The 57,671-nt window shown below is 68.5% G+C and carries 55 protein-coding genes (1 of these 55 only partly in view); 34 read left to right on the forward strand and 21 right to left on the reverse strand.

The window, feature by feature from the left end; translation table 11 throughout:
* Positions 1-37 precede the first annotated feature (37 nt).
* Positions 38-652, forward strand: coding sequence for a TetR/AcrR family transcriptional regulator (locus tag ACZ6SF_RS02405; RefSeq protein WP_466060036.1), 615 nt, complete (start codon positions 38-40; stop codon positions 650-652).
* Here ACZ6SF_RS02405 and ACZ6SF_RS02410 read toward each other — a convergent pair.
* A complete protein-coding gene (locus tag ACZ6SF_RS02410) occupies positions 649-1,290 on the reverse strand; it encodes a TetR/AcrR family transcriptional regulator (RefSeq protein WP_466060038.1) in 642 nt (213 codons plus the stop codon). The genes ACZ6SF_RS02405 and ACZ6SF_RS02410 overlap by 4 nt on opposite strands.
* A 93-nt stretch (positions 1,291-1,383) precedes the next feature.
* Between ACZ6SF_RS02410 and ACZ6SF_RS02415 the strand changes: the two genes are divergently transcribed.
* Complete coding sequence (locus tag ACZ6SF_RS02415; RefSeq protein ID WP_466060040.1) at positions 1,384-1,869, forward strand: SRPBCC family protein; 486 nt, start codon at positions 1,384-1,386, stop codon at positions 1,867-1,869.
* 96 nt (positions 1,870-1,965) lie between these two features.
* Complete coding sequence (locus tag ACZ6SF_RS02420) at positions 1,966-2,907, forward strand: LysR family transcriptional regulator (RefSeq protein ID WP_466060042.1); 942 nt, start codon at positions 1,966-1,968, stop codon at positions 2,905-2,907.
* Here ACZ6SF_RS02420 and ACZ6SF_RS02425 read toward each other — a convergent pair.
* The gene (locus ACZ6SF_RS02425) at positions 2,901-3,884 is read right to left on the reverse strand and encodes an ester cyclase (RefSeq protein WP_466060044.1); all 984 of its coding nucleotides are present in this window, start codon (positions 3,882-3,884) and stop codon (positions 2,901-2,903) included. The two genes, ACZ6SF_RS02420 and ACZ6SF_RS02425, sit on opposite strands and share 7 nt — an antisense overlap.
* A 130-nt stretch (positions 3,885-4,014) precedes the next feature.
* Between ACZ6SF_RS02425 and ACZ6SF_RS02430 the strand changes: the two genes are divergently transcribed.
* Complete coding sequence (locus tag ACZ6SF_RS02430; RefSeq protein WP_466060046.1) at positions 4,015-4,269, forward strand: hypothetical protein; 255 nt, start codon at positions 4,015-4,017, stop codon at positions 4,267-4,269.
* Here ACZ6SF_RS02430 and ACZ6SF_RS02435 read toward each other — a convergent pair.
* From ACZ6SF_RS02435 to ACZ6SF_RS02490, 12 genes are all read right to left on the reverse strand, one after another.
* On the reverse strand, positions 4,236-5,522 hold the full coding sequence (locus tag ACZ6SF_RS02435; RefSeq protein WP_466060048.1) for a cation:proton antiporter: 1,287 nt from the start codon (positions 5,520-5,522) through the stop codon (positions 4,236-4,238). The two genes, ACZ6SF_RS02430 and ACZ6SF_RS02435, sit on opposite strands and share 34 nt — an antisense overlap.
* Before the next feature lie 64 nt (positions 5,523-5,586).
* Positions 5,587-6,291, reverse strand: coding sequence for a membrane protein YczE (yczE, locus tag ACZ6SF_RS02440; protein ID WP_466060050.1), 705 nt, complete (start codon positions 6,289-6,291; stop codon positions 5,587-5,589).
* 24 nt (positions 6,292-6,315) lie between these two features.
* Complete coding sequence (locus ACZ6SF_RS02445; protein ID WP_466060052.1) at positions 6,316-7,494, reverse strand: M20 family metallopeptidase; 1,179 nt, start codon at positions 7,492-7,494, stop codon at positions 6,316-6,318.
* Positions 7,495-7,498: 4 nt separating this feature from the next.
* Entirely contained in the window at positions 7,499-8,482 is a 984-nt protein-coding gene (locus ACZ6SF_RS02450; protein WP_466060054.1) for a TauD/TfdA dioxygenase family protein, read from the reverse strand.
* A 12-nt stretch (positions 8,483-8,494) separates the two neighbouring features.
* On the reverse strand, positions 8,495-8,980 hold the full coding sequence (locus ACZ6SF_RS02455; RefSeq protein WP_466060056.1) for a GNAT family N-acetyltransferase: 486 nt from the start codon (positions 8,978-8,980) through the stop codon (positions 8,495-8,497).
* A gap of 7 nt (positions 8,981-8,987) precedes the next feature.
* Positions 8,988-9,755 carry a hypothetical protein gene (locus ACZ6SF_RS02460; RefSeq protein WP_466060058.1) on the reverse strand — a complete coding sequence of 256 codons (768 nt, stop codon included), beginning with the start codon at positions 9,753-9,755 and terminating at the stop codon, positions 8,988-8,990.
* Between the two features lie 594 nt (positions 9,756-10,349).
* Positions 10,350-11,432 carry an ABC transporter ATP-binding protein gene (locus ACZ6SF_RS02465; RefSeq protein ID WP_466060060.1) on the reverse strand — a complete coding sequence of 361 codons (1,083 nt, stop codon included), beginning with the start codon at positions 11,430-11,432 and terminating at the stop codon, positions 10,350-10,352.
* A gap of 1 nt (position 11,433) precedes the next feature.
* Positions 11,434-12,462 (reverse strand): nuclear transport factor 2 family protein, encoded by a 1,029-nt coding sequence (locus ACZ6SF_RS02470; protein ID WP_466060062.1) that lies wholly within the window; start codon positions 12,460-12,462, stop codon positions 11,434-11,436.
* A gap of 36 nt (positions 12,463-12,498) precedes the next feature.
* On the reverse strand, positions 12,499-13,890 hold the full coding sequence (locus ACZ6SF_RS02475; RefSeq protein WP_466060064.1) for an ABC transporter substrate-binding protein: 1,392 nt from the start codon (positions 13,888-13,890) through the stop codon (positions 12,499-12,501).
* Positions 13,887-14,774, reverse strand: coding sequence for a carbohydrate ABC transporter permease (locus ACZ6SF_RS02480; RefSeq protein ID WP_466060066.1), 888 nt, complete (start codon positions 14,772-14,774; stop codon positions 13,887-13,889). The genes ACZ6SF_RS02475 and ACZ6SF_RS02480 overlap by 4 nt, the downstream gene beginning before the upstream one ends.
* Complete coding sequence (locus ACZ6SF_RS02485) at positions 14,771-15,691, reverse strand: carbohydrate ABC transporter permease (RefSeq protein ID WP_466060068.1); 921 nt, start codon at positions 15,689-15,691, stop codon at positions 14,771-14,773. Before ACZ6SF_RS02485 ends, ACZ6SF_RS02480 begins: the two co-directional genes overlap by 4 nt.
* Before the next feature lie 365 nt (positions 15,692-16,056).
* Entirely contained in the window at positions 16,057-17,061 is a 1,005-nt protein-coding gene (locus ACZ6SF_RS02490; protein ID WP_466060070.1) for a LacI family DNA-binding transcriptional regulator, read from the reverse strand.
* A gap of 327 nt (positions 17,062-17,388) precedes the next feature.
* Here ACZ6SF_RS02490 and ACZ6SF_RS02495 point away from each other — a divergent pair, with 327 nt between their 5' ends.
* From ACZ6SF_RS02495 to ACZ6SF_RS02520, 6 genes are all read left to right on the forward strand, one after another.
* Positions 17,389-18,528: a cupin domain-containing protein gene (locus tag ACZ6SF_RS02495; RefSeq protein WP_466060072.1), complete on the forward strand. Its 1,140-nt coding sequence runs from the start codon at positions 17,389-17,391 to the stop codon at positions 18,526-18,528.
* A 49-nt stretch (positions 18,529-18,577) separates the two neighbouring features.
* Positions 18,578-19,336: an alpha/beta fold hydrolase gene (locus ACZ6SF_RS02500; protein ID WP_466060073.1), complete on the forward strand. Its 759-nt coding sequence runs from the start codon at positions 18,578-18,580 to the stop codon at positions 19,334-19,336.
* Entirely contained in the window at positions 19,327-20,649 is a 1,323-nt protein-coding gene (gene hisD, locus ACZ6SF_RS02505; RefSeq protein WP_466060075.1) for a histidinol dehydrogenase, read from the forward strand. Before ACZ6SF_RS02500 ends, hisD begins: the two co-directional genes overlap by 10 nt.
* Positions 20,646-21,419, forward strand: a complete 774-nt coding sequence (locus tag ACZ6SF_RS02510; RefSeq protein WP_466060077.1) for an SDR family NAD(P)-dependent oxidoreductase — start codon at positions 20,646-20,648, stop codon at positions 21,417-21,419. Before hisD ends, ACZ6SF_RS02510 begins: the two co-directional genes overlap by 4 nt.
* Positions 21,419-22,165, forward strand: a complete 747-nt coding sequence (locus ACZ6SF_RS02515) for an HpcH/HpaI aldolase family protein (RefSeq protein ID WP_466060078.1) — start codon at positions 21,419-21,421, stop codon at positions 22,163-22,165. Before ACZ6SF_RS02510 ends, ACZ6SF_RS02515 begins: the two co-directional genes overlap by 1 nt.
* A 149-nt stretch (positions 22,166-22,314) precedes the next feature.
* Positions 22,315-22,848, forward strand: coding sequence for a M15 family metallopeptidase (locus tag ACZ6SF_RS02520; protein ID WP_466060079.1), 534 nt, complete (start codon positions 22,315-22,317; stop codon positions 22,846-22,848).
* 23 nt (positions 22,849-22,871) lie between these two features.
* Here the strand turns inward: ACZ6SF_RS02520 and ACZ6SF_RS02525 are convergent, their stop codons facing one another.
* Positions 22,872-24,104: an XRE family transcriptional regulator gene (locus ACZ6SF_RS02525; protein ID WP_466060080.1), complete on the reverse strand. Its 1,233-nt coding sequence runs from the start codon at positions 24,102-24,104 to the stop codon at positions 22,872-22,874.
* A 212-nt stretch (positions 24,105-24,316) separates the two neighbouring features.
* Here ACZ6SF_RS02525 and ACZ6SF_RS02530 point away from each other — a divergent pair, with 212 nt between their 5' ends.
* On the forward strand, positions 24,317-24,622 hold the full coding sequence (locus ACZ6SF_RS02530; protein WP_357426573.1) for a hypothetical protein: 306 nt from the start codon (positions 24,317-24,319) through the stop codon (positions 24,620-24,622).
* A 31-nt stretch (positions 24,623-24,653) separates the two neighbouring features.
* Here the strand turns inward: ACZ6SF_RS02530 and ACZ6SF_RS02535 are convergent, their stop codons facing one another.
* Positions 24,654-25,541, reverse strand: coding sequence for a PAC2 family protein (locus tag ACZ6SF_RS02535; protein WP_449996963.1), 888 nt, complete (start codon positions 25,539-25,541; stop codon positions 24,654-24,656).
* A gap of 158 nt (positions 25,542-25,699) precedes the next feature.
* On the opposite strand from ACZ6SF_RS02535, the gene metH reads away from it, so the two are divergent.
* The 8 genes from metH to hisG all read left to right on the forward strand — a co-directional run bounded on the left by metH (position 25,700) and on the right by hisG (position 36,964).
* Positions 25,700-29,296 (forward strand): methionine synthase, encoded by a 3,597-nt coding sequence (gene metH / locus ACZ6SF_RS02540; protein WP_466060082.1) that lies wholly within the window; start codon positions 25,700-25,702, stop codon positions 29,294-29,296.
* A gap of 316 nt (positions 29,297-29,612) precedes the next feature.
* A complete protein-coding gene (locus ACZ6SF_RS02545) occupies positions 29,613-31,229 on the forward strand; it encodes a serine/threonine-protein kinase (RefSeq protein WP_466060084.1) in 1,617 nt (538 codons plus the stop codon).
* A 4-nt stretch (positions 31,230-31,233) separates the two neighbouring features.
* The gene (locus tag ACZ6SF_RS02550; RefSeq protein WP_466060086.1) at positions 31,234-31,944 is read left to right on the forward strand and encodes an HAD family hydrolase; all 711 of its coding nucleotides are present in this window, start codon (positions 31,234-31,236) and stop codon (positions 31,942-31,944) included.
* Positions 31,945-32,118: 174 nt separating this feature from the next.
* A complete protein-coding gene (locus ACZ6SF_RS02555; RefSeq protein ID WP_466060088.1) occupies positions 32,119-32,979 on the forward strand; it encodes a HalD/BesD family halogenase in 861 nt (286 codons plus the stop codon).
* Positions 32,980-33,026: 47 nt separating this feature from the next.
* Entirely contained in the window at positions 33,027-33,848 is an 822-nt protein-coding gene (locus ACZ6SF_RS02560; RefSeq protein ID WP_466060089.1) for a class I SAM-dependent methyltransferase, read from the forward strand.
* 56 nt (positions 33,849-33,904) lie between these two features.
* Complete coding sequence (locus ACZ6SF_RS02565) at positions 33,905-35,719, forward strand: choline/carnitine O-acyltransferase (RefSeq protein ID WP_466060091.1); 1,815 nt, start codon at positions 33,905-33,907, stop codon at positions 35,717-35,719.
* 92 nt (positions 35,720-35,811) lie between these two features.
* A complete protein-coding gene (locus ACZ6SF_RS02570; protein ID WP_280413708.1) occupies positions 35,812-36,075 on the forward strand; it encodes a phosphoribosyl-ATP diphosphatase in 264 nt (87 codons plus the stop codon).
* Positions 36,076-36,112: 37 nt separating this feature from the next.
* A complete protein-coding gene (gene hisG, locus ACZ6SF_RS02575) occupies positions 36,113-36,964 on the forward strand; it encodes an ATP phosphoribosyltransferase (protein WP_466060093.1) in 852 nt (283 codons plus the stop codon).
* A 314-nt stretch (positions 36,965-37,278) separates the two neighbouring features.
* On the opposite strand, the gene ACZ6SF_RS02580 is transcribed toward hisG, so the two are convergent.
* Positions 37,279-38,208, reverse strand: a complete 930-nt coding sequence (locus tag ACZ6SF_RS02580; protein ID WP_466060095.1) for a RecB family exonuclease — start codon at positions 38,206-38,208, stop codon at positions 37,279-37,281.
* Positions 38,209-38,298: 90 nt separating this feature from the next.
* On the opposite strand from ACZ6SF_RS02580, the gene ACZ6SF_RS02585 reads away from it, so the two are divergent.
* On the forward strand, positions 38,299-39,129 hold the full coding sequence (locus tag ACZ6SF_RS02585; protein WP_466060097.1) for a tRNA (adenine-N1)-methyltransferase: 831 nt from the start codon (positions 38,299-38,301) through the stop codon (positions 39,127-39,129).
* A gap of 90 nt (positions 39,130-39,219) precedes the next feature.
* Here ACZ6SF_RS02585 and ACZ6SF_RS02590 read toward each other — a convergent pair whose 3' ends face one another.
* Entirely contained in the window at positions 39,220-39,768 is a 549-nt protein-coding gene (locus tag ACZ6SF_RS02590) for a WKL family lipoprotein (protein WP_466060098.1), read from the reverse strand.
* Between the two features lie 179 nt (positions 39,769-39,947).
* Here ACZ6SF_RS02590 and arc point away from each other — a divergent pair, with 179 nt between their 5' ends.
* The 4 genes from arc to ACZ6SF_RS02610 all read left to right on the forward strand — a co-directional run bounded on the left by arc (position 39,948) and on the right by ACZ6SF_RS02610 (position 44,621).
* Complete coding sequence (gene arc, locus ACZ6SF_RS02595) at positions 39,948-41,708, forward strand: proteasome ATPase (RefSeq protein WP_466060100.1); 1,761 nt, start codon at positions 39,948-39,950, stop codon at positions 41,706-41,708.
* 200 nt (positions 41,709-41,908) lie between these two features.
* Complete coding sequence (locus tag ACZ6SF_RS02600; protein WP_466060102.1) at positions 41,909-43,444, forward strand: glycosyltransferase family 39 protein; 1,536 nt, start codon at positions 41,909-41,911, stop codon at positions 43,442-43,444.
* 37 nt (positions 43,445-43,481) lie between these two features.
* The gene (locus ACZ6SF_RS02605; protein WP_466060104.1) at positions 43,482-43,850 is read left to right on the forward strand and encodes an arsenate reductase family protein; all 369 of its coding nucleotides are present in this window, start codon (positions 43,482-43,484) and stop codon (positions 43,848-43,850) included.
* 93 nt (positions 43,851-43,943) lie between these two features.
* Positions 43,944-44,621, forward strand: a complete 678-nt coding sequence (locus ACZ6SF_RS02610) for a TIGR00266 family protein (RefSeq protein ID WP_466060106.1) — start codon at positions 43,944-43,946, stop codon at positions 44,619-44,621.
* 7 nt (positions 44,622-44,628) lie between these two features.
* Here ACZ6SF_RS02610 and ACZ6SF_RS02615 read toward each other — a convergent pair whose 3' ends face one another.
* From ACZ6SF_RS02615 to ACZ6SF_RS02625, 3 genes are all read right to left on the reverse strand, one after another.
* Positions 44,629-45,549 carry a helix-turn-helix domain-containing protein gene (locus ACZ6SF_RS02615; protein ID WP_466060107.1) on the reverse strand — a complete coding sequence of 307 codons (921 nt, stop codon included), beginning with the start codon at positions 45,547-45,549 and terminating at the stop codon, positions 44,629-44,631.
* A 66-nt stretch (positions 45,550-45,615) separates the two neighbouring features.
* Positions 45,616-46,953 carry a YhgE/Pip domain-containing protein gene (locus tag ACZ6SF_RS02620; protein WP_466060109.1) on the reverse strand — a complete coding sequence of 446 codons (1,338 nt, stop codon included), beginning with the start codon at positions 46,951-46,953 and terminating at the stop codon, positions 45,616-45,618.
* 203 nt (positions 46,954-47,156) lie between these two features.
* Positions 47,157-48,344 carry a DUF418 domain-containing protein gene (locus ACZ6SF_RS02625; RefSeq protein ID WP_466060111.1) on the reverse strand — a complete coding sequence of 396 codons (1,188 nt, stop codon included), beginning with the start codon at positions 48,342-48,344 and terminating at the stop codon, positions 47,157-47,159.
* 91 nt (positions 48,345-48,435) lie between these two features.
* Here ACZ6SF_RS02625 and dop point away from each other — a divergent pair, with 91 nt between their 5' ends.
* The 10 genes from dop to ACZ6SF_RS02675 form a co-directional block, all read left to right on the forward strand.
* Positions 48,436-49,935, forward strand: a complete 1,500-nt coding sequence (dop, locus tag ACZ6SF_RS02630; RefSeq protein ID WP_466060113.1) for a depupylase/deamidase Dop — start codon at positions 48,436-48,438, stop codon at positions 49,933-49,935.
* A gap of 156 nt (positions 49,936-50,091) precedes the next feature.
* Positions 50,092-50,286: a ubiquitin-like protein Pup gene (locus ACZ6SF_RS02635; protein WP_030521323.1), complete on the forward strand. Its 195-nt coding sequence runs from the start codon at positions 50,092-50,094 to the stop codon at positions 50,284-50,286.
* A complete protein-coding gene (prcB, locus tag ACZ6SF_RS02640; protein WP_466060115.1) occupies positions 50,283-51,155 on the forward strand; it encodes a proteasome subunit beta in 873 nt (290 codons plus the stop codon). The genes ACZ6SF_RS02635 and prcB overlap by 4 nt, the downstream gene beginning before the upstream one ends.
* Positions 51,152-51,904 carry a proteasome subunit alpha gene (gene prcA / locus ACZ6SF_RS02645; RefSeq protein ID WP_466060117.1) on the forward strand — a complete coding sequence of 251 codons (753 nt, stop codon included), beginning with the start codon at positions 51,152-51,154 and terminating at the stop codon, positions 51,902-51,904. Before prcB ends, prcA begins: the two co-directional genes overlap by 4 nt.
* A gap of 294 nt (positions 51,905-52,198) precedes the next feature.
* Positions 52,199-53,557 (forward strand): Pup--protein ligase, encoded by a 1,359-nt coding sequence (pafA, locus tag ACZ6SF_RS02650; RefSeq protein WP_357430260.1) that lies wholly within the window; start codon positions 52,199-52,201, stop codon positions 53,555-53,557.
* 545 nt (positions 53,558-54,102) lie between these two features.
* Positions 54,103-55,098, forward strand: a complete 996-nt coding sequence (locus tag ACZ6SF_RS02655; RefSeq protein WP_466060119.1) for a helix-turn-helix transcriptional regulator — start codon at positions 54,103-54,105, stop codon at positions 55,096-55,098.
* Entirely contained in the window at positions 55,095-56,066 is a 972-nt protein-coding gene (locus ACZ6SF_RS02660; RefSeq protein WP_466060121.1) for a helix-turn-helix transcriptional regulator, read from the forward strand. Before ACZ6SF_RS02655 ends, ACZ6SF_RS02660 begins: the two co-directional genes overlap by 4 nt.
* Before the next feature lie 126 nt (positions 56,067-56,192).
* Positions 56,193-56,444, forward strand: a complete 252-nt coding sequence (gene tatA / locus ACZ6SF_RS02665; RefSeq protein ID WP_466060123.1) for a Sec-independent protein translocase subunit TatA — start codon at positions 56,193-56,195, stop codon at positions 56,442-56,444.
* A 107-nt stretch (positions 56,445-56,551) separates the two neighbouring features.
* Positions 56,552-57,520, forward strand: coding sequence for a twin-arginine translocase subunit TatC (tatC, locus tag ACZ6SF_RS02670; protein WP_466060125.1), 969 nt, complete (start codon positions 56,552-56,554; stop codon positions 57,518-57,520).
* A 76-nt stretch (positions 57,521-57,596) separates the two neighbouring features.
* Positions 57,597-57,671: the 5' end (the start) of a DEAD/DEAH box helicase gene (locus ACZ6SF_RS02675; protein WP_466060127.1), read on the forward strand. Its footprint extends 2,628 nt past the window's final position; the window shows 75 of its 2,703 coding nt (coding positions 1-75); it begins with the start codon at positions 57,597-57,599; the stop codon falls past the right edge of the window.

Genomic DNA, 57,671 nt, shown 5'->3' on the forward strand with positions numbered 1-57,671 from the left:
TTTGGGTGGCAAGAGGCCACCCCGCTACAGTTCTCGCGTGGCGCCACGTGGCTCGTACTCGAAGGGGATCGCGAAACGGACCGAGATCCTGGACGCGGCCCTCGAGATCGTCGCGCGGGTCGGATTCCGCCGCACCACCGTGCGCGAACTCGCCGACGCGGTGGGGCTCAGCCAGTCCGGGCTGCTGCACCATTTCGGCACCAAGGAACAGCTCTTCACCGAGATCCTGCGCTATCGCGACGAGGTGGACCGGCGCACGTTCTCGCCCGATCCCGCCGGTGTGGACGCGGGCGAACTGCCCACCGCCATCGTCGACCTGGTACGCCACAACGCCGAGGTCCCCGGCCTGGTGCAGCTCTACTCCCGGTACTCCTCCGAAGCCGCCGACCCCGGCCATCCCGCCCACGACTTCTTCCGGCTCCGCTACGAGCGCGCCCGCGCCGAGCTCACCGCGACGATCACCCGGCTCCGGGCCGCCGGTCGCCTACCCGCCGATCTCGACGGTGACCGCCTGGCGGTTATGACGTTCGCGATGATCGACGGACTCCAGATGCAGTGGATGTACGACCCGTCCATCGATATGGCCGACCATATCGCCTATTTCTGGGAATCGATTCTCGGCGCCGGGCCGGAACCGCGGCGGGAGGGCTAGAGGGTCGGAACCCGCGTGTTCCGTGGCGAGCCGCCGGACGCGGGATCGGGAACCGTCACACCGTCCGCCAGCGCCGCCGCGGCCTGTTCGGCGAGGTCCGCGGCGTGTTCCGGGATCTGCGTTCCGTCGCCCAGGTGCCGTTTGATGATCGCGTAGGGCAGATCGACCACCGCCAGCAGCACCCGTTCCTCCACTCCGGGGCCGACGATGCCGATGCGGTCGATGAGTGCCGAAAGCGCTGTGCGTAGGGCATCGTTCGCGTCCATGACCGCCGAGCGCGACCGGTCGCTCCAGTCGTGTTCCCCGAGTTCCTTCGCCCCTGTCAGCAGTACTCGCGCGTCCCGCGGATTGCGCCGTGCCCAGTCCACCGATATCCGCGCACTGCGGCGGATGGCGTCGCGGGGCTCCTCGACGCTCAATCCGGTCAGGATTTCGCTGTGGAACGCGTGTAGAGCGCGACGCCACAATGCGGCGAGCAGCGCCGGGCGATCCGGGAAACGGTGATACACCGACCCGCTGGGTGCACCGGCGGCCTTGGCCACCCCCGACATCGTGACAGCGGCCGGTCCGCCCGCCGCGAGGAGATCGGCGGCGGCATCCAGCAATGAGTCGGCGTCGTGCCGCGGAGGTCTTCCCATGTATTAGAGGATATGCTCTAATACGATTTTAGAGGTAGTCCTCTAAAAGTTGGCGCCCGAGCCCATGTGGCCGTGGCAGGTAAGGGAGTTCTCATGGCTGTGGTCAATATCCATCGACGCCACATTCCGGCACCGGTCGGCGAAGTCGGCGCACTGCTGGATTCGCTGGCCGCCGACAGTGATGCGCTCTGGCCCGTCGGGTCCTGGCCGGCGATACGCCTGGACCGTCCGCTCGGAATCGGCGCCGCGGGTGGTCACGGCCCGATCCGGTACACGATCGAGCACTATCGGCGCGGCAGCTGGGTGCGCTTTCGTTTCACCGGTCCCCGCGGCTTCGACGGGTTCCACGAATTCACGGTCCGTCCCGCGCCCGGCGGCGCCGACCTGGTTCATCTGCTTGCGATGAACGTCCACGGCATCGCTCGGTTCAGCTGGCCGCTGGCTTTCCGCTGGATGCACGACGCGTTGACGGAAGACTGCCTCGACCGGGCAGAACACGGCCTCACCGGCGCTGTCGCCGATCCGGCGCGCTGGTCCGCGTATGTCCGGATGCTCAGGCGTATCAACTCGGCGGGGTGACTCGAAAGCGGAGGCGGCGGGTGCGCACGTCTCGAATCGTCACTCTTGCACTCAGGAGAAGGCGGGTGGAGTCTGTGTCCGGCATAGGGTGATCCTGTGACCCTTCGGCAACTGCGTGCGTTCCTCGCCACGGCCCGTACCGGGACGTTCACCGCCGCGGCGAAGACGATGGGGGTCGCCCAGGCCTCGGTGTCCGAACTGGTCCGGACGCTGGAGGACGAATACGGCACCACCCTGTTCGTCCGTGGCGGGCGCAGACTGGTGCTGACCGCGGCCGGAGTCGCCCTGCTGCCGCACGCCGAACAGTCGCTGGCCGCGGCGGACGGGGGCGTGCAGGCGTTGAAATCGGTGCGCTCGCTCACCGGCGGTGTCGCCACCTTCGGGGTTCTGCGTAATGCCTCGTACTACCTGCTGTCCGATCTGGCCGAGGAGTTCCATCGGCGATTCCCCGAGGTGCGGATTAGGCTGGTGGGTATGAACTCGGTGGAGGTCGCCGCCGAGGTCGCCGAGGGACGGCTCGAGGCGGGGCTGGTGGTGCTGCCGATCGACGCCGACGGTCTGCGGGTCACGCCGCTGGTCCGCGACGAGGTGCTCTATGCCTCCACCGCGCCGGACCGGGTGGCCGAGGTGATGACCGTCGAACGGTTCGCGCGATCCACGGTGATCCTCTACGACGCCCACTACGGATGGCGGGAACCCACCCGGCGCCAGCTGGCCGAACGGGCGCAGCTGGCGGGCCTGAAGATCGATCCGCTGATCGAGGTCGAACAGGTGGAGGCCGCGCTGGGCCTGGTGCGCCGGGGAATCGGGGACACGATCGTCTCGCGCGCGGTCGCGAGCAGTTCGGCCTGCCCGCCCGAGGTGCGGGTGGTGGGTTTCGACCCGCCGCTCTACGACACGATCGCGCTGATCCAGCGGGAATCGGGGGTGCTGTCGCCGGCGACGCGGGAGCTGGCGCGGATGGCGCAGCAGATGCTGCTGCGCAACCGGGTCGCCCCCGCGCCGGAACGCGCGAGCGACCCGGAGGCCGATCAGTAGATGTTCTGGCTCACGTACGGTTCGTCGCCGCGGTGGGCGTAGATCTGGGACCGCGTGGCGATATCGTCGTAGATCCGGGTCTCCTTGACGATCTTCCCGGACTGCACCAGGAACTGGGAGATGCCGAGGATTTCGACCGGTGAACCGGTGAGCGGGCCGTAATCGGCGATTCCGTCGTACTGTCCGGTGAACTTCCAGGTGACCGCGATCCGCAGGCCGCCGTAGCGCGGCGAATCGTTGGCCGCGACGTCACGGATATCGAAACTGCCGCCGGGGAAGGGCCGCAGCATCCGCAGCAGGGCGCGGCGGTAGCCCTCGGGGCGGGCGATGGTGCGGTCGTCGATCGTGTTCAGCCACAGATCGCGGATCCAGAACTCCTCCACCCGCTCGAGTTCACGGTTGTTCCAGACCGAGTCGATGAACTCGAGCACCATCTCCACTTCGGGCCGGAAATCGTCGGGGCGCGGGCCGCTGCCGCCCGCGGCGATCACATCGGCCGGGGCCGGGGCGGCCATGGAGCCGCTGTACCCGCGGAACGCCTGCCGCCGGGCGAGTTCGTCGGGGTCCTGGCCGAGCTGGCGGGCCACCGAGAGGGCGTCGCGCACGACCCATTCCTCGACCATGCGGCCGCGCCGGTACAGGCAGTTGGCGATATTGCGGCTGCGGTACTCGATATTCTCCCGGTCGGTGCCCAGGACCAGGTGGGAGCTGAGGAACGCGTCGTCGCCGCGGGCCTCCCATACGATGTCCTCGGCCTGGCCGACACGGTTCGGGGTGGTCGAGATCCGCATCAGGGTTCCTTCGATCACCTCCTGCGCGGTGGTGGAGGTGCCGTAGACGCCGTGGACGATGGAGTCGGGTTCGTAGTTGTCGTTGATATGGCCGATCGCGCGCTCGATCCAGATGTGGTCGGTGACCTCCCGGATGAAATCGTCGGGGTCGGCGTAGGGCTGATAGGCAATCGGATCGAGTGGCATGCCGCTCAGAATACATACGTATTCACGAATTGGGAACCGCCGCCCGGTCACCTCACCTGCGGCAACCGGAGCACGCCCGGGCCCGCGCGGAGAACCCTGTCGCGGCGGCCGCCGGAGTTACCCTGGAATCATGTTTCTTCGTCGCCGCGCCCGGGCGCCCCGGTCCGCCGGGACCCACGGCTGGCGCGCCGTGCATCGCGACCCGGACGGCTCCCGTGTCTTCGAGACCTGTGAATGCGGGGCCTGGCGGGTGGTCGACCGGGGTGAACAGGAGTGGCTGTCGGATACCGGCCCGTGTGCCGGGTCGCCGGGTATCCCGGCCGGGCCGCGCGGGTGGCCGTATCGCAAAACCTACGGCGAGACAGGGCTTTTCCACAGCTCCTGACCTTCCGTCCGCCGGGTGGCGGCCGCATCCCGGGGCGCGGGCCCGTCGGTCCCGATACCGGTTCTGGTCAGCGCCGGCCCCGTCATCGCGGTGGTGGCCAGCGCCATGAGGACGAAGATCGTGTACGTGCCGGAATCGATGATCCCGTGCTGCAATCCGATGCTCAGGGCCACCACCTCGGTGAGCCCGCGGGTGTTCAACAGGATTCCGAGTTGCAGACTCGGTGATCGGGGCAGGCCCGAGACCCGGGCTCCCAGATAGCCGCCGCCGATCTTCGCCACGGCCGCCGCCACCGTCACGCAGCCGGCCCACACCCAGTCGATCGGCGCCATCTCCGAGATCGCCACGGCACTGCCCGAGACGAAGAAGAAGATCGGAAGCAGCAGCAGGCAACCACCGTGGGTCGCTTTCTCGACCGCCGCGACACTGCCGGGGGTGGACGCGCGGGCCACGGCGCCGGTCACCAGCGCTCCGAAGACCAGGTGCAATCCCAGCGCACTGGTCAGCGATGCCGACAGGAAGGCGATGAGCAGGACGAGCGCGATCCACACCTCGCTCGGAAGGACCGGATGGAGAACCCGCAGAATCGTGCGCACCAGCGTGAATTCGACGATCAGGAATACGACCAGCCCGACCACCGCGACAACCGGATCCGTACCCGATCCGCCGGCGCCGAGATCGACCAGCAGAGCGAAGGCCAGCCACCCGGCGACATCCATGATCCCGGCCGACGCGAGGGCGACGGTCCCCACTCCGGTCGAGGTGAGGTGCTTGTCCCGGATGATCGCCCCCAGCACGGGAACCGCCGTGATGGAGAACGCGACGGCCACGAACAGGATCACGACCCAGGCCGGCGCGGAGCTGCCGGTGATGCGCAGACCGACCAGCGCCCAGCCGACGAGGCAGCCCACGGCGAACGGAACGCCGAAGCCCGCGGCCGTCACGGCGGACAGTGATCGCGCGTGCCGGCGCAGGCTTCCCAGGTCGACCTCGTAGCCGATCGCGAACATGAACAGCGCGACGCCGATATTTCCCAGCACCGTGAATTCGTCTGTCGCGCCGGGGGAGATCGGGCCTATCCAGCCGTCGAGCGGTATCCACCGGCCCACCACCCCCGGACCGAGCACGATGGCCGTGCCCAATTGGCCGATGATGGCGGGTTGTCCGAATCGTTCGGCCAGGGCGCCGCCCAGGGCCGAGCACAGGAGGATGAGCGCGATGCCCACCAGGATCTGGATCGTCAGGTGTTCCACGGCCGCGGGCCCCTGCTCTCTCTTCGCTGTCGGAACGGTGTTCCGTGGCCCCGCGGCGGCGTCCTTATTCGGCTGTCCGCGGCTGTTCGCGGGTTCCGGACGGGGTGTCGCGTGCGAGTTCCACGGTGGTGTAGTGCAGGAATTTGTGGACGAGCGGGCCGGTCAGTACCGACATGAGTACGGTGCCGAAGCCCAGTACCCCGCCCAGTGACCAGCCCACGACCGCGACGACGATGTCGATCACCGTCCGCACCTGCCAGACCGGCCGGCCCGTGACCCGGACCGCGCCGGTCATCAGGCCGTCGCGGGGACCGGCTCCGAACCGGGAGCCGAGGTAGAGGGCATCGAAGAAGCAGAACATCAGGAAACCGAGGAGGAAATAGAGGATCTGCACGGGCAGCGCCGTCGTATCCGGCAGGATCGCCGTGGTCAGATCGGCGGAGATTCCGACCACCACCACATTCAGCACGGTGCCGAGTCCGGGCAACTCGCGCAGCGGTATCCAGAACACCAGAACGGCGACCGCGATGAGATTGGTGGCCATACCGAACGACAGACCGGTCCGATCGGCGACGCCCTCGGCGAGGACATTCCACGCCGAGGCGCCGATCGTGGATTCGACCAGGAAGGCCAGAGCGGCGCCGTAACCCGCCAAGCCGACGAGGAGCTGAACCAGGCGGGCGGCGCGTTTCTCCGCCCGCCACTGTTCGAGCGCCGACATCCGGACGCTGATATGGGCGGAGCGCCCCGCCTGCCTTGTCGCGTTCATCGTTCTCCCGGGTCGATTGACGTACTACCGCCGAATGCAATGGCGGGCAATGAGTTCGCCGATGCCGGCGACGCAGGCGTCGATATCGGCCAGCGAGACCCATTCGTCGGCTGTGTGCGCCTGGGCGATATCGCCCGGCCCCCAGACCACCGTAGGCGTGCCCGTCGACGAGAAGATCCCGGCCTCGGTGCCGAAGGAGACGAAGTCCGGCTCCTGCTGACCGGCCACCCGCAACACGGTGTCCACGAAGGCGGCGCTTGCGGGATCGTCCGGACCGAATCCGGGGGTATCGGTGAGCTGTTCGATGGTCACGGCGGCATCATCCGGGCGGAGTTCGCCGGCCAGTTCGCGGCAGTCGCGCCCGGGCGGACAGCGCACCTCGAACTCGGCCGTGCAGTCCTCGGCGATGATATTCGACCCGATACCGCCGCGGATGGTGCCGAAACTGATCCACGGATAGCCGATATCGAACCGGGCGTCGTGCCGGTCGATATCGTCGCGGTGGCGATGGTTGATCCGCTCCGCCGCCGTGATGACGCCGGCGGCCAGGTTGATGGCGCTGGGGTATTTCGGCGCATGGGAGGCATGGCCGGAGACCGCGCGTGCGCTGAGCCGGAAGTTCGCCTTGGATTTGTGCCCGCCGACGACGCGCATGCGGGTGGGTTCTCCGACCACGCATCCCGAGGCTCCCTCGAACACCTCGGGATGATCGCGGACCAGCGCCCGTGCCCCCAGACAGCCGATCTCCTCGTCCGCGGTGAGCAGTAGTGAGACGGGAGTGGTCAGTTCGGCGGGGTCCAGGGACAGCAGGACCGCGAGAGCGCAGGCGATGAAGGCCTTCATATCGGTGGTGCCGCGGCCGAAGACACGGCTGCCGTCCGTGTCCTCGGTCAGCTGGTACGGCGGCCTGGACCACTGCTGCCCCGCGGTCGGCACGGTATCGGTATGACCGCACAGCAGCAGTCCCGAGGAACCCGGACCGGACTCGGGAAGTCCGGGCGCGGCGAGGGTGCCCAGGTAGTTCACCAGGTCGCGATCCCTGTCGTAGACGAGCCGGCGCGCGCGGGCGCCTTTGGCCTCCAGCAGATCCGAGACGTATTCGATCAGCGACGAGTTGGCGGAGGTGCTCGTCGTATCGAACGCGATGAGCTTGCCGAGGATCGCGAGCGAATCGCCGACCAGGGGCGTACGGGTGGCGGTCACGGCCTCAGTCCTCATCGGGCGCGGCCGGCGCCAAGCGGGTGAAGCCGATCGCCGGATTGGCCGGTGTCACCGGCGAACCCGCGGTGGTCAGGCGCAGCAGCCGCCGTACATTGCTTTCGTCGAGATCCTTCGTGGTCGCCGAATGCAGCAGATTCCGGTTGTCCCATACGACCACATCGTGTTCGGTCCACCGGTGCCGGTAGACGTAGCGCGGGCCGGTGACGTGCTCGATGAGCCGGGTGATGAGCGCGGAACTGTCCGAATCGCTCAGACCCTCGATTCCGACCACACTGCCGATGATGCGCGGCTGCAGGAACAGCGTTTCCCGGCCGGTATCGGGATGCACCCGGACCAGGGGATGGGAGACCGGGGGAGTGTTGCGGCGTTCCTGCGCGCCGATATAGGTCCAGCGGGCCCACGGGTCCTCGCGGTCCGGTGACCAGCGGTAGTGATGCCGCACCCGCAGTGTCCGCAGATACTCCTTCTCGTCCTCGGGGAGATCGGCGAACGCGGATTCGGCGTCGGCGAACAGCGTATCGCCGCCCCGGCCGGGAATCTCCAGGCCGTGCAGCATGGTGGCCGCCCCCGGCACCAGCTTGTACGAATAATCCGAATGCCAGCCCTGACCCGAGGTCTTGGACTCCTTGGTCCGCCCCGGTTCGTCCTGATTGGACAGATAGGTCAGCGTCGGCTGTTCGGGGTGGCGCAATTGCACGACATGATGCTGATCCGGCCGGCCGAAGATCGTGCCGAATTCCGCGAACAGGGCCGCGGAAATATCCTGCTCCCGGAACACCAGCACTTTATGGGTCAGAAACAGCTCGTAGACGGCGCGGCCGCTGTCGCGTACCAGGGATTCCGAGATCCGGTGACCCGAGACCTCGGCGGCGAAGGTCTCGCCCACGCGGTGGGCGCTCAGGGGATTTCCGGTGCGGGTGGTCGCGGGAATGGTGTCGAAGATGTTGACGTGCTCGGTGGCGAGGGTCATGAGAGAATTCCTTCAGGCGGTGCCGTGGATGGTGAACTGGTCGCTGCTGATCTTCTTCTCGAAATAGATTCTGGGCTCGGGTACCGAACCCGCGGTATCCCGATGTGTCACCGCGTAGCCGAGACCGGAATAGAACGAGATGTTGTGATCCATCTCGATACGTGTCCAGAGGATCACTCTGAGGTATCCCGATTCGGCCGCGTACTCCTCGACGAATCGGACGAGTTTCCGGCCCAGTCCGAGTCCCTGGGAACCGGGATGCACCGCGAGATTGCGGAGCACCACCTCGCGGTCGGATTCGCGCGGGTCGACCGTGACCATTCCCGTGACGGCGCCGTCGTGGACGTAGACGTAGGTTTTCCGGTCCCGGGCCAGCCGGGAATAGTCGAGCGTCAGCGGGGTCGGTGGTGTCTCCAGGAATTCGAGATAGTGGCCGTAGGACGCGTTCGCCAGGACGGCGAGAGTATCGGCATCCGATTCGGCTGCGAGGCGGATCATCGGCGGCTCAGGCCCGCGCCGCGACGGTATCGAGCCGAGTGTTCAGGACGCGGGACTGCCTACTGGAGTCGAAGTACGCGCTGTCGAATACGATCTCGTCGTCGGTGGCGCAGACCTCGTCGTTGAAGGGGCTGCCGACGTCGTAGTCGAATGCCTCGCGGGGAAATGTCAGGTTGGCGACCCGGGACGAGTCGTACCTGGCAGTGGTGGTGGAGAACCGCAGCGCGTACGCCAGCCGGCTGTCGATGGGGCCCTCGCCGAGCGGGATGCTGCGGTGCAGCACGTATTTGTCGAAGATCAGGGCGTCGCCCGGCCGGAAGGCATCCTCGACGCCGTAGTGGTCGAGGAGCGGCCCCATCGACGGCGAGTTCAGCAGGCTGTTCTTGATCCGGCTGAAGTAGCCGTAGTCGATCTCCTCACCGGCCGATATCTTGGCCCGCAGGTACCCCGGGAGCAGATTGATGTGCTGGTACACGAACTCGCCGGACAGATCTTTTTTGGAAACATAGGCCATACCGCCGCGCTGGCCCTCCGGATCGATCCGGCACAGCGGTGTCCAGATGGTGAACCCGAGGTCCTCCTGCCGCTGGAAGCCGAAACTCTGGGTGCCGACGTGCCACGGAAATCCCGAACTCGTATTCTTCTTCAGTTCGAACCCCAGGCCCTGCGTGAAGAACAATTCCGCACCGGTCAGTGTGGTGACGACCCGTGCGAAAGCGGGATCCTGGACCAGCCGCAGGATCTGCGGATCATCGTTGCCGATATCGTATTTCAAACGGCTGAATCCCGAGCCGTAATTATCCGAAGGCGGCGATATCTGCGCCGAGCTGATAGCGCGCATATGATCGATGGAAGCGTCATCGAAGAAATTCGTGAGTTTGAAGAACCCTGTTTCCCGGAAAAAAGTCACGTCACTTTCGGACAGCTGGAAGTCAGGATTTATCATACACACCCCCTGTAGATAAATGACATGCAGGAATCGCCTTCGACGGTGAATTGACGAGAACCCCTGCGTTGCGATTCCGACGCTAATGTATCCCCGGGGGTGGTGCAAGGATCGAGAAGGTTAACAGAGCCTGCCGGTGATCTTAACTCGCTCGGGCAAGCGGCGGGCAGTGCCATTCGTACGAAGCGGTCCGAAGCCTTTGTGCCGCCGGACCACTCGATTGTCGTGGCGGGCCGGGAGCGACGGTACCGAAGTCCCGTACCGGGGCAACTGTTCAGCAGGAAAAGAATGCACGCTGATTTTATCTCCGCCGGTTCGGGTATGTGTGTTCCGCACGCCTCCGGCGTTCTCCGGAACGGGCTGTGGAGACAGCACCGCGGCACCGGCCGGGACGAACCCGGCCGGTGCCGCGGATGGTGGGGTTCAGGCGGCCAGCCGGGTACCGGTCGCCGGATGGAACAGATGGATCTCCTCGTGGCTGCGCAGCCCGACCCGCACGGTCTGGCCGATCCGCGGCGGGGTGCGCCCGTCCACCCGGACGTTCACCCGATGCGCGCCCGAAGGGCTCAGCACGGTGCCGTGCACATAGGCATCCGCGCCCAGCTCCTCCACCAGTTCCACGGTGACGGCGAAGCCCTCGTCCGCTTCGCCGATCAACCGCAGCGTCTCCGGCCGGATCCCGCAGACGATCTCGCGCAGATCCGCGACCGCCGACCGTGCCACGGGGACCGTGCAGTCGCCGATCTCGACCATGCCGCCGGTGACGTTGAGGGTGGTGAGGTTCATACCGGGGGAACCGATGAAACCCGCCACGAAGGCGTTCGCCGGGCGGTCGTAGAGCTCCCGCGGCGTGGCGACCTGCTGCAGAACACCGTCTTTCAGCACCGCGACGCGATGGCCCATGGTCATCGCTTCCACCTGGTCGTGGGTGACGTAGACGGTGGTGGTGGCCAGTCGTTGCTGGAGCGAGGCGATATTGGCGCGGGTCTCCACGCGCAGTTTGGCGTCGAGATTGGACAGCGGTTCGTCCATCAGGAACACCGCGGGGTCGCGCACGATCGCCCGCCCCATCGCGACCCGCTGCCGCTGGCCGCCCGACAGCGCCTTGGGCTTGCGGTCGAGGAACCTGGTGAGGTCGAGCATATGGGCCGCCTCGGCGACCTTCTGCTTGACGATCTCCTTCGGCACACCCTTGAGTTTCAGCGCGAATCCCATATTGTCGCCGACCGTCATATGCGGATACAGCGCGTAGGACTGGAACACCATCGCGATATCGCGTTCCTTGGGCGGCACGAAGGTCACCTCGCGCGAGCCGATCGAGATCGACCCCTCGTCGACGTCCTCCAGGCCGGCCAGCATGCGCAGCGCGGTGGTCTTCCCCGAGCCCGACGGCCCCACCAGCGCCAGGAACTCACCGTCGGCGATATCGAGATCGAGGGCGTTCACGGCCGCGGTCTCGGACCCGGAGTAGCGGCGGGTCGCCTTCTCGTAACGGACTTCTGCCATGTCAGTGCCTTTCCGAAGGAGAATCGACCGCCGGCGCGGCGGGTTCGTCGCCGCGGGCGCGGGCGATCTGGGCCAGGGTGGCGAGCTGGTCGTAGACCCGCCATTCCTCGACGATGCGGCCGTCCCGGAGGCGGAACTGGGAGGAGCCGAGGATCTCGACCCGGGAACCGGTGGCGGGCCCGAAAACCGGCAGGCCCGAATACGTCCCGGTGAGCCACCACACGACACCGACCCGGAGTCCGCCGTGCGGGGCGGAATCGTGGGCGACGATATCGCGGACCTCGATCCGGGCGTCCGGGAACGGCGCCAGCAGATCCATCCACGATTCCTGGTAGTTGCGCGGCCGGGTGATCGTACGGTTGCCGACCGTATGGCAGGTGATATCGCGGGCGATGTAGTCGTCGATGCGCTGGAACATCGCCTGGCCCAGCACGGTGTCGAACATATCCAGCACGAACGCGCATTCGTCGTGGTGGCTGTCGGGACGAGCGCCCGAATCGCCCGCGGTCAGTGGTCGCACCGCCTGCTCGCGGGTGGCCGATCCGGTGAACCCGCGGAACGCCAGGGTGCGCGCCACCTCGAACGGGTCGAGGCCGAGATCCTGGACCACCGCGAGTTCGTCGCGGATCACCCATTCCTCTTCCATGACGCCGTTGCGGTACAGGCAGTTGGCGATCGTGCGGTGCGAGAACCGGCGATGGGTGGGCGGCCCGTAGACGGTGTGTTTGGAGTTGGTGCCGCTGCTGAAGATCCGGTGCGAGCTCAGGAACGCGTCGTCACCGCGGGCCTCCCAGACCACGTCCTCGGCCTGGCCCACCCGGTCGGGGAAGGCGCTGATCTTGGCGAGGGTGGAGGCGACGACCGGTTCGACCCCGATACCGGTGCCGTAGGCGCCGTGCACGATCGCGTCCGGTGCGTAGTTCTGCCTGATCAGCCCGACTCCGCGCTGCACCCAGATGCGGTCGGTCCATTCGACGATGAACTCTTCCGGGCCGGAGTAGGGAAGGTAGGCGCTGTCTTTCAAAGTCATCCATTCGGCTTTCGTGGAGAAGCGATCCGGGATCGCTCAGTCGAGTTCGTCGATCCGGCGCGCCGCGTCGGTGAGCTGGGCGCGGATATCGGAGCCGTTGGCCATATTGCTGATCGCCACGGCCAGGACGTCCATGATCCGCGGCCAGTCCAGGTCCATCGGGATCGCCCGAGCGGACTGCAACGCCTGGTACTGGATCCCCGGCAGGCCGTTGTTGGCGGCGTTCACCTCGGGGTCGAGCATGTTCGAATCGTGCATGGTGATACCGGTGTCGGTCGCCGGCGACGATTTGTCCAGTGCGATGGCCCGTTCGGTGGACGCGTGCGTCATCCACTTCACGTACTCCCAGGCCGCGCCCTGATTGTCCGAAGTGTTCATGACCCCCGACAGCCACGTGTAGGCGTAACTGTGCGGATCGTGCCCGGGGAAGGCCGGCATCGGCGCCACCCCCACATTGCCGGCGAGTTCGGGGGCGGCCTTCGTCGGGTTCACGAAATCCTCGAGATGCCAGGACCAGGTGAACACGGTGGCGGCATCGCCGTTCTGGAAGGCCTTCGTGGATTCCAGTTCGCCCCAGTTAGACGATTCCGGCGGGCTGTAACCGGCCCGGAACGACTCCAGGTATTTCTCGGTCGCGGCCACTCCGGCCGGAGTGTCGAACGCCGGCTTCCCGTTCGCGTCGAGCAGTTCCGCGCCGTTGCTCCACAGCATGGACAACCAGGTGTTCAGGTTCTGTCCGTTACGCCGGTTGAACTGGCCGGCCAGTGGATACTCGGGCGTCGACTTCTTGATCGTCTCCAGCTGGCGGTAGTACTCGTCCCAGGTCGTGGGCGGTTTCAGGCCGAGCTTCGCGTAGATGTCCTTGCGGTAGAACAGGTTGTAGGAGAACCCGCGGATCGGCATGCCATAGGTCTGCCCGGGCTCCCCGGCGCTCGCGGCCTCCTCGAACGGGCCGGAGAAATCGTCCATGGTCACGTGGTGCGCGGCCATGACCTCGTTCAGCGGTTGCACGCCGATCTTCAGCGACGGACCCCAGGCGTCCGGCCAGATCAGCGCGTCGTAGGTGCCACCACCGATGGCACTCTCCGCCACGATCTTCTGCAGATAGGCCGCATAGGGGATATTCGACCATTCCACCTCGATGCCGGTGCGCTCGGTGAACTCCGCGGTGCGCTGGTGCAGAGCGGCGAACTGCGGGACGGTCGCGCAGCAGGTGAGCAGGCGGATGGTGGTGCCGTCGTAGGGCTTTCCCTCCAGCAGTCCGTCCGCGCCGACCGGTGCGTCGACGACCTGATCCATCAGGCTCTTGGTCTCCGGTGCGCCGGTACAGCCGCCCGCCAGCACCGCGACGGCCGTCGCGAAGGCCAGCGCGAGAACTCCACGCCTGCGCCGGGTGGTGCCGGCTCGTCGTCCGGGCAGAAGCCTCACTTGACTGCTCCTAGGGTCATGCCCTGGGCGAAGTGCTTACGCACCAGCGTCGCCAGGACGATCATCGGCACCATCACCAGCAGGCCGGCGGCGGCCATCTGCCCCCACAGCACACCGTCGGGCTGGTCCAGCGTCATCAGCGAGACGGGCAGAGTGACCGCGTTGCTGCGCGCGAGGAAGGTCGGGAAGAGGAATTCGTTCCACGACAGCAGGAACGAGAACACGACGCCCACGAAGATGCCGGGCGCGGCCAGCGGGGTCACCACCCGCCACAGCAGGGTGAGCTGACCGCAGCCGTCGAGCCGGCCGGCCTCCTCGATCTCGATGGGCAGGCCGTCGACGAAACCCTTGAGCAACCAGGTGTTGTAGGGCACCACGATGGCGAGATTGGTGATGATCAGCGCGAGGTGGGTGTCGAGCAGCCCCAGATCGCGGTACATCGTGAGGAAGGGCAGGGCGATCGCGACACCGGGGATGAACTGGGTCGCGACGATACCCAGCAGGATCGGTTTGGCGCCGGGGAACTTGTACCGGGAGAAGCCGTAGGCCGCCAGCATCGACAGCGGCACCGCGATCACCGTGGTCACCACGGCGACGATGACGCTGTTCCACATCGGGTGCACCAGATCGTTCCGGCCGCCGATGATCGCCCGGAAGTTGTCCAGCGAGGGCCGGAACAGAACCGAGGTGGAGAAGACCTCCTGATCCGGTTTGAACGCGGTGAGCGCCAGCCAGAGGATCGGGAACATCACGAAGAAGAGGATCAGCAGGGTGCCGGCCACGCGCAGCAGGCTCCCGGCCCGGGTCAGCGGGGAGGGCCCGTGCCGGTTCGCCCGGCGGGCGGCCGGCGCGGTCGTGCCGACGGTATCGAGGGTGTCGGTCATTTCTGCTCCTGCCGACCCATGAGGATCAGGTATCCGGTGGCGAGTACGCCCAGGACGATGACGAGAATCCACGAGACGGCGGAGGCATAGCCGATATCGAGGAAGGTGAAGCCCTGCTCGTAGGCGAAGAAGTTCAGGGTTTCGGTGGCCCGGCCCGGACCGCCGCCGGTGGTCGTGACGACCTGGTCGAACATCTTCACCGACCACACGGCCTTGAGGAACACCACGATCAGGATGAGCGGGCGCAGCAGCGGGAATTTGATCCGCCAGAACTCCTGCCAGGGATTGGCGCCGTCGACGCGGGCGGCGTCGCGGATCTCCGGAGAGATCGACCCCAGCCCGCCCAGGAACATCAGCGCGATGAGCGGCGCCCAGCCCCAGATCTCGCTGAGCGTGACCACGACCAGCGCCCAGAACGGTTCGCCCAGCCAGTTGATATCGCGGGTGAACGGCAGCAGGGTGTCGAGCATATTGTCGTAGACGCCGTAGTCCGGGTTGAACATGAAGCGCCAGGAGTAGCCCTTGAGCGCGGGCGCGATGGCGAACGGCAGGATCAGCAGGGCCTTGGTGAGACCGTTGAGCCAGGTCGCCTTGTTCAGGATCAGGGCCATCACCAGGCCCAGACCGACCGACAGCACCACCGACATGACGGTGAACAGCAGCGTCACCCAGACAGCGTTGTGGAAGGTGTCGTCGGTGAGGGCCTTCGTGTACTGATCCAGGCCGACGAACTGCTGGGGTTCGCGGGTCTCGTTCACCCGCCAGTGCCGGAAGCTGTTCACCAGGGCGACGCCGAGCGGGTAGAGCGTGGTGAGCACGATGGCCACCAGGGCGGGTGCGAGGTGGGCGTAGGGGACACCGATGCGGCGCCAGGCGGAGTGGCCGCGGCGCGCCGGGCGTTCGGTGGTGGCCGTCACCGGCGGACCCGGAGCCGAGGTGGGCAGGAGGCGGGGGCGCCGGGCCGGGCGGCAGGCTCGGCCCGGTGCGGGCTGCTCGGCTTCACTCTGAACTCCTTCGGATAGCGATCCCACTGGACGGGGAGAGGGAGGCGAGGCGGCGAGATGTAACGCGGCTCTCAATGTCCGGTGAGTGTATGCGTATGTATTCCAGAATGACAAGAGGCTGCTTCGGATCGATTCGAGCGTTTACGAAGCGGTCATCTCGGACTGGTCATTCGATTATGGGCAGGTAGAGACCCTGTGTGGTGACAGCTCACCCGGCCCGAGTGGTCTCCCGGCCGGAAAAGATACGTATGCACAGGGCGGTGCCGCCCCGGCTGCCGTCAGGCCGCGGGCCCGGCGACCGTCGCGCGTTCGACCAGCTGCGGGGTCATGACGACCCGCTGGGGGCGCTCCTCGCTGTTCTTGTTCTCCAGCCGCTCGACGAGCAGGCGGGCGGCGGCCGCGGCCATCGCGTCGAGGTCGTGACCGACCGTCGTCAGGCGGAACGCTTCCCATTCGGCCATCGGGATATTGTCGAAACCGATCAGGCTGAGGTCTCCGGGAATGCTAACGCCCCTGGCCAGGGCCGCGTTGAGCGCCCCGATCGCCACCACGTCATTACCGCAGAACACCGCCGTCGGGCGGGGGTCGGCGTCGAGGAGTTCGAGCATCGCGCGGTATCCGGTCTCGAATTCGAAGGGGCCGCGGCGGGTGAAACCGCCCGGGAGCGCGATACCCGATTCGGCCAGCGCGGCCCGGAATCCGACCTCCCGGTCGCGGCCGGTGCTGGTGGTGCCGGGGCCGAAGATACCGGCGATCCGCCGGTGGCCCGCGTCGGTGAGGCGGGCGGCCGCCAACCGGCCGCCGAGTTCGTTGTCCACCACCGCGGCGTCGGCGGTATGCGGGGAACTCTCGCGGTTGAGGAAGACGAAGGGCAGCCGGCGGCGCTGCAGTTCACCCGGCAGCAGCGAGTCGAGATTGCTGGTCAGCAGGACCGCGCCGTCGATCGAACCGTCCACCAGCTGCTCGAGGGGGACCTGGTTGTCCGACCGTTCGGTGAACACCATCATCCGGTAGGTGTGCTGTTCGAGTTCGTCGTGCAGCGGTCCGAGCAGATGGGGGTAGAAGGGGTTCGTCAGATCGCTGACCACGATGCCGACGCGCTTGGTCCGGCGGGTGACGAGGCTGCGCCCGGCCTCGCTGGGGACATAACCCAGCGCCTCGACGGCCTCCTGGACCCGTGCGCGGGTTTCGGCGGCGACCCGGGGATCGCCGCGCAGCGCGCGCGAGACGGTCGGCTGGGAGACGCCTGCCAGTCGTGCGACGTCGCGGCTCGTGATCGGCATGACTCCCCCTGGTCGGGTGTGTGGTCGCCGGGCGGTGACCGTGACCGGAACCGTTCCGGTGGCGTGAATACGAATCGTAGTCGATTCCGGGCCGGGTCCCCGCGGTGGCGGTTCGCGGGTCCGGTCGTCCGGGTCGATGCGGCGAATATGCCGGTCGATGGGCGGAAACCGGGGTCCGGCGGGTCCGCGAGCGGGTCGCGCCGTTGACATCAAGTCCCAGTTCCGGCACGATGCATACGTATAAATAATCAGCGTCGTGCACGATGTCCGCCCATCGTGGATGCGCCGCCCACCGCGGGCGCAGCGCCCGTCGCCAGAGAGGGTCAGATGTCTTCCGAAGTCACCGTCACCGCCGCGGACCTCGATCGGTACACCATCCGGCGCAGCGATTTCGTGTCCTGCAACCAGGCGTTCATCGATTGCCGGACGCCCGGCTCGGACCGCAAGGAGAACTACTCCATGATCGGGCGCGGCGTCAGCCAGAGCGCCGGTCAGGTGGTGAACGTGCGGGAGCCGCACGGGTTCCAGATCGGTGCCGCCGCGATGCCCAACGGCGTCACCAACAACCTGCACCTGCACTTCACCGCGGAGGTGTTCCTGTGCTTCCGCGGGGAGTACCTGCTGCGCTGGGGCGCCCAGGGTGAGCAGGGCGAACTGGTGCTGCGCGAGGGCGAGATCGCCTCCATCCCCACCTGGATCTTCCGGGGCTTCACCAATATCGGCCCCGACGACGGGATCCTGTTCACCGCGCTCGGCATGGACGACACCGGCGGCATCATCTGGGGACCGTCGGTCCTGGAGGACGCCAAGGGCCACGGCCTCTACCTCACCGCCGACAACAAGCTCATCGACACCGTGGCCGGGGACGAGATCCCCGAGGGCGTCGAACTCACCGAACCGATCAGCGATGAACAGATCGCGGCGCTGCGGCCCTTCACCGTCGAGCAGATGGCGGCCCGGATCGCGACGCCGGAGAACATCCAGTGGTCGCGGCGCGCCCTGCTCGACTCGGCGCTGCCCGGCGGTGGGGTGGAACTCGGCCTGGTGATCGGCTACGGCATGACCGAGGACGTCGCCCAGGAACCGCGGATCCACAACCCGCACGGCCACAATATCGCCTGGCTGCGCGCCGAACCGGGCGCGGGGGTCTCGCCGCACCGGCATGCGGAACGGCAGGTGCTGATGGTCAAGGACGGCGAATGGGAGGTCACGGTCAACCGCGGCGTCGACGCCCGCACGGTCCGGCTGGGCCCCTGGGACATGCTCTCGGTTCCGGCGGACGCCTACCGCTGCATCCGGAACGTGGGCGCGGCGACCGCGCTGCTGCTGGTCGTCAACAGCGGCGACGGCCGGGTCCGGCTGACCTGGGACGACGAGGTGGTCAAGGCCGCGGCCGATGCCGGTGACGCCCTCGATCACAACGGGTATCTCGCGCCGTACGCGCTGGTGCCGCGCCGGAGGCGCTGAGATGTGGGGCGCCGGAGGCGCTGAGATGTGGGGCGCCGGAGGCGCTGAGATGTCGGGAGCCGGTGGCACCGAGACGCGCGGCGCAATTCCCGTCGTCTTCGTCCCGGGGATGCTGTGTGACGACCGGTTGTGGGCCGATATCGACCCCGGTCCCGGTTTTCGCGCGGTGCGCACCGCGATCGACGCGCCGTCCATCGCCGGAATGGCCGAGCAGGTGCTGAACGCGGTGGACGGTCCGTTCGTCCTGGCCGGGCTCAGCCTGGGCGCGATCACCGGATTCGAGGTCCTGCGCCGGGCGCCCGAGCGGATTCTCGGGTTCTGCGCGATCTCGACGAACCCGCACGCCCCGACCGCCACCCAGTACCGGTCCTGGCACGATATGGCGTTCCGGACCACGCTCGGAGAGTTCGAGACGGTGGTGCGCGAGGTCATCGCGCCCACCATGTTCGCCGATCGGCCCGGCACTCCCGAACTGGTCGAGCAGTTCGTCGCGATGGCCCTGCGCATCGGGCCCGGCCGTTTCGGGGCCCAGTTGCGGGCCCAGGCGGACCGTTTCGATTCGGTGCCGTTCCTCGGCGCCGTCCGCTGCCCGGTACTCGTCGTCTCCGCGGACGACGACGCCCTGTGCCCCCGCGAATACCACCGGACCATCGCCGGTGCGATCGAAGGCTCCCGCTTCGAGACGATCGCCGGCGCCGGTCATCTGTGCACCTGGGAAGTGCCGCACCGAATTTCCGAACTTCTGAGCGACTGGCTGCCCGCCGTCGCCCAGTACCGAACCACCGCACAGGAGTCGATATGCCCGTAGTTCTGAAGAAGCCGGTCCCGGCGGAGGTGGTCCGGCAGGACCGTTCCGAGGTCGGCGAACGCGTCACCGCGATCCTCGAGGATATCCGGACCGGTGGCGATGCCGCGGTGCGCCGATACTCCGAGCAGTTCGACAAGTGGAGCCCGGAATCCTTCCGGCTCTCCTCCGCGCAGATCGAGGAGATCATCGCCTCGCTACCGGCCCAGGTCGTCGAGGACATCGAATTCGTGCAGCGGCAGGTGCGGACCTTCGCGCAGCATCAGCGCGATTCGCTCACCGATTTCGAGGTCGAGACCCTGCCGGGAGTTCATCTGGGGCAGAAGCACATCCCCATCAACCGGGTCGGCGCGTATGTGCCCGGCGGGCGCTATCCGCTCACCGCCTCGGCCCATATGACCATCGTGACCGCCAAGGTCGCCGGTGTGCCCAGTGTGGCCGCCTGCACCCCGCCCATCCGGGGCGAGATTCCCGCCGCCACGGTCGCGGCCATGCATCTGGCGGGCGCCGACGAGATCTACCTGCTCGGCGGGGTCCAGGCCATCGGCGCACTCGCCCGCGGCACCGAGACCGTCGACCGGGTCGACCTGCTCGCCGGCCCCGGTAACGCCTATGTCGCCGAGGCGAAGCGGCAGCTGTTCGGTGAGGTCGGGATCGATCTGTTCGCCGGGCCGACCGAGATCCTGATCATCGCCGACGACGCGGCCGACCCGTTCGTGGTCGCGGTGGATCTGCTGTCGCAGGCCGAGCACGGCCCGGATTCGCCCGCGGTGCTCATCACCACCTCGGAGAGTCTGGGCCGCCGGGTCATCGACCATATCGAGGCACTACTGCCCGAGATGCCGACCGCCGATTTCGCCGCGCCCGCCTGGCGCGACCACGGCGAGATCATCGTCGTCGATTCCCTGGCCGAGGCCTACGAACTCGCCGACAGCTACGCGAGCGAGCATGTCGAGGTGCTGACCCGCGAACCCCGTGAGGCGCTCGAGAAGATGACCAACTACGGCGGCCTGTTCCTCGGTGAGGGAACCTGCGTTTCGTACGGGGACAAGGTGATCGGCACCAACCACGTGCTGCCCACCCGGGGCTCCGCCCGCTACACCGGCGGTCTGTGGGTCGGGAAGTACCTGAAGACGGTCACCTATTCCGAGGTCGTCGACCGGGCGTCGAGCGCGCGGCTCGGCGAGGTGTGCGGCCGGGCCGCCCGCGTCGAACTGTTCGAGGGGCATGCGCGCTCCGGGGATGTGCGCGCCGCGAAGTACGCGGGCGCGGCACTGCCGTGGGCGCCGGATGTGTACGCCGGGGCGCACGCGTGAGCGGCGCGGCCGATTCCGTCGCCGGACGCACCGCCCTGGTGACCGGGGGCGGCAGCGGTCTCGGCGCCGCCATCGCCGGCGCGCTGGCCCGGGCCGGGGCGCGGGTGATCGTGGTCGGACGAGATCGAGAGAAGCTCGACCGGGTCGCGGCGGGACACCCCGGCGTGATCCGGGCCGCGGTCTGCGATGTCGCCTCGCCCGAATCGGTGGCCGCGCTGGCCGCCGAACTCGCGGGCGAGGACGTTTCGATCCTGATCAACAACGCGGGGGTGCCGGGTCCGGTCGCCCCGCTCACCGAGATCGCCCCGGACGAATGGGACGACGTGTTCGCGGTCAACGTGCGCGGTGTCTACCTGCTGTGCCATGCGTTCCTGCCGGCGATGGTGGCCGCGGGCCGCGGCGATGTCGTCAACCTGGCCTCGGTATCGGGGAAGCGTCCCCTCGCCCGCCGGACCCCGTACTGCGCCTCCAAGATGGCGGTGATCGGATTGACCACCACGCTGGCGGCCGAGGTCGGGCCGCTGGGCGTGAACGTGAACTCGCTGTCGCCGGGGCCGGTGGACAGCGCGCGGATGCAGCGCAATTTCCGGCTCGAGGCCGAGCGCACCGGCACCACCTACGAGGAAGCGGAACAGGCGTTCGTCTCCCGCGCGGCGCTCGGGCGCATGGTCACCGAGGACGAGGTGGCCCGCGCCGTACTGGCGATGCTGGCCATGCCCGGCCTGTGCGCCGCCGATATCGACCTGTCCGCCGGAATGGTCGCGCGCTGATGCCGTCGGTGAAACAGCGGCTGGCCGCCGGTGAACGCCTGCTCGGCGCGCTCGTGCGGATGCCGGCCGAGGAACTGGTCGAGATGGTGGGGGTCGCGGGGTTCGACTACGTGCTCATCGACTGCGAGCACGGTCCCGCCGATCTGATCCCGCTGCGGCAGCATATCGCCGCCGCGCAGGTCCACGGGATGGATGTGCTGGTGCGGGTCGGCGGGCACGAGCCCGCCCTGATCCAGCGGGCGCTCGACCACGGCGCCACCGGGGTGGTCGTCCCACACGTCGACGATGCGGCGCAGGCGGCGGCCGCGGTGCACGCGGCCCGCTACCCACCGGTGGGCGACCGCGGTTTCGCGACCTACGGCCGGGCGGGCCGCTACGGGACGACCGCGGCCGCCGATCATCTCGCGGCCGACGCCCGGGACACCCTCGTCATCGCCATGATCGAATCCACGGCGGGCTGCCGCAATACCGCCGAGATCGTGGCGGTCCCCGGGATCGACGGGGTGATGGTCGGCCCCGCCGATCTGGCGGTGTCGATGGGAGCGGCCGGCCCCGCCGACCCGGTAGTCGTCGCCGAGACCGGGAAGGTGCACGGGACCGTCGCCGGTCACGGGCGGATCCGGCTGGATATCGTCTCGAGCCGGGACAAGGCCGCGGCCGCGTTCGAGTCGGGTGCGGGCATGGTCGTGATGAATCTCAGCCATGTGCTGATGGAGACGTTCGCCCGATTGCGCGCGGTCCGCTGATCTCCGGGGACCGACCGTGCCGGAGATCGGGCCCGGCCGGGTCGGCCGCCGGGCGGTAGGTGACGGCGGCGCGACTGAGTGGTCACATTTGTGCAGCTCAGGATAGATTTCCTGGGAGCCCGAAGAGTAGCGCCGATAGGATCGGCACCATGATCGACTCCCTCCGCGTCCTACCCCGCCGTATCGGTGTGACCGGCGCGATCGTGGCCGCCACGGCATTCGGAACGGTGCTGGGCGCCGCGCCCGGCGGTGCCGCGCCCGCACAGGCCTTCCCGGTACCGCCGCTCACCGAGGTCGCGGCGGCGGGCACCGAGGGGCTCGATCCGCTGCTCGCGCTGGCCTACACCATGGCCGAGCAGGACGCGCACGCACACGGTGTGCCGATGTCGATCAACTCCGGTTACCGGTCGCCCGAAGAGCAGCGGGCCATGTGGGAGGACGGGCTGCGCACCTACGGGACTCCGGAGGAGACCCGGCGCTGGGTGCTGCCGCCGGAGGAATCCACCCATGTCACCGGTAAGGCCGTCGATATCGCCCCCCGCGAGGGCGCCGCCTGGCTGGAGGCCAACGGTAACCGCTGGGGCCTGTGCCGGACCTTCGACAACGAGTGGTGGCATTTCGAGCTGGTGACCCTGCCCGGCACCCCCTGCCCACCCCGGATTCCCGACGCCGCCCACCGCTGAGGCGCGAGCGGCGCCGGCACCGCTCAGACTCCGGACAACGACCGCAATTCCTCGAGATACTCGCGGGTCCGCGGGTCTCCGGGGAAATGGGTCACCAGTTCTTGCGCGACTTCGCTGCCGATGCACAGCAGCGAGGGCAGCGACCGGCGTTTGGCGCCGAACGCCTGCAACCCCTCGGCGACCGCCTGTTCCACATCGCGGGCGCGCGCGGCGACCATGGCCAGGGTGAGATGGGCTTCGGCGACCCGCATCGGATTACGGACCGTGCCGTCGAGGGTGGTGGAGTCGGCCAGCACCGCCCGGGCGAAACTCGCGGCCTGCGCGTCGTCGCCGACCACCCGGCAGCAGTCCATGGCGTAGAAATCGAACTTCTGCGGATCGACCACGAAATGGTTCTCCAGGTCTTCGGGGTGACCGAGCCGTTCCATCAGTATGCGGCCCTCGGTGAGCGCGGTCTCGACGGCGTCGCGATCACCCAGCCGCGCCCACGCTTTCGCGCGCTGGGCGGCCAGCTGCACCCCGACTCCGCTCGCCGCGCATTCCGGCGGCACCGCCTCGGCCGCCTGGATCACACCGCGATGGTTGCCCTGGGTGAGGGCGAACCAGGCCGCCAATTCCGAACTCCAGCCGATGATCTCGGCATGCCCGGCCTCCTGGCCCAGCGACCGGGCGGCCCGCCGGGTGGCCTCGGCGCTGCTGCGCCGGCCCAGATCGTAATCCAGGCAGCCCAGGAGCAGCGCGACCCAGCCGGCCAGTTCCAGCACCTCCTTGTGCTGGGCGAGGGTGAGCCGGCTGTCGAGCAGGGCGGCGATCCGGCGCAGCCAGCCGGAGGCCTCGTGATGGAGTGCGTGCGCGTCGGTGGAGGAGTAGTCGCAGCACAGCCGCTGTGCGGTGATCCGGACGGCGTCGAGGGTGGCGGCCGAAACATCGGACATCCGTAGCCGTCCCATGAACTCGAGCGTGTCCATCCCGGTGGCGGTGAGCAATTCGTCGTCGCGGCTGGGCCGGGCCTTGGGGAAGAACGCGGCGGCGACGGAATCGAAGGCGGCGGCGATGAGGGGGGCGTAGAACTCGTCGGGGCGGGATTCGCCCGATTCCCAACGGCGCCAATTGCGTAGCAGGGTGCTGTCGGTCGGCAGGTTATGGGACGATTTGGCGCGTAGCGCGCGTACGGCATCCGCTTGTGACCAGCCACGCGCATCGCGTTCCGAGCGCATCCGGACGGCCCACAGCGGACGATCTTCAGCAGCAGTCACGTCGCCAGTATTGCACCAGCAAACTCCCGGTGGACCGGATAGGGCATCCAGATGTCCCCCGCATGACCTCTTTTGCCCTAGTCGGCGTTGGGTCATCCTCGAATCGAACCGGCTGCTTGCCGGTTCAAGCAACACCCCCGCGAATGCGGGAGGAGATCCCGGAGCAGGAAATGGTTCCCCGCCCCGTGTGGGGAAGGATTCAGGAGGTTCGGGTGGAAGCGTTGGTATACGGGTATTTACGCGACGATCTGGCCGCGGGCGACGGTGACGATATGGAGGCCGCGCTACGCGACCTGGCCGATGCCCAAGGACTGTGTTTCGCCGCGACCTTCCATGAATCACATGCGGGCGACGGCACGGCGTTCGCAGAACTGACCCGGGAACTCCTGCGAGCGGATGCCCACCATGTGGTGGTTCCCTCGCTCGATCACCTCACCGGCCAGACGATTCCTCGCGAGTTGCTCATCGCGAAACTGGCCAGTGACGCCGCCGCCCGCATCTGGTCGGTGGCCGGCTGAACCGAGGACCCGGCGGCCCGGCGTTCCCCCCTCAGCGACCGAAGCCGCCGGGTCCTCGTCTGCGCAGATATTTCTCGAACTCGGCGGCGATGGCATCCCCGTCGATCTTGGCCATCGCCTCGTTCACATCGATCGCGGCGTCGCCGCGTTCCTCGAGCGACCGGACGTATTCGGCGATCTCCTCGTCGGCGACGGTCATCTCGTTCACCGTCGACTCCCATTCCTCGGCCTGCTGCGGGAGTTCACGCATCGGCACCTCGATATCGAGGACCTCCTCGACCCGGTGCAGCAGCGCGATCGTCGCCTTCGGGTTGGGCGGCTGCGAGACGTAGTGCGGTACCGCCGCCCAGAACGACACCGCCGGGATACCGGCCTTCACGCATTCGTCCTGCAGCACCCCGGTGATCCCGGTCGGGCCCTCGTAGCGGGTCTGCTCGAGATCGAAGCGTTCGGCGGCCTCCTTGCTGTAGGCCGAACCGGTCACCGGCACCGGGCGGGTGTGCGGGGTATCCGCCAGCAACGCCCCCAGGATGACCACCGTCTGCACACCGAGCTGATCGATGAACTCCAGCAGATCCGCGCAGAATCGCCGCCACCGCATATTCGGTTCGATACCGCGCAGCAGCACCACATCGCGATCGCTGCCGGGCGGGGAGCACACCGACAGCGTGGTCGCCGGCCAGACGATCTCCCGGGTGACACCCTCCACCTGCCGCACCATCGGGCGGTTGACCTGGTAGTCGTAGTAGTCCTCGGAATCGAGCTCGGCCAGCGGCCGAGCATCCCAGATCAACTCCAGATGCTCCACCGCACCGCTGGCGGCGTCACCGGCGTCGTTCCAGCCCTCGAAGGCGGCAACGAGCACCGGGTCGCGCAGTGCGGGCATTTCCCGATCCACCGGAGATTCACTCGAGCTCACCCCTGCCAGCCTACGGGGCAGGTGGCAACCGGCGCGCAGTATCGGTACCGTCGCGCCTGTCGCAAGGGCCCACCTGAGGTGGGCAGTCGCTGTGGCCGCCCGCACAGGGGGTCCGGCGGGGCGACGGCGCCGTGGGGCCGCCCACTACTCTGGAATCCATGTCTGCCTCCCGCCCCGCCGCCTTCGACACCACGCTGCTCGATACCCTGAGCCGGCGTGTCGTGATCGGCGACGGCGCCATGGGCACCATGTTGCAGGCCGTGGATCTCACACTCGACGATTTCCGCGGCCTGGAGGGGTGCAACGAGATCCTCAACGACACCCGTCCCGAGGTACTGCGGCATATCCACCGGGCCTATTTCGAGGCCGGCGCCGACGCCGTGGAAACCAACACCTTCGGCTGCAACCTGCCCAACCTCGCCGATTACGATATCGCCGACCGTATCCGCGACCTGTCGGAGAAGGGCACCCGGCTGGCCCGGGAGGTCGCCGACGAGATGGGCCCGGGTGCCGACGGCGTGCCGCGCTATGTCCTGGGTTCGATGGGCCCGGGTACCAAACTCCCGACCCTCGGGCACGCGCCCTACGTCAGCCTGCGCGATGCCTATACCGAGGCCGCGCTGGGCATGCTCGACGGCGGCGCCGACGCCGTGCTCATCGAGACCTGCCAGGACCTGCTGCAGGTGAAGGCCGCGATCAACGGGACCCGGACGGCGATGGAGCGCGCCGGGCGGCGGATTCCGATCATCACCCACGTCACCGTGGAGACCACCGGCACCATGCTCGTGGGCAGTGAGATCGGCGCGGCCCTGACCGCGCTCGAACCGCTGGGTATCGACCTGATCGGCCTCAACTGCGCGACCGGCCCGGACGAGATGAGCGAACACCTGCGCTACCTCTCCCAGCACGCCCGGATCCCGGTGTCGGTGATGCCGAACGCGGGCCTGCCGGTGCTGGGCGCCAACGGGGCGGAATATCCGCTCACCCCCGAAGAGCTGGCCGCCGCGCTGCGCGGGTTCGTCGCGGACTACGGCTTGGCCCTGGTCGGCGGCTGCTGCGGCACCACCCCGGAACATATCCGCCAGGTCGCCGAGGCCGTGCGCGAGGTGGAGCCCGGTCTCGCGCCGATCGGACAGCGCCGGTCGCCCGAACCCGAGCCGAGCGTATCCAGTATGTACACGGCGGTGCCGTTCCGGCAGGACGCCAGTGTGCTGATGATCGGCGAACGCACCAACGCCAACGGATCGAAGGCGTTCCGGGAGGCCATGCTCGCCCAGGACTGGGCGAAATGCCTCGATATCGCCAAGGACCAGACCCGCGACGGCGCCCATGTGCTCGATCTGTGCGTCGACTACGTGGGCCGCGACGGCAGCGTCGATATGTCGGAACTGGCCTCCCGGCTGGCCACGGCGTCCACACTGCCCATCATGCTCGACTCCACCGAGACCCCGGTGTTGCGCGCCGGGCTGGAACACCTCGGTGGGCGCTGCGCGGTGAACTCGGTGAACTTCGAGGACGGCGACGGCCCGGACTCGCGGTTCCAGCAAACCATGAGCCTGGTCGCCGAGCACGGCGCCGCGGTGGTCGCGCTGACCATCGATGAGGAGGGCCAGGCACGCACCGCCGAGCACAAGGTCGCCATCGCCGAACGGCTGATCGCCGATATCACCGGCAACTGGGGTCTCCAGGTCGGCGATATCATCATCGACACCCTCACCTTCACCCTCGGCACCGGTCAGGAGGAGTCGCGGCGCGACGGCATCGAGACCATCGAGGCCATCCGGGAACTCAAACGCCGGCACCCGCAGGTGCAGACCACGCTGGGCCTGTCGAATATCTCCTTCGGCCTGAACCCGGCCGCCCGGCAGGTCCTGAACTCGGTCTTCATGCACGAATGCGTACAGGCCGGGCTGGACAGCGCCATCGTGCACGCCTCGAAGATCCTGCCCATCAGCCGGATTCCGGACGAACAGCGCGATACCGCTCTGGATCTGGTCTACGACCGCCGCCGCGAGGGCTACGACCCGCTGCAGAAGCTGATGCAGCTCTTCGAAGGCGTGTCGGCGGCCGATTCCCGCGCCTCGCGCGCCGACGAATTGGCGGCGCTGCCGCTGTTCGAGCGGCTGGAGCGGCGCATCGTCGACGGTGAGCGCAACGGTATGGACGCCGATCTGGACGAGGCGATGCGGGAGGTGCCGCCCCTGCGGATCATCAACGAGACCCTGCTGTCGGGGATGAAGACCGTGGGCGAACTGTTCGGCTCCGGCCAGATGCAGCTGCCGTTCGTGCTGCAGTCGGCCGAGGTGATGAAAGCGGCCGTGGCCCATCTCGAACCGCATATGGAGGCCACCGACGACAGCGGTAAGGGTCGCGTGGTGCTGGCCACGGTCAAGGGCGATGTGCACGATATCGGCAAGAACCTGGTGGACATCATCCTGTCCAACAACGGCTACGAGGTCGTGAACCTCGGCATCAAACAGCCCATCGCGAGCATCCTCGACGCCGCTCTGGACAAGAAGGCCGATGTGATCGGGATGTCGGGGCTGCTGGTGAAGTCGACGGTGGTGATGAAGGAGAACCTGGAGGAGCTCAACACCCGCGGGATGGCCGAACAGTTCCCGGTGCTGCTGGGCGGCGCCGCGCTCACCCGCTCCTACGTCGAGAACGATCTCACCGACGTCTACCACGGCGATGTGCACTACGCCCGCGACGCGTTCGAGGGCCTGCGGCTGATGGACGAGATCATGGCCCGCAAACGCGGTGAGGGCCCCGACCCCGACAGCCCGGAGGCGGTCGCGGCGCGGAAGAAGGCCGCCGAACGCAAGGCCCGCCACGAACGTTCGCAGCGCATCGCCGAACAGCGGCGCGCCGCCGAGACTCCGGTGCAGGTACCGGAGCGTTCGGATGTGGCCGCCGATGTGCCGGTACCGGTGCCGCCGTTCTGGGGCACCCGGGTGATCAAGGGCCTGCCGGTGCACGAATACTCCGGCCTGCTCGACGAGCGGGCCCTGTTCCTGGGGCAGTGGGGACTTCGCGGGCAGCGCGGTGGTGAGGGGCCGAGCTACGAGGAGCTGGTGGAGTCCGACGGACGACCGCGGTTGCGCGCCTGGCTGGACCGGCTGAGCACCGAGGGCGTCCTGCAGCACGCGGCGGTGGTCTACGGGTACTTCCCGGCGGTCTCCGAGGGCGACGACGTCCTGGTGCTCACCGAACCGGAACCCGATGCGCCGGTGCGGTACCGCTTCACCTTCCCGCGCCAGCAGCGCGACCGGTTCCTCTGCGTCGCCGATTTCCTGCGCTCGCACGAGCGCGCGCGCGAAACCGGGCAGGTGGACGTGCTGCCGTTCCAGCTGGTGACGATGGGGCAGCCGATCGCCGATTTCGCCAACGAGCTCTTCGCCGCGGACAACTACCGCGACTATCTCGAGGTGCACGGTATCGGGGTACAGCTCACCGAGGCGCTGGCCGAGTACTGGCACCGCCGGATCCGTGAGGAGCTCACCCTCGACGGGCATGCGATCGCGGAATCCGACCCGGCCGACGTCGCGGAGTACTTCGCCCTCGGTTACCGCGGGGCGCGCTACTCCTTCGGTTACGGCGCCTGCCCGAATCTCGAGGACCGCGCGAAACTCGTGGACCTGCTCGACGCCGGGCGGCTCGGCGTGACCCTGTCCGAGGAACTGCAGCTGCATCCCGAACAGTCGACCGACGCGTTCGTGCTGGTGCATCCGGAGGCGAAATACTTCAATGTCTGAGCGGAATTAAACCCGAGACCGGTGTGATTGTGATCACCAGATGATCGCACCGGATACCGGGTACTGCCTTTCAGATGCGGTATACGCAGGTGAACGGGGTTCCGCGGGTTCGGCAATCGTCCACTGCCCGCACGGGTTCCGGGTGCCGCAGCGTAGGATTTCCGGGAATTTCCGCCGAGGTTCCCGCCGAACCAGAAATCCGGACGACGCGGTCCGGGACCGGTGGCGCCGGACCGGAGCGGAGCCGTAGGCAGCCGCCTGTGAACGCGCGGAGTGCTGGACGACTCGGCGGCGAGCAGAAGGGCCACGACAACACATGACCAAGGATCGGCTGATCGCCGGACGGTATCGGCTCACGGATCCCATCGGCACCGGCGCGATGGGGGTCGTCTGGCGGGCGCTCGATATCCGGTTGCAGCGCACCGTCGCGGTCAAACAGGTGCTGCTCGGCCCCAACCTGACCGCGCAGCAGACCGCCGAGGCGCGCAAACGCGCGCTGCGCGAGGGCCGGATCGCCGCACGCCTGCACCACCCCAACGCCATCTCCGTCTTCGATGTCGCGGACGAGGACGGACAGCCCTGGCTCGTCATGGAATACATGAACGCGCCCAGTCTGGCCAGCCGGCTCAACCTCGACGGCACCATGGGTCCGCTCGAGGTCGCGCGGATCGGGGCCCAGGCGGCCGCCGCGCTGGCCGCCGCCCATGACGCCGGAATCGTGCACCGCGACGTGAAACCGGCGAACCTGCTGGTCGGCGATGACGGCACGGTGAAGATCACCGATTTCGGGATTTCGCGCGCCACCGGCGATGTCACCGTCACCGCCACCGGTTTTCTCGCCGGCACCCCGGCCTACCTGGCTCCCGAGGTCGCCCGCGGCGAGGAACCGAAATCGCCCTCGGATGTCTTCGCGCTGGGCTCGACCCTCTATCACGCCAATACCGGCCGTCCGCCGTTCGGCGACGGCGACAACCCGCTGGCGGTGCTGCACGCGGTCGCCGGTGGCCGGGTCGAACCGCCCGCCGACGCCGGTGCCCTGGGACCGGTGCTCATGCGGCTGCTCGAGACCGAGGCCGAGACCCGCCCGACGATGGACGAGGCCCGCGTCATGCTCGAGGACGTGGCCGCCGGCCGCGCCCCGCAACCCGCCGCCGCGCCCGCTCCGGCGCCGTCGTCGGCCACCAAGGTGCTGCCCGCGGGCTATGCGGCCGCCACCCCGGAGACCGGTCGTCCCGCCGAATCCGGTTCCGCCGGTGCGCCGGCCCGCGCCGCCGCTCCGGCCGCCGCCGCGCCCGCGTTCCGAACTCCGGCCGCCGGTCCTGCCGGCGGCGGCGTCCCACCGGCCACTCCGGTGCCGCCGCGGGCGCCCGCACCGGCCGGGTCGGGAGGTTCGGGCGGCCGGACCAGGATCGCGGTACTCGCCGGTGCGGCGGCGTTGATCCTGGTGGTGGTCATCGGCCTCGTACTGGCCAACGGCGGCGACGAACCCGGCGATACCGTCGCGGGTGACCCGGGAACCAGCCAGGCGCTCGCCCCGGCGCCCGAGTCCACGGACGCCGCTGCCGAGACCACCCGGCCCTCGGCCACCACGACCGCTCCGGCCACGACCACCGAAACCGGTCCGCCCACCCCGGCGCGGGTGGAGCAGTTCGTGCGCGGCTACTACGGTCTGCTCCCCGGCAACCCGTCCGCCGCGTGGGCGCAGCTGACCCCCGGATACCAGGCCTCCACCGGCGGTTTCTCCGACTACTCCGGCTTCTGGTCGACCATCGGCGGGGTGAGTATCGGTTCGGTGCGGCCGGCGGGCAACGATACCGTGGTCGCCACCGTCACCTACACCATGCGCGACGGGTCGGTGCAGTCGGAGAACCGGTCCTTCCAGGTGGTGCCGGGCAACGGGCAGCTGCTGATCAACGCCTCGCAGGTGGTGTGAGCGCATGGGCCGCCTCGCCGGAGTGCTCTGGGATATGGACGGCACCCTGCTCGATTCGGAGAAGCTGTGGGATATCGGCGTCCACGAACTGGCGCGGGAGCTGGGCCGGGAGATGACCCGGGAGATCCGGCACGCGCTGATCGGGGCGTCGGGGGTGAACGCGCTGCGGATCATGTTCACCGAACTCGGGGTCGAGCCGGAGCCCGCGGCCGTACGGGCGGCGGGGGAGTTCCTGGAACGCCGGGTCACCGAACTCATGACCGGGCCGATTCCGTGGCGTCCGGGGGCGGCCGAAGCGCTGGATATGGTGCGCGCGGCCGGTCTGCGGTGTGCCCTGGTGACCAACACCAAGCGGTCGCTCACCGAACTGGCTCTCGACACGCTGGGCCGGCACCGGTTCGAGGTCTCGGTCTGCGGTGACGAGGTGCCGCACGGAAAACCCGATCCGGCGGTCTATCTGCGCGCGGCGCGGCTGCTCGGGGTGGATGCCGGTGATTGTGTGGCCATCGAGGATTCGGCGACCGGGGTGGCCGCCGCCGCGGCGGCGGGGTGCGGCGTACTGGTGGTGCCCTGCGAGATTCCGGTCGCCCCACATCCGGCCCGGGTGCACCGCGACGGCCTGGAAGGGCTGACCCGGGCCGATCTCGACGAGGTGCTGGCGGTTGCCGAGCGGGTGATGGCGGGCGAATCGGTCGGTGGGTCGCCGGCCCATTGACGTCGAAACATCGGATCACCGGCCCTATTTCGGCCGCGACTTCGTAGATATCGACAAGCCGGACGCGCGAATACTGGTGCGAATCAACAAGACCGAGCGGTCCGTGACCGGACTCACCAGTTATCTCCGCTGATTGCCGGGCGTGTCGCCACCGGGTCCGATAACAATATCGCCATGGCCGCCACGGTGACCTTGGACGAGATCGTCGATACCTCCCGCTACCCGATCGCCGATACCGGCGCGCCCGCCCGGCGTGACGCGGTCGCGGCGGCCCGGGCCGATCTGGCCGAGGACGGCTGTACCGTCCTGCGCGAGTTCATCCGGCCGGAGTTGCACGCCCTGCTCGGTACCCAGGGTGCGGAGATGGCGCCGCACGCCTACTACCGCACCGAACTGGTCAACGCCTACAACATTCCGCTGGATACCGAACTGCCCGCGGACCATCCGGGCCGGATCATCTTCGAACGGGGCAACGCGTTCGTGCCCCGCGACCGCATCCCGCCCGGCGCGCTGATCCACCGTCTCTACACCGACGCCGCGTTCCAGCGCTTCCTCGCCGACTGCTTCGGCCACGAGCGACTGCACGAATTCGCCGACCCGCTGGCCGGTCTCGTGCTCAACGTGGTCGCGCCCGGCAACTCCCACCCGTGGCATTTCGATACCAACGAGTTCACCGTCAGCATGCTCACCGCGAGCCCGGAATCCGGGGGAGTCTTCGAATACTGCCCGGGGATCCGGTCGCCCCGGACGGAGAATCTCACCGATGTGCACGCGGTCCTCACCGGGACCGGTGAACGCCTCGTCCGGCGGCTGGAACTGCGCCCCGGCGATCTGCAGCTGTTCCAGGGGAGGTTCTCACTGCACCGGGTGTCACCGGTGCGCGGTGAGACCCCCCGGCATACGGCGATCTTCGCCTACAGTGACCGGCCCGGTGTCATCGGCACCGTGGAACGCACCCGCCAGCTCTTCGGGCGGGTGCTCCCGGAACACCTCGCGGCGGCCGACGCCGTCCGGGGTGACCGGCTACTCGATTGATCGGATATCCGATCGAGTAGGTACAGCGCGACCGAGAGGAACACACCGTGCCCGTGCCGTTGCACACCACCGGGAAAGCATCCTTCGACGACATCTACTCGAGACCGGACCCCCGCGACTACTACGCGCGGATGTCGGAGCTGGACTATCGCATTCCGGAGCTGGCGAAACCGCATCTGCGCGCGCAGATCGCCGACTACCACCGCGCCACCGGCGTGGCGCCGGCGGTACTGGATATCGGCTGCTCCTACGGGGTGAACGCGGCACTGCTGCGGCTGGACACCACGCTCGCGGATCTGACCGGGTCCTATGCCGGGTCCACCGCGCGGACGCAGGAGCTGATCGACCGTGACCGGGCCCGCCTGGCCGGTGCGGACGCGCTGCCCGGGGTGCGTTTCCTGGGTATGGACGCTTCGGAGCCGGCCCTGGAATACGCGCGCGCCGCGGGGCTGCTGGACGCGATCGTGCACGCCGACCTCGAGGCCACCGATCCCAGCGACGAACAGCGCGAGCTCCTCGCCTCCGCCGATCTGGTCGTCTCCACCGGCTGTATCGGCTACGTCACCGAGAAGACGATCGTCCGCGTCGCCACCGCACACCCCGAACGCCGCCCCTGGATGGCGCATTTCGTGCTGCGCATGTACGGTTTCGGACCGATCGAGGCGGAGCTCGAGGCGCTCGGCTACCGCACCGAACGGATCCCCGGTGAGTTCGCCCAGCGCCGATTCGCCTCGGCGTCCGAACGGGAGCAGGTGCTCGATACGCTGGCCACCCAGGGCCTCGCGACCGCCGGTCTCGAGGACGAGGGCAGGCTGTATGCCAATCTCTATGTGTCCCGGCCGCTTTCGGCGCCCCGTCCCACCGGGTGACCGCGCCGGGCACCGTCCGACGACCGAGCGAGAACGACCGAACCGGAGAAACCGACTTGACCGAACCCACCTTCGCCGCCGAAGACACCCTGCCCAGGGTGCCGCTGCCGACCCTGGAGGACAGTGCCGCCCGCTTTCTCGAATGGTGCGCACCCCTGCTGACCGCCGCGGAACTGGCCGCGACCGAAGAGGCCGTGACCGACCTGCTGCGGCCCGGGGGCGCCGGGCAGGTGCTGAACCGGGAGCTGCGCGACTACGACGCGACCCCCGGGGTGGGCAGCTGGCTGGACCGGTTCTGGCCGTCGCGGTATCTGGGCCGGCGGGACCGGATCGCGCTGAACGCCAACTTCTTCTTCCTGTTCCGCGACGACACCCCGCTCGCCGCGTCCACCGCGGCCGATCAGGCGGAGCGGGGCGCGGCTCTCGTCGCGGCCGCCGTCGACTACAAACTGGCTCTCGATCAGGAGCGGATCCCGCCGGTCACCCAGCGCGGGCAGCGACTGTCCATGTGGCAGAACAAGTACCTGTTCTCCGAAACCCGGATCCCGGGGGTCGAACAGGACACCGTGCGGGTGCCCTACACCGACGAATGGCCGGGGCCCTCGGCCGCGCGCCACATCCTGGTCCTGCATCGCGGCAGTATCTTCCGGATGGAGGTGCTCGGTCCCGACGGTGATCCCTACGCCCCCGAAGACCTGACCGGCGGCCTGTGCGCGATCCTCAAATCGGCGACCGAACCGGCGCCCGCCGGAACCAGCGTCGGACAGCTGACGACCGCGGCCCGCGCCGACTGGGCCCGCGCCCGCGCCGAACTGCTCGCCGACCCGGACAACGCCGCCACCCTCGATACGATCGAAACCGCGCTGTTCTGCGTCTGCCTCGAGGATTTCGCCCCCCGCGACGAACAGCACGCCTCCGACACCCTGCTGCACGGGGACAGCGCCAACCGCTGGTTCGACAAATCGGTGTCGTTCATCGTGTTCGCGGACGGTCAGACCGGTATCAACGTCGAACACTGCGGTCTGGACGGCACCACCATCCTGTCCTTCGTCGACGCGCTGCTCGAGACCCCGGTCGCCGAACACGCGCAGCGCTCGGGCGCCCGCGGCCAGGGGCTGCCCCCGACCGAACAGCTGGAGTTCCGGCTCGACGCCGCGCAGCGGGCGGCGGTCGTGGCGGCGGGCGAGGCCTTCGCGCAGTATGCCGCGGACAACGCCACGCTCACGGTGTCGTTCGAGGATTTCGGTACCACCCGCGCCAAACAGCTCGGCATCTCCCCGGACGCGTTCGCCCAGCTGAGCTATCAGCTCGCGCACCGGCGCAGTAAGGGCCTCACCGGGGCCACCTACGAATCCATCGCGACCCGGCAATACCGCAACGGCCGCACCGAGGCCATGCGGGTCGTGACGCCGGAAATGGTGGCCTTCGCCGACATCATGCAGGATCCGGCCGCCGACGACGCGGCCAAACTGGCCGCCGCCCGCGCGGCCGCCGGCGCGCATGTGGCGCGGGCCAAACAGTGCCAGACCGGCGAGGCCCCCGAACAGCATCTGTGGGAACTCGAATGGATCCAGCGGCGCCGCGGCGCCGAACTGGGCGTCACCGATCCGATCCCGCTGTACTCCAGCCCAGGCTGGACCGTACTGCGCGACGACTACCTGAGCACCAGCTCGGCGCCGTCGGTGAACATCCGCTACTTCGGTTTCGGCTCCACCAGCCCGAAATGCATCGGCGTCGCCTATGTGCTGCTGCCGGACCGGTGGAACCTCTACCTGGCCACCCCGACCGCGGTGGCCGGTGAGATGCACACCTTCGCCGGGCATCTGCGCACCGCGGTGGCCGAACTGGAAGCCCTGTTCGCGGCGGGCTGACACCCGGTGTCCTCCGCTCGGATGCGTGCCACGACACAGCGGCGCGCACTCGGGCGGAGGCCCGGCACGGGGGTCTGAAACAATGACCTGCCGTGAAGACTTTCGAGGCCCTGTTCGCCGAGCTCCAGGATCGCGCTGCCACCCGACCCGCGGGGTCGGGTACCGTCGCCGCACTGGACGCGGGCGTCCATACCCAGGGCAAGAAGGTGCTGGAGGAGGCCGGTGAGGTGTGGCTGGCCGCCGAACACGAAGGCGACGACGCGCTCGCCGAGGAGATCTCCCAGCTGCTGTACTGGGTGCAGGTGCTGATGGTGGGCCGCGGGCTGCGGCTGGAGGACGTCTACCGACATCTGTAGACGCCCCGACCGTTCCCCGACTCCGAAAGGACCACCCATGCTGCGCGTCGCAGTCCCCAACAAGGGCGCACTCTCCGAATCCGCGACCGCCATCCTCACCGAGGCCGGCTACCGCAAACGCACCGACTCCCGCGATCTCACCGTGCTGGATCCGGCCAACCAGGTGGAGTTCTTCTTCCTGCGGCCCAAGGACATCGCCATCTACGTCGGCTCCGGCGAACTCGACCTCGGTATCACCGGCCGCGACCTCGCCCTCGACTCCGGGGCCCCGGTCCAGGAACGGCTCTCGCTCGGGTTCGGCGGCTCCACCTTCCGCTACGCCGCCCCGCAGGGCCAGGACTGGAAGGTCGAGGATCTGCAGGACAAGCGGATCGCCACCTCCTACCCGAACCTGGTGCTCGCCGATCTGTCCCGCCGCGGTATCGAGGCCGAGGTCATCCGGCTCGACGGGGCCGTGGAGATCTCCATCCAGCTCGGCGTGGCCGACGCCATCGCCGATGTGGTCGGCTCCGGCCGGACGCTGCGCCAGCACAACCTGGTGGCCTTCGGCGACTCACTCTGCGACTCCGAGGCCGTGCTGATCGAACAATCCGACTCCGACCAGCGCGACCGCGCCCGTAACCAGCTGATAGCCAGGGTCAAGGGCGTGGTGTTCGCTCAGCAGTATCTGATGCTGGACTACGACTGCCCCAAGAGCCTGCTCGAGGCTGCCGCGAAACTCACCCCGGGGCTGGAATCACCGACGGTGGCGCCGCTGGCCGATCCCGGCTGGGTGGCCGTCCGGGCCCTGGTACCCCGGCGCAAGGGCAACGAGCTGATGGACCGGCTGGCCGAACTGGGCGCCCGCGCCATCCTCGCCACCGACATCAGATCCTGCCGGGCGTTCTGAAACTTTGGAGCGGCTCCGCCGCTCGAGGTTCGGCCCTCCTGAGCGTCGGCTGTCAGCGCTCGAGACTCGTGGCTTCGCCACATGCGCTTCGAGCGCTGACAGCCGACGCGGGCCGAACCTTTTGTGGGGCTCGTTGGGGTCGGTCGCACGGGACGGGTGATCCGCGACGGTGGAGTTCGCTCTGATCGAGTTCTGCCGTGTGGCGGTGGTTGCGGGGTCGTTGGTGGCGGTGGGGTTGGGGATTTGGGCCGATTCCGGGGATGTCGGGGGCGGCGCGCGAAGTGTTCCTGGACGCGGAAGACTGCCCGTGCGGCTCAGAGGGCGTCTGCGGGGTCGGCTTCCAGAACACGATCCGATACCGATTCCGCGTGGGTTTCGGCGCCGGATTCCGCGTCGCCGGGCCAGCCGGGGTACGGGGGCGGGGTTCCGTCGAACGCCGGGCAGAGCCGTTTGTAGGCGCAGTAATCACACAGCCAACCCGGATTCGGTGGAAAATCTCCGGTGTCGCCGGCCGTTCGCACCGCCTGCCAGAGGGCGGCGAGGGTGCGTTCGAAGCGGAGCAGTTCGTCTTCGTCGGGGGCGTAGGTGAGCAGCTGGGCGTCGGCCAGGTAGATCAACCGCAGCTGGGCGGGCAGCACACCGCGGGTGCGCAGCAGCATCAGGGCGTAGAACTTCAGCTGGAACAGGGCGCGGGTCTCGCGGGTGGGGCCGGGGGAGCGGCCGGTCTTGTAGTCCACCACCCGCAGCTCGCCGGTGGGCGCGACGTCGATGCGGTCGACGAAACCGCGCAGCGGCGGGCCGCCGGGGAGTTCGACCTCGAGCCTGGTCTCGCACGATTCGGGTTCGAAGCGGCGGGGATCCTCGAGGCGGTAGTACGTGCGCACCAGCGCGCGCACCTCCTCCAGGAAGGCCTCCGGCCCGGATTCACCGTCGAGGACCTCCGCCGCCTCGGGCTGTTCGCCGAGTACCCGCTCCCAGGCGGGGCCGGCCAGCGCCAGCGCGTGATCGGGATCGCGGTCGGCCGCGGGCAGCGCGTACAACTCCTCCAGCACGGCGTGCACCACGGTGCCGCGTACGGCCTGGCGGGAGGGCGGCTCCGGGATCCGGTCGATGGTCCGGAGCCGGTACTTCAGCGGGCACTGTTTGAAATCCGCTGCGCGCGAAGGGGACAGCGCGGGACGAGCGGATCGCGGGACGGAACCGGGATCGCGACTCGCCGGGGGTGTGCTCGGGGGCGCCGACATACCTGGCAGGCTATCCGGCGGCACCGACACGGGTGCTCGCGCGCGGTGCCATCGGGCCCGGGCGTGGACGGAATCGCGGAACGGAGATCCATGACGGCCAGACGGACCGGGCCATTCGTCGTCGGCGACCGGGTGCAGCTGACCGACGCCAAGGGCAGGTTGTACACGGTGCTGCTGGAGCCGGGGAAGCAGTTCCACACCCACCGCGGCGCCATCTCCCACGACGAGCTGATCGGTGCGGAGGAGGGCACGCTCGCGCACTCCAACAACGGCACCCCGTACCTGGCCCTGCGCCCGCTGCTGACCGACTACGTGATGTCCATGCCGCGCGGCGCGGCGGTGATCTACCCCAAGGACGCGGCGCAGATCGTGCACGAGGGCGATATGTTCCCCGGCGCGCGGGTGCTCGAGGCCGGCGCGGGTTCGGGCGCGCTGACCTGCTCACTGCTGCGCGCGGTGGGCCCGCAGGGGTCGGTGGTGTCCTACGAGATCCGCGACGATCACGCCGAGCACGCGGTGCGCAACGTGGAGCGGTTCTTCGGCGAGCGGCCTGCGAACTGGGAGCTGACGGTCGGCGATGTCGCGGACTACGAGGGGCAGGTGGACCGGGTGGTGCTGGATATGCTCGCCCCCTGGGACGCCCTCCCGGCGGTCGCGAAGGCGCTGGTCCCCGGCGGCGTGCTCCTGGTCTACGTCGCTACTGTGACGCAGCTCTCCAAGGTGGTGGAGGCGCTCCGTGACCAGCAGTGCTGGACCGAACCGCGGTCCTGGGAGTCGATGGTGCGCGGCTGGCACGTGGTGGGCCTGGCGGTGCGCCCGGAACACCGGATGCAGGGCCATACGGCCTTCCTGGTGAGCGCGCGGCGGCTGGCCGAGGGTGTGGTGACCCCCAAGCCGCAGCGGCGGCCGTCGAAGGGCTGAGGGGCCGCGCGGGCCACCGGTCCGCGAAACGGCGGCGGGACCGTGGCGGCGCGGGTGCGCCGGTCCACGGTCCCGCCGGACCGGTCGTCGCTACGCCGCGTTGCAGGGAATCTGGGCGAAGCCGAACAGGACGCACGCGTCGGCGTCGGACAGTTTCCAGGAATCGTCCTGGTGCTGCCAGGTGAACTCGTCCGGCGGGGCGCTGTAGCCCCGTGGGCTGGTGATGGTGGTCTGGGCGGTGGCGGTATCACCGTCGACCGCGATGCCGGTGACCTCGAAGGTGATGCCGCGATAGGTCTGCAGTTTGGCGTTGAGCTGCTCGAACAGGTCGCGGCGCTGGTCCCCGTCGACCACCAGGGCCACCTTGTCGTCCACCGGCACATCCGGGTTGACGAAGGCCTCGAGACCGGCCTGTAGGCTCTCCGCGGTGGGCGCGTCCGCGGGTTCACCGTGATCGTGGTCGTGACCGTCCCCGGCAGCGCTCGTCGTGGCGGCGCCGCTGGTCACCGCACTGGTCGCGGTGGCACCGGAGCTGTCGTCGTCGGACCCGCATGCCGTGAGTCCCACCGCGAGGGCGACGGTCGCGGCTGTCGCCGCGGCGACCCGGGACAACCGCAGTCTCCGTGCGGGAAGGTGCATAACTGGCAACCTTTCGGCTAGTCGGTGAGAACGCCCACCGAATGTGGGTTAGGGCAGGCTAACATGGTTTGACCAGCGCGTGGCCGCGGACCATATGTGATCACGACGAAATCATGTCGGACAGCGCAAACGGGTCGCGCCCGGTAGCGTTGATAGACCGGGACTGGGAGGAGCAGCACATGAGCCCCATCGAGAATTCGGATTCGGCGGCCTGGAGAGAACTCGAGGCAGTACGCGCCGAAGCGGCTGCACTCCGGAGGCAACTCGCCGACTCACCGGATCGCTCACGGGAATTGGAAGCCCGTATCGATTCGCTGACCATTCGCAACACCAAGCTGATGGATACCCTGAAGGAGGCGCGGCAGCAACTCGTCGCGCTGCGTGAGGAGGTCGACCGTCTCGGTCAGCCGCCCAGCGGTTACGGGATTCTGATCGGTGTCTACGAGGATCAGACCGTCGACGTCTTCACCTCCGGCCGCAAGATGCGGTTGACTTGCTCGCCGAACATCGAGACGTCGACCCTGGCCTACGGGCAGACCGTCCGCCTCAACGAGGCCCTGACCGTCGTCGAGGCCGGTAACTTCGACGCAATCGGGGAGATCGGCACCCTGCGCGAGGTCCTCGACGGCGGACGCCGTGCCCTCGTGGTGGGGCATGCCGACGAGGAACGAGTGGTCTGGCTCTCCGGCCCGCTGGTCAAACTCGCCGATGCCGACGATCTGGAGGATCCCGATTCGCCCGTGCGCAAACTGCGTCCGGGGGATTCGCTGCTGGTCGACACCAAGGCCGGATTCGCCTTCGAGCGGATCCCCAAGGCCGAGGTCGAGGATCTGGTCCTCGAAGAGGTCCCCGATGTCGGATACAACGATATCGGCGGCCTGGGCCGGCAGATCGAGCAGATCCGCGACGCCGTGGAGCTGCCGTTCCTGCACAAGGACCTGTTCCGCGAATACGCGCTGCGTCCGCCCAAGGGTGTCCTGCTCTACGGCCCGCCCGGCTGCGGTAAGACGCTCATCGCCAAGGCGGTGGCCAACTCGCTGGCCAAGAAGATCGCCGAGGCCCGCGGTGAGGACGCCAAGGAAGCGAAGTCCTACTTCCTCAACATCAAGGGTCCCGAGCTGCTGAACAAGTTCGTGGGCGAGACCGAACGCCATATCCGGATCATCTTCCAGCGGGCGCGCGAGAAGGCGTCCGAGGGCACCCCGGTGATCGTGTTCTTCGACGAGATGGACTCGATCTTCCGCACCCGCGGTTCCGGTGTCTCCTCGGACGTGGAAACCACCGTGGTGCCGCAGTTGCTGAGTGAGATCGACGGTGTGGAAGGCCTCGAGAACGTCATCGTCATCGGCGCCTCCAACCGTGAGGACATGATCGATCCCGCGATCCTGCGGCCCGGCCGCCTGGACGTGAAGATCAAGATCGAGCGGCCGGACGCCGAATCGGCGCAGGACATCTTCTCGAAGTACCTCACCGAGTATCTGCCGCTGCACGCCGACGATCTGACCGAGTTCAACGGCGACAAGGTGGCCTGCATCCGCGCGATGATCGAGCGGGTGGTGGACCGGATGTACGCGGAAAGCGAGGACAACCGCTTCCTGGAGGTCACCTACGCCAACGGTGACAAGGAGGTCCTGTACTTCAAGGACTTCAACTCCGGCGCCATGATCCAGAACATCGTGGACCGGTCCAAGAAGTACGCCATCAAGGCGGTGCTCGACACCGGCAACCCGGGTCTGCGGATCCAGCATCTCTACGATTCGATCGTGGACGAGTTCTCCGAGAACGAGGACCTGCCCAACACCACGAATCCCGATGACTGGGCCCGTATCTCGGGTAAGAAGGGCGAGCGGATCGTCTACATCCGCACGCTGGTCACCGGGAAGAACGCCAGCGCGAGCCGGGCGATCGATACCGAATCCAATACGGGGCAGTACCTGTAACCGCTACCGGTACCCCACGAACACAGGGGCCGCGCTTCTCTCGGAGCGCGGCCCCTGGCCTGTGCGCGGCCGGTCGCGCACGACTCCGGGCGGTATCCGCGTACGCCGGGGGAGGTATGCCGGATCGTCCGGCAGGGGGACGGCAATGCGGGTGCGCGCCGGATACTTTCGAGGGCGTACCCGTTGTCTCAGGAGCGTTCGTGACCACACCGATCACCGGCCCGCCGCGCCCGGATCCGCCCGCCGTCCGCCCGTTCGCGACCGTTCCGGTGCTCTCCGTCGCCGCCGTCGCCGTGATCGTGCTGGTGGCCTCGGCGACCCGCTACGGGTATTTCGGCGACGAGCTGTACTTCCTGGCGGCGGGCCGCCGGCTGTCGTCCGGTTACGCCGACCAGGGGCCGGTGCTGCCGGTGCTGGCCTGGCTGATGGATTCGGCCGCGCCCGGTTCGCTGGTCGCGCTGCGGGCGCCGGCCATCGTGCTCGCGGTACTCGCGATCGTGGTGAGCGCCCTGATCGCCCGGGAACTCGGCGGCGGCCGCGGCGCCCAGGTGCTCACCGCCCTCGGGTACGCGACCTCGCCCTTCCTGCTGCTGCAGGCCAAGAATCTGTCCACCAACGCGGTCGATACGGCGCTGTGGGTGCTGATCACCTTCTTCGTGGTGCGCTGGGTGCGAACACGCCGCGACGGCCTGCTGCTGGCCGCGGCCGCCGTTACCGCCGTCGATATGCAGGTCAAATGGCTGATTCCCTTCTTCTGGCTGGCCGTGATCGCCGGTTCCCTGGTGTTCGGCCCGCGCGAACTGGTGCGCCGGCCGCTGCTCTGGGTGGGCGGTCTCGGAGTGCTGCTGGTCTCGCTGCCCGCACTGCTCTGGCAGGCGCGCAACGGCTGGCCTCAGCTGGCGCTGGGCGCGGTGGTCCGGGAGGAGCAGCAGTATGTGGGCGGGCCGGTGGCCTTCGTCCCGCTGGCCGTGGTCGTCGCGGGCGTGCTGGGCGCGGTCCTGCTGTGCTACGGCGTCTGGGCGCTGCTGCGGCATTCCGCGTTGCGGCCCTATCGCTTCCTCGGCGTCACGACCCTGCTGCTGGTGGTGATCTTCCTCGTCTCGGGTGGCCGGATGTACTACGTGGCCGGCATGTACGGGGTGATGATCGCGGCGGGCGCGGTGGCGGCCACCGCCGCGGTACATCGGGCCACCTCGCGGTGGCGGCGCCGGGCACTGCTCGGATCGGGCTCCGTGCTGGCCGCGCTATCGGTGGCGGTGGTGCTGGTGTCCACGCCCTGGCAGGCGCCCGAGGATATCGCGACCCCCGCCGGAGACCGGGACGCGGCGATGCAGATCGGGCTCTACGGCGAATTCGGCTGGCCCGAGCTCGCCGACGCGGTGGTCGCCGCGCAGGGCGCGTTGACGCCACAGGAGCGGGCCAATTCCGCGGTGATAGCGAAAAGCTATTGGCAGGCGGGGGCGCTGGATCAGCTGGCGGGCGAGGATTTGCCCGGTGTCTACAGTCCGGCCCGCGGGTTCGGGTATTTCGGCCCGCCGCCGGACTCCGCGACCACGCTGCTGTGCGTAGGCGGTGACGAGGACCGGTTACGCGGCCAATTCGCCGTCCTCGAACCGGTCGGGCGGGTCGACACCCGGCTGGGCTTCCTCGACAACACCCGCGATGTCACCGTATGGAAGTGCGCGCGGCCCCGGGCGCCGTGGTCGGAGGTCTGGCCGCAGTGGATGCATATGTAGCGCGGGGCGCGCCGAGCCGGCCGCTACGCTGCCGGATATGAGTTCTCCGGAAACCGAGATCTGGCACAACCCGCGCTGCACCAAGAGCCGGGCGGCCCTGGCCCGTCTGGACGACCTCGGCATCGCCCATACGGTGCGCCGTTACCTGGACGATCCGCCCACCGCCGCCGAACTGCGCGCGGCGCTGGACCGGCTCGGTGCCGAACCCTGGGAGATCACCCGCACCGGCGAGGATGCCGCCAAGGAACTGGGGCTGTCGAGCTGGGGCCGGACCGCGGCGGACCGGGACCGCTGGATCGACGCGCTGGCCCGGAATCCGCGGCTCATCCAGCGTCCGATCGTGTTCACCGCCGGCGGGGGCGCGCTCGTCGCGCGCGACGAGGATGCTCTGCGTTCGCTGGGCTGACCGCGAGATAATTGCCGGCGGGTAACGGTTCCGGCCGGAGTGGGCAGCGCCCGTGGGATTCTGCGGATGCCCGCGCGGCGGTAGTGTCGGACCATGAAAGTTGAACTGCGGCACAACCCGTCGTCGACGGTGGCGCGGTGTGTCCTGGCCGGCGGCGAACCGGTTCGCGTGGAAACCGGTGCCATGCTGGCGCATTCGGCCGGGGTGAGTCTCGAGGCCAAGGCCGAGGGCGGCATCCTGGCCGGGCTCAAACGGTCGGTTCTGGCCGGCGAGTCGTTTTTCGTCTCCACCTTCACCGCGCCCGCGCACGGTGGCTGGGTGGACGTCGCGCCCTCCCTCCCCGGCGATATGCTCGCGCTGCCGATCACCGCCGACCGGCCGCATTTCATCAGCCGCGGCGGCTGGATCGCCAATTCCGCCGGAGTGCAGGTCGAAAGCCAGTGGGGCGGTTTCGCCAACCTCTTCGGCGGCGAGGGCGGATTCGGGCTGCGGGCCCACGGGCAGGGCGAGGTGGTGATCGGGGTGTTCGGCGCGATCGATGTCATCGAGCTGGCACCCGGCGAACCGGTGACCATCGATACCGGACATGTGGTGGCCTACGACCTGGCCATGCAGTTCACCATCCGGCGCGCGGTCTCCGGCCGCTCGCTGCAATCGCTGAAATCGGGGGAGGGCCTGGTATTCGATTTCACCGGCCCCGGCCGGGTATTGCTGCAGACACGCAACCCGCGGGCGTTCGCCTCCTGGACGGCGTCGGTGTCCTCGGGGTGAACCGGCCTCAGGCCCGCTCGCGCAACCACATGATCGGATCGCCCCAGCCGGTGCTCTCCGCGGAGACCTCGCTGTGCAACCAGTGCCGGATCTGCCGGCGGCGGCACGCGGCGAACTCGAGGACGTGCGCGATCACGCTGCCCAGGACGAAGCTCTCCGGCGGATCGCACAGCGCGTCGATCAGGGTGTCACCCCAGCCACCCCGGCGGTCGATCTCGCGCACCGTATCGAGCCAGCGCGGTCCCACCTCCGTGAGCCGGGCGGTGAGCGCGGCCGGATCGTCGCCGCCGGGTGCCGGGAGATCGGCGCCCTCGATCGCCGCGAGCCAGCACTCCTTGCTCCGGATCAGATGATGCAGCGCCGCGGCGATGGACTCCTCCGGCCCGTCCCAGGGCAGCACGATGGCGCCGGCCGACCGGATCTGCCGGTACCGCCGCGCGGGTAGCCCGGCCGCCGCGTCCAGCAGCCGCCGGGTGTCGTCGAGGTCGTGATGCAGCAGCAGTGCCGTCGGGTCCATATCGGACCGTCCTTTCGGTTCGCCCTCCACCCACAGCGAGAGGGGCGGATGGAAATGGATTCCGTTCGCCGACGACAACCACCGGGGCGCCCGGCCGTTCCGTGGCGGGGTGGCGCTCGGTGGATGGCCGAACGCCCGGGTGAACGCCCGGCCGAACCCCTCCACGCTGTCGTATCCGGCGGCGAACGCCGCCTCGGTCACCGACGCGCCGCCGCCGAGTTGCCAGCAGGCGCGTTCCAGCAGCACCCGCCGCCGCAGCCCGACTGGTGATTCACCGGTGCCGCGGCTGAACTGGCGGGAGAAATGGAAGGGGGAGGCGTAGGCGCCCGCCGCCATCTGCCCGAGGGTCGTGTTGTCCTCGTCGAGCACGGCGTCCAGCAGTTCCCGGAGGCGGTCGCGGCGGTTGGTCACCTGTCGAGTCTGGCCGACCGGTGGCCCGGTGTGCCCGACCGTTCTTGCTCTGTGCGCCCCGGCGGCTCAGCGGTTGCGGCGTTCCAGGCCCTTGCGGTCGTAGAGGTAGGTCATCGCCGCACCCAGGACCAGGCCCACGGCCAGGCCGAACAGGCACATGCCGACCCCGCGGGCGAGCCCGGGGTTGCCGTGGGCGTCGAAGTAGAGGATCGCCCGGATCCCGAGATAGATCTGGTGCATCGGCTCGAAAGTGGCCAGCCAGGCCATGGGTTTCGGCGTCGCCTCGAGCGGGATGGTCGCCCCGGCCGAGGGCAGGCCGAGCACGATGAACAGGATCAGGTTGATCAGCATGCCCGCCGATCCGAACACCGCCAGCACCGACAGCGCGGTGACGCCGACGGCGATGATCGCCAGCGTGCTGAAGAGGAAGAAGGCCAGGCCGTGGTCGAACGGCATATCCAGGAGCGTGCCGATTCCCAGGAAGACGCCGGAGACTATGGGCGCCGCCACCGTGATCACCCCCCATTTCAGGAGCAGGGTGCGTAAACGGGAATGCGGTGCGGTGGGCCGGTGGACGAACCACGGGCCGTATTCGGTCGGTACGAAACCCAGCGCCGAATCGATCATGGTGTGCACGATCATCGCCCCCGTGAACCCGGCCAGCACGACCAGCAGGGTGACGAAGAACGCCGACAGCCCGCTGCCGGTACCGGCGGGCAGCGGCCGGTACTGGTCGGTGATCACCTGAATCGGTTCGGCCAGTACCAGACGTGACGCGCCGGACACTTCGGTGGCGGTGCCACCCGGGGGCGGGGTCAGCGCGGCGTTCACCGTATCCGTGAGCTGGCGGCCCACGGTGCTGTTCACCTCATCCAGTGCCTGCCGGGACACCAGCGCGACGATCTGGGTGGCGTAGGTGCCGGTGCGGGGATTGGTCCACACGGTGATGGTGGGTTGCTGGATATCGCCGGGCACCACCGCGCCCGCGCCGAGAATCGACAGCCGTTTGGACAGATCGCTGGGCAGCACGATCGCCCCGTAGACCTCGCCGTTGCTCAGCAGGCGCTGCGCCTCCGCGATACCGGTGACCCGGAGATCGACCTTGTCCGCGGGCACCTCCCGGGTCAGGCCCTCGGTGATCTGGTCGCCGACATTGATCGGGGCGCCGTCACGGATATCGCCGTCGTCCTGATTCACCAGCGCGATCGGGAAATCGTGCAGGTTCTTCTCGGGATTGACCACATAGCCGAGGTACATGGTGGCCAGCAGCGACATCAGCAGAGTGACCACCGCCAGCGGCCCGGCCCAGATCCGGATCCCGTGCCGGCTCGCCGCGACCGTCGCGCCGCCGCCGGTGGTCCCGGTAGCGGTAGCCGGTTCGTCGCCGGTGTCGTTCGACTCCATCTGTCCTCCCTCGATGCCGCGGGTCGCGGGCCCGGGGTGCGCACACCGGGCCCGGCCGGGTTCCATCGTGGCAGTTCGCCGGGCCGGTGCCGGGGCAGCTCGCTGGTGTGTCGGTCACTGGGCGACCAGGGGTGGCACGGAGGTGTCCGGAGTCATACCGGCCGGGCGCGAAGCCGCCGGAGTGGTCCGGCGGCTTCGCGAGTTCAGGCCGCCCCGGTGAGACGCCGGTAGCTCGTATGCCAGAGCCATTCCACCGGTCCCCGCTCGAACCGGCGCAACCACAGATGCGCCAGCGCACCGATCACCACCGCCACCACCAGATAGACCCCGACCGTGAACGGCACCCGGGCGCCGGGCGCGAAGCGCGCGGCCAGGCCGAATCCCCAGCCGTAACACAGTATCGAGGCCACCAGGTTCTGCAGGATGTAGCAGCTGAGCGCGGTCCGGCCGATCTCGGTGAGCCGGCGGCCGGTGAACCCGAGGGTGTTGCGGCGCAGGTAGAACTCGGCCACCAGCGCCAGGATGGCCAGTGAGACGAACGGGGCCACCAGATAGCGGGTGATCAGTACCAGATCGCCGCCGCCGAGCACTCCGGCCAGCAGGTCCACCGGCGCCGCGACCCCGAATCCGGCGAGCATGAGCCGCCGTCGCAGGCGGGCGCTCTCGGCGCGGAACACGCCCGCGTGGAACAGCCGGGCCCCGATCAGGAACAGTGCGATCGACATCGGCAGGATGAACAACGCCTCGGCCCGGAACGCCAGGGCGTTCTCCGCCCGGAACAGCACCAGATCCCAGAACGAACCGTCGGCGTACGGGTTCGGCGACAGCGTGGTGGGTTCGGACGGTCCGCCGCCCGCGGCGAGCAGCGCGACCGCGATGAGCCCGATCAGCGCGAGGTGGACGCCCAGCATCGCGAGCAGCCATCGCCCCTGCGCGCGTGGGCCGAGGGTGAGCAGGAACGCCACGATCAGCCCGGTGACCGCGTATCCCATCAGCACGTCGAATTCGGCGATCAGCAGGAAATTGAGGAGTCCGTCGAGGAACAGCAGCGCGGCCCGCCACGGATACCCGCCCGGCCAGGGCCGGCCGCCGCGCCGGGCCGAGGCCTGCTGGATGGCCAGCCCGATACCGAACATCACGGTGAGCAGTCCGAGGAACTTTCCCTGCGCCAGCTGCTGGAGGACCTTCTCGGTCCACATCCACGCGTCCGTGGGCGCGGTGGAGAGCCGATCGAGATAGCCGACGATTCCCCGTGGATCGGTGAGTATCCAGATGTTGGTGCCGAGCGTGCCCAGGATCGCGAGGCCACGCAGCACATCCAGGGCCACCAGCCGGGTCGGCCGGGGCGGGATATCGCCGGAAACGGCGGGATCGGCAGTCGTGCGCGTCATGCTCCGAGGATGTGGCCGCGGACCCGCCACGGCATCCTCCGGAAGTACCACTCAGCGGATGATTCGCGATCCGTCGCCTACTCTCGAACCCATGCAGCGCATCATCGGTATCGAGGTCGAATACGGGATATCCACGCCCGCCGACCCGTCGGCCAACCCGATCCTCACCTCCACGCAGGCGGTTCTGGCCTACGCCGCCGCCGAGGGGGTGCCGCGCGCGAAGCGCACCCGGTGGGACTACGAGGTGGAATCGCCGCTGCGCGATGCCCGCGGATTCGATCTGAGCCGGATGAACGGTCCCGCGCCGGTCATCGACGCCGACGAGGTCGGGGCGGCGAATATGATCCTGACCAACGGCGCCCGCCTCTACGTCGACCACGCCCACCCCGAATACTCCGCTCCCGAGGTCACCGACCCGATGGACGCGGTCATCTGGGACAAGGCCGGGGAGCGGGTCATGGAGGCGGCCGCCCGGCACGCCTCCAGCGTGCCCGGCGCGGCGCGGATGCAGTTGTACAAGAACAATGTCGACGGCAAGGGCGCCTCCTACGGCACCCACGAGAACTATCTGATGAGCCGCGAAACCCCGTTCAACGCGGTCATTCTCGGACTCACGCCGTTCTTCGTATCCCGCCAGGTGATCTGCGGTGCGGGCCGGGTCGGTATCGGCCAGTCCGGGGACAACGCGGGCTTCCAGCTGTCGCAGCGCTCGGATTACATCGAGGTCGAGGTCGGCCTGGAGACCACTCTGAAGCGCGGCATCATCAACACGCGTGACGAACCGCATGCCGACGCCGACAAATACCGCCGGCTGCACGTGATCATCGGCGACGCCAACCTGGCGGAGATGTCGACGTATCTGAAGGTCGGCACCACCGCGCTGGTGCTGGACCTCATCGAATCCGGCGCCGATCTCTCCGATCTGCAGCTCGCCCGCCCGGTCACCGCGGTCCACACCATCAGCCACGATCCGACGCTGCGCGTGAAGGTGCCGCTGACCGACGGCCGCGAACTGTCCGGACTCGAGATCCAGCGGCTCTACCACGAGCGGGTCGCGAAGTTCGTCGAGGTGCAGGGCAACGACGATCCGCGGGTGCGCGATCTGCTGGACAACTGGGAGATGATCCTGGACCGGCTGGAACGCGATCCGATGGAATGCGCGGATCTGCTGGACTGGCCGGCCAAACTCCGGTTGCTCGAGGGTATGCGCAGCCGCGAGGGCCTGGGCTGGGCCGCGCCCAAACTGCATCTGATGGATCTGCAGTACTCCGATGTCCGGCTCGACAAGGGCCTCTACAACCGGCTGGTGGCCCGTGGCTCGATGAAGCGTCTGGTGAGCGAGCAGCAGGTGCTCGACGCCATGACCCAGCCGCCCACCGATACCCGCGCCTATTTCCGGGGTGAATGCCTGCGCCGGTTCGGCGCCGATATCGCCGCCGCGAGCTGGGACTCGGTGATCTTCGATCTGGGCGGCGATTCCCTGGTGCGGATCCCGACACTGGAGCCCCGGCGCGGGACCAAAGCCCACGTCGGCACCCTGCTCGACGATGTCGATACCGCCGCTGACCTGGTGCGAAAGCTCACCACCTGAACGGCGTCGCACCCCGGCCCGCCGCCGGGGTGCGACGTTATACGACTACGTGTCGTCCCGGCTGGGTAGTGTTGAGGAACGAGCACAGAGAGCTGCTCACGATTCGTCCGGTACGCACCAGCGTCCGGTCGGTGGAAACAGAGGAGGTCGGCTGCGATGGCACAAGAGCAGACCAAACGCGCCGGGGGCGGCGACGATGACGAAGGCGTCGACGGCGTAGACGCCGCGGGTCAGGAGCGGCGCGAGAAGCTGGCGGAGGACACCGACGACCTGCTCGACGAGATCGACGATGTGCTCGAAGAGAACGCCGAAGACTTTGTTCGCGCCTACGTGCAGAAAGGTGGCCAGTGACCGCAGGTGACCCCTTGCGTCTCCAGTTGGGGTACGCCCTGTCGTCCTTTTCCGAACACCTGCGTCAGCAGGCACCGGATCTACTGCCCAGCAACAGATTCGATGCGCTGAAACAGTCCACCGCCGCCGGGATTCCCGGCGGCGGTGCCGCGGGGGATATCGCACCGCACGGGACCACCGTGGTCGCGGTGTCCTATCGCGGCGGTGTGCTGATCGCCGGTGACCGGCGCTCGACCCAGGGCAACCTGCTGGCCGGACGCGATGTGGAGAAGGTCCATATCACCGATACCTACTCGGCGACCGGTATCGCCGGGACCGTGGGCATGGCCATCGAGCTGGTGCGCCTGTTCGCGGTGGAGCTCGAACACTACGAGAAGATCGAGGGCGTCTCGCTGACCTTCGACGGCAAGGCCAACAAGCTGTCGAAGATGGTGCGCGACAATCTCCCGGCCGCCATGCAGGGCCTGGCCGTGGTGCCCCTGCTCGTCGGCTACGACGAGCAGGCCACCGATCCGGACCGCGCCGGACGCATCGTCTCCTACGACGTGGTGGGCGGGCGCAGCGAGGAACGATTCGGGTTCACCGCGGTCGGGTCCGGTTCGATGTTCGCCCGGACCTCGCTGAAGAAGCTGTACGCCAAGGGGATCGATACCGATCGCGCCCTGCGGATCGCGGTCGAGGCCCTGGTGGACGCGTCCGACGACGATACCGCCACCGGCGGTCCGGACCTGCTGCGCGGGATCTACCCGACCGCGATCACCATCGATGCCGACGGCGCCGTGGAAGTGGCCGAATCCCGGCTCGAGGAGATCGCGCGCGGTATCGCCGCGGACCGTGAGGCCGCCGAGGAAGGGAGCGCACGGGCATGACCCTGCCGCTGTATGCGTCCGCCGAGCAGATCATGCGCGACAAGACCGAGCTCGCGCGCAAGGGGATCGCCCGGGGCCGCAGTGTCGTGGTGCTCGCCTACGACCAGGGCGTGGTGTTCGTCGCGGAGAATCCCTCGGCCACCCTGCACAAGGTCAGCGAACTCTACGACCGGACCGGTTTCGCCGCCGTCGGTAAGTACAACGAGTTCGAGAGCCTGCGCCGGGGCGGCATCCTGCAGGCCGATCTGCGCGGGTACCAGTACGACCGTCGCGACGTCACCGGGCGCGCCCTGGCCAATGCCTACGCGCAGACGCTGGGCTCGATCTTCACCGATCAGCTCAAGCCCTACGAGGTGGAGATCTGCGTCGCCGAGGTGAGTTATCCGGACCAGGAGCCCGAATCGGTGCTCTACCGGATCACCTTCGACGGCTCGATCGTCGACGAGCGCGAGTACGTGGTGATGGGCGGGACCACCGAGCCCATCGTCGCCGCGCTCAAGGACACCTACCGGGCGGGTCTGGACCTCGCCTCGGCGATCGGGGTCGCCGTGGCGGCCCTGCAGGCCAGTGAGGGCTCCGACAAGGACAAGCGGACCCTGGGCGTGGGATCGCTCGAGGTCGCGACCCTGGAGCAGGCGCGGCCGCGGAGGGCGTTCCGGCGGATCGGCCGGGCCGCCCTCGAGCAGCTGCTCGGTACCACCGCCGGCGCCGGAGACGACGCCGCGGACAAGGGCGGAAAACCGGACTGACCGGCATCCGCGGGCAGTCCCGCCGCCGGGCACCGAACCCGGGCCGAGCACCGCTACGGCGGTGCTCGGCCCGTTTCCGTGCCCGGACGTCCGCGAATAAGGCGGATCGGCCGGGGCGGTGCGCTCGGTGTACCGGCGGGCGTTCCGGGACCGGAAACAGGCCCCGACGCTGCGGATTCTCGGGTTCGGGTGCCCATTCGGCGAACGATCGACGGCCTAATCGTTGCCAAGCCGTATACATCGGGTTTTCCGCACCGACCCGCAGGGATCATCCAGCGCTGTAACCTCGATAGTGTGCAGCGACGAATTATGGGGATCGAGACCGAATTCGGTGTGACGTGCACCTTTCACGGACACCGCCGGCTCAGTCCCGACGAGGTGGCCCGGTATCTGTTCCGCCGGGTGGTGTCGTGGGGGCGCAGCTCCAACGTGTTCCTGCGAAACGGCGCCCGGCTCTACCTCGACGTCGGTTCGCATCCGGAGTACGCCACCGCCGAATGCGACAGCCTGGTCCAACTGGTCACCCACGACCGGGCCGGGGAGCGAGTACTGGAGGAACTGCTCATCGACGCCGAGCAGCGCCTCGCGGAGGAGGGTATCGGCGGGGACATCTACCTGTTCAAGAACAACACCGATTCGGCGGGCAACTCCTACGGCTGCCACGAGAACTTCCTGGTCGTGCGGGCCGGCGAATTCTCCCGGATCTCCGACGTACTGCTTCCCTTCCTGGTCACCCGGCAGCTGATCTGCGGGGCGGGCAAGGTGCTGCAGACGCCGAAGGCGGCCACGTTCTGCCTCTCGCAGCGGGCCGAGCACATCTGGGAGGGCGTCTCCTCGGCGACCACCCGCTCCCGGCCGATCATCAACACCCGCGACGAACCGCACGCCGACGCCGAGAAGTACCGGCGCCTGCATGTGATCGTGGGCGATTCGAATATGGCCGAGACCACCACCATGCTCAAGGTCGGCACCGCCGCCCTGGTGCTGGAGATGATCGAGGCCGGTGTCTCGTTCCGCGATTTCGCCCTGGACAACCCCATCCGCGCGATCCGCGAAGTGAGCCACGATCTCACCGGGCGGCGCCCGGTTCGGCTGGCCGGCGGCCGGCAGGCCAGCGCCCTCGACATCCAGCGCGAGTACTACGCCCGCGCCGTCGAACACCTGCGCAACCGCGAACGCGATCCGCAGGTGGACCAGGTGGTGGACCTGTGGGGCCGGACCCTGGACGCGGTGGAATCCCAGGATTTCGCCAAGGTCGACACCGAGATCGACTGGGTGATCAAGCGCAAGCTGTTCCAGCGTTACCAGGACCGGTACGGGATGGAATTGGCCGACCCCAAGATCGCGCAGCTGGATCTGGCCTACCACGACATCAAACGCGGTCGCGGTGTGTTCGATCTGCTTCAGCGCAAGGGCCTGGCCAAGCGGATCACGGAGGACGACGCGGTCGACGCCGCCGTCGACACCCCGCCGCAGACCACCCGCGCCAAACTGCGCGGTGATTTCATCACCGCCGCGCAGGCCGCCGGACGGGACTTCACGGTGGACTGGGTGCATCTGAAGTTGAACGATCAAGCCCAGCGGACGGTCCTGTGCAAAGACCCGTTCCGCTCGGTAGACGAACGAGTAGACCGCCTGATCGCGAGCATGTAATCCTGTAATTCTGGAGCAGCTCCGCTGCTCGAGGTTCGGCCCTCCTGAGCGTCTGCTGTCAGCCCTCGAGACTCGCGGCTTCGCCGCATGCGCTTCGAGGGCTGACAGCAGACGCGGGCCGAACCATTTTTTCGGCTCGTGAGGTTTTGGAGTGAGGCGGTGCTCGATCTGTGGATGGGCCGGACCGGTCGGGGTTAGGGCGAATTTGTTGACCGGGGTCGGACGCTCGCTCCGAGCGGAGCGCTCCGGTCGCTCGCAGGAACGGTGTCCGCCGGCCCCGTGACATCGACGGCGCGTTCGACCAGCGCAATGGCTGGAAAGGGCTTTCGAGCCGCGATCTCGCATTTCCCCGACGGTCGCCTCCGCTGGGCGGGGCCCGCCCCGGTTCTGGAGCGACCAGAGGGAGGGAGCGCAGCGACCGACCGCCGGGAGTGAAGAACCGGGGTTAATAGGGCCCCGCCCTCGAGGCGCGGAGCGCCTCCAAAATTACCGCCCCGCCTCGAGCGGCGGAGCCGCTCCAACCAACCCTGCATTACCCTGTTCGGGTGGCGATATCCAAGGTCGAGCGGCTGATGAATCTGGTCATCGCGCTGTTGTCGACCCGGCAGTTCCTGACTGCGGAGCGGATCCGGGAGAGCGTCGCGGGCTACGAGGACTGTGCCAGCGACGAGGCGTTCAGCCGGATGTTCGAGCGGGACAAGAACGAGCTCCGGGATCTGGGTATTCCGCTCGAGGTGGGGCCGTCGGGGCAGTTCTCCACCGTCGAGGGGTACCGCATCAATCGGGACGCCTATGAGCTACCCGATATCGATCTGAGCAGTGAGGAGTCGGCCGCGGTCGCGGTCGCGCTGCAGATGTGGGAGTCGCCGGAGCTGGCGTCGGCGGCGGCGGGGGCGCTGCTGAAATTGCGAGCCGCGGGGGTGCATGTGGAGACCGATACCGCGTTCGCCGCGATTCCGGCCGTGCCGGCCCGGACCCGGGGTTCGGAACCGGTGCTGGGGAAACTGCTGGCGGCCATCGATGCCGGTCAGGCGGTGCGGTTCGAACATCGGGGGGCCAGTAACGCACCGTTCCTGATGCGTGATGTGGAGCCGTGGGGGGTGGTGACATTGCGGGGGCGCTGGTATCTGGTCGGGCACGACCGGGATCGGGACGCGGTGCGGACGTTCCGGTTGTCGCGGATCGGTGAGGAGATCACCGCGTACGGTCCGCGTAACGTGGTGCGGCCGCCGGCGGGTACCGATCTGCGCGAGATCGTGTCCCGGGTGACGGGGACCGCGCCGATCACCGGATCGGCGACGATCTGGGTGGCGCAGGGGCGGGGCCGGGACCTGCGGCGTCTCGGGGACGTGGTGGACAGCAGGGTCGTGGGTGGGCGTCCGGGCAGTGTGGTGGAGGTGCCGATCCGGTCCCAGCACTGGCTGGCCAGGTTGATCACCGGGCTGGGGGCGGACGCGCTGGTGCTGGAACCGGCGGAGTTGCGCGCGGATGTGATGGCCCGGCTGCGGTCGGTGATCGATCGGACCGGGGTGGTGCTGTGAGTACGCGGCTGTCGGCGCGGTTGTCGCGTCTGCTGAACATGGTCCCGTATTTCGTGGCGAATCCCGGGATCAGCGCGGCGGAGGCGGCGGCCGATCTGGGTGTCACCACCAAACAGCTGATGGCGGATCTGAACCAGCTGTGGATGTGCGGGCTGCCCGGGTACGGGCCGGGCGATCTGATCGATCTGTCGTTCTCGGAGGAGAGCGTGCAGGTGACGTTCACCGCCGGTATCGAACGTCCGCTGCGGTTGACCTCCATCGAGGCGACGGCGGTGCTGGTGGCGCTGCGGTCGATCGTGGATCTGCCGGGAATGGTGGATCCGACCGCGGCGCATGCGGCGATCGCGAAGCTGGAGGCCGCGATCTCGGGGGCCGCGCCGTCGGGTTCGGGCGACGGGTACGGCCCGCCCGAGGCGCCCGCGGTGACCACGGTCCGGTCCGCGGTGGCCGGTGGCAGGGCGTTGCGGCTGGAGTACTACTCGGCCAGCCGCGATGTGGTGTCGACCCGGGTGGTCGACCCGATCCGGATCGTCGCGGTGGACGACAACAGCTATCTGCAGGGCTGGTGCCGCGAGGCCGAAGGCGTGCGGTTGTTCCGGTTCGACCGGATCGAATCGGCGGAGGAACTCGACGAACCGGCTCGCCCGCCGCACGAGGCCCGGGACACCGACGCCGGGCTCGATCTGTTCCAGGAGGATCCCTCGATCCCGCTGGCGCGCTTGCTGGTGGCGGCCGATTACGGCTGGGTGCTCGACCAGTATCCGATGCACCGGGTGGCGGTCCATCCGGACGGCGGACTGGAGGCGACCATGCGCTTCGCCACCCTGGACTGGATGGCGCGCCTGGTGCTCGGCTTCGGATCGGGTGTCACGGTTCTGGGCCCACCGGAGTTGGTGGCGGCGGTCCGGGAACGCTCCGACGCCGCGCTGGCCGCCTACCGCGAGGCCGGCCTGGATCCGGTGTCCTGACGTCGCGCGACGATCGCCTGTGGTTAACCGGCGGTTCGACGTGAGGGCACTTGCCTGCGGTTGTGTTCGGTCACGTTCTTGCTCCGGGTAGCATCGAGGTCACCACAGTCTTGGGAGGTAACCACAATGGGCAGTCTGAGCATCTGGCACTGGCTGATCATCGCGGCGCTGTTCGTGGTGTTCTTCGGCGCGAAGCGGATGCCCGACGCGGCCCGCAGTCTCGGCCGGTCGCTGCGGATCTTCAAGAGCGAGGTGAGCGAGATGCACAACGACGGCAAGTCCGAGGGCGCCGTCGCGAAACCCGCACCGGAACTGCCGTCGGGCCGTGAGGCGGGCGCCTCGGCCACGGAGACCCGGAGCGAGTCGAAAACGCTCTGAGGCTCCTGTCGCGGGGTCCGGTGTGAACCGGACCCGTGACGAGGGCTGTCCACCCGGCGCTGCCGACCGGGCGGCGAGGCACGCTGACACGAGGGCAACCACACACCATGCGAATTCCGTTCGACCCCCGGCGCAGCAAACGCCGGACCAATCCCGATGGCACGATGTCGCTGGTCGAGCATCTGCGGGAGCTGCGCACCCGGCTGCTGATCTCGCTGGCGGCCATTGTCGTGACCACCCTCGTGGGTTTCCTGTGGTACGCGCATTCGTTCCTGGGGATCGAGAGCCTGGGCGAGATCCTGCGCGGCCCGTATTGCGATCTGCCCGCTTCGGCGCGGGCCACGCTCTCCCCGGACGGTGAATGCCGCCTGCTCGCCACCGCGCCGTTCGAACAGTTCATGCTCCGGTTGAAGGTCGGTCTCACCGCCGGTGTGGTCATGGCCTGTCCGATCTGGCTGTACCAGGTGTGGGCGTTCATCACCCCCGGCCTGTACCCGAAGGAGCGCAAGTACGCGGTCGGGTTCGTGGTGTCGGGATCGGTGCTGTTCGTCGCGGGCGCGGTGCTGGCCTACTGGGTGATCGCCCACGCGCTGAGTTTCCTGCTCAGCATCGGCGACAATGTGCAGATCACCGCGTTGAGCGGTTCGCAGTATTTCAGTTTCATCATCCAGTTGCTGATCATCTTCGGGGTCAGTTTCGAGACGCCGCTGCTGATCATCGGCCTCAACCTGATCGGCGTGCTGCCCTACGAGCGGTTGAAGGCCTGGCGCCGCGGCATCATCTTCGGGTTGTTCGTGTTCGCGGCGATCGTCACCCCGCAAGATCCGTTCTCGATGCTCGCGCTGGCGTTGGCGCTGACGGTGCTGTTCGAGGTGGCGGTGCAGTTCGCCCGGTTCAACGACAGGCGCCGGGCCGTGCGCGCCGAGCAGGAGCTGGGGTCGCTGGACGACGAGCAGGCCTCCCGGATCGACTCGCCCTCCTCGGTGGATCCCGCCGGTCCGATCACCGCCGCCGATCCGGTGGCCGCGCCGCGCGATACCCAGCGCACGACGTCGGACTACTCCGACACGCTCTGAGTTCACCGCCCGGCTGGGGCGGCCGGAGGGATAATCCGGGCGACCGGTGTCGGAATCCTCGATTAGTCTCGGACTCGTGACATCGCACGCGTCGCTGACCGCCGAACTGTCCCGGTTCGCCTCCCAGCTGACATTCGAGCTGGACCCTTTC

Source organism: Nocardia sp. NPDC049935, from assembly GCF_055586645.1.

Coding starts and splice junctions, on each gene's coding strand:
- prcA (WP_466060117.1), top strand. CDS start 51,152: ATGACCCTGCCGCTGTATGCGTCCGCCGAGCAGATCATGCGCGACAAG.
- ACZ6SF_RS02490 (WP_466060070.1), bottom strand. CDS start 17,061: ATGCCGATCACGAGCCGCGACGTCGCACGACTGGCAGGCGTCTCCCAG.
- ACZ6SF_RS02550 (WP_466060086.1), top strand. CDS start 31,234: ATGGGCCGCCTCGCCGGAGTGCTCTGGGATATGGACGGCACCCTGCTC.
- metH (WP_466060082.1), top strand. CDS start 25,700: ATGTCTGCCTCCCGCCCCGCCGCCTTCGACACCACGCTGCTCGATACC.
- tatA (WP_466060123.1), top strand. CDS start 56,193: ATGGGCAGTCTGAGCATCTGGCACTGGCTGATCATCGCGGCGCTGTTC.
- ACZ6SF_RS02465 (WP_466060060.1), bottom strand. CDS start 11,432: ATGGCAGAAGTCCGTTACGAGAAGGCGACCCGCCGCTACTCCGGGTCC.
- ACZ6SF_RS02495 (WP_466060072.1), top strand. CDS start 17,389: ATGTCTTCCGAAGTCACCGTCACCGCCGCGGACCTCGATCGGTACACC.
- ACZ6SF_RS02480 (WP_466060066.1), bottom strand. CDS start 14,774: ATGACCGACACCCTCGATACCGTCGGCACGACCGCGCCGGCCGCCCGC.
- ACZ6SF_RS02590 (WP_466060098.1), bottom strand. CDS start 39,768: ATGCACCTTCCCGCACGGAGACTGCGGTTGTCCCGGGTCGCCGCGGCG.
- ACZ6SF_RS02610 (WP_466060106.1), top strand. CDS start 43,944: ATGAAAGTTGAACTGCGGCACAACCCGTCGTCGACGGTGGCGCGGTGT.
- dop (WP_466060113.1), top strand. CDS start 48,436: ATGCAGCGCATCATCGGTATCGAGGTCGAATACGGGATATCCACGCCC.
- ACZ6SF_RS02410 (WP_466060038.1), bottom strand. CDS start 1,290: ATGGGAAGACCTCCGCGGCACGACGCCGACTCATTGCTGGATGCCGCC.
- tatC (WP_466060125.1), top strand. CDS start 56,552: ATGCGAATTCCGTTCGACCCCCGGCGCAGCAAACGCCGGACCAATCCC.
- ACZ6SF_RS02455 (WP_466060056.1), bottom strand. CDS start 8,980: ATGATCCGCCTCGCAGCCGAATCGGATGCCGATACTCTCGCCGTCCTG.
- arc (WP_466060100.1), top strand. CDS start 39,948: ATGAGCCCCATCGAGAATTCGGATTCGGCGGCCTGGAGAGAACTCGAG.
- ACZ6SF_RS02605 (WP_466060104.1), top strand. CDS start 43,482: ATGAGTTCTCCGGAAACCGAGATCTGGCACAACCCGCGCTGCACCAAG.
- ACZ6SF_RS02500 (WP_466060073.1), top strand. CDS start 18,578: ATGTCGGGAGCCGGTGGCACCGAGACGCGCGGCGCAATTCCCGTCGTC.
- ACZ6SF_RS02620 (WP_466060109.1), bottom strand. CDS start 46,953: ATGGAGTCGAACGACACCGGCGACGAACCGGCTACCGCTACCGGGACC.
- ACZ6SF_RS02450 (WP_466060054.1), bottom strand. CDS start 8,482: ATGACCCTCGCCACCGAGCACGTCAACATCTTCGACACCATTCCCGCG.
- ACZ6SF_RS02520 (WP_466060079.1), top strand. CDS start 22,315: ATGATCGACTCCCTCCGCGTCCTACCCCGCCGTATCGGTGTGACCGGC.
- ACZ6SF_RS02625 (WP_466060111.1), bottom strand. CDS start 48,344: ATGACGCGCACGACTGCCGATCCCGCCGTTTCCGGCGATATCCCGCCC.
- ACZ6SF_RS02635 (WP_030521323.1), top strand. CDS start 50,092: ATGGCACAAGAGCAGACCAAACGCGCCGGGGGCGGCGACGATGACGAA.
- hisG (WP_466060093.1), top strand. CDS start 36,113: ATGCTGCGCGTCGCAGTCCCCAACAAGGGCGCACTCTCCGAATCCGCG.
- ACZ6SF_RS02555 (WP_466060088.1), top strand. CDS start 32,119: ATGGCCGCCACGGTGACCTTGGACGAGATCGTCGATACCTCCCGCTAC.
- hisD (WP_466060075.1), top strand. CDS start 19,327: ATGCCCGTAGTTCTGAAGAAGCCGGTCCCGGCGGAGGTGGTCCGGCAG.
- ACZ6SF_RS02545 (WP_466060084.1), top strand. CDS start 29,613: ATGACCAAGGATCGGCTGATCGCCGGACGGTATCGGCTCACGGATCCC.
- ACZ6SF_RS02515 (WP_466060078.1), top strand. CDS start 21,419: ATGCCGTCGGTGAAACAGCGGCTGGCCGCCGGTGAACGCCTGCTCGGC.
- yczE (WP_466060050.1), bottom strand. CDS start 6,291: ATGAACGCGACAAGGCAGGCGGGGCGCTCCGCCCATATCAGCGTCCGG.
- ACZ6SF_RS02580 (WP_466060095.1), bottom strand. CDS start 38,208: ATGTCGGCGCCCCCGAGCACACCCCCGGCGAGTCGCGATCCCGGTTCC.
- ACZ6SF_RS02415 (WP_466060040.1), top strand. CDS start 1,384: ATGGCTGTGGTCAATATCCATCGACGCCACATTCCGGCACCGGTCGGC.
- ACZ6SF_RS02430 (WP_466060046.1), top strand. CDS start 4,015: ATGTTTCTTCGTCGCCGCGCCCGGGCGCCCCGGTCCGCCGGGACCCAC.
- ACZ6SF_RS02425 (WP_466060044.1), bottom strand. CDS start 3,884: ATGCCACTCGATCCGATTGCCTATCAGCCCTACGCCGACCCCGACGAT.
- ACZ6SF_RS02585 (WP_466060097.1), top strand. CDS start 38,299: ATGACGGCCAGACGGACCGGGCCATTCGTCGTCGGCGACCGGGTGCAG.
- ACZ6SF_RS02470 (WP_466060062.1), bottom strand. CDS start 12,462: ATGACTTTGAAAGACAGCGCCTACCTTCCCTACTCCGGCCCGGAAGAG.